At 45.5% G+C, this 57671-nt stretch carries 55 protein-coding genes, 17 tRNA genes, 1 rRNA gene and 1 other annotated feature (1 of these 74 running past the window's edge); of the genes, 17 read left to right on the top strand and 56 right to left on the bottom strand.

From position 1 onward, the window contains the following. From BLW49_RS21540 to BLW49_RS21510, 7 genes are all read right to left on the bottom strand, one after another. Window positions 1-605, bottom strand: the 5' portion of a protein-coding gene (locus BLW49_RS21540) for a metal ABC transporter ATP-binding protein (RefSeq protein WP_090726818.1). Its footprint begins 202 nt before the window's first position; only the first 605 of its 807 coding nucleotides appear in the window; it begins with the start codon at window positions 603-605; its stop codon lies beyond the left edge, outside the window. Between the two features lie 54 nt (window positions 606-659). After that, a complete protein-coding gene (locus BLW49_RS21535) occupies window positions 660-1631 on the bottom strand; it encodes a metal ABC transporter solute-binding protein, Zn/Mn family (protein WP_090726816.1) in 972 nt (323 codons plus the stop codon). A gap of 313 nt (window positions 1632-1944) precedes the next feature. Next, entirely contained in the window at window positions 1945-3960 is a 2016-nt protein-coding gene (locus tag BLW49_RS21530) for a peptidoglycan D,D-transpeptidase FtsI family protein (protein ID WP_090726814.1), read from the bottom strand. A gap of 154 nt (window positions 3961-4114) precedes the next feature. Then, window positions 4115-6151: a peptidoglycan D,D-transpeptidase FtsI family protein gene (locus BLW49_RS21525; protein WP_090726812.1), complete on the bottom strand. Its 2037-nt coding sequence runs from the start codon at window positions 6149-6151 to the stop codon at window positions 4115-4117. A gap of 157 nt (window positions 6152-6308) precedes the next feature. Continuing rightward, a complete protein-coding gene (locus tag BLW49_RS21520; protein WP_090726810.1) occupies window positions 6309-8366 on the bottom strand; it encodes a peptidoglycan D,D-transpeptidase FtsI family protein in 2058 nt (685 codons plus the stop codon). Between the two features lie 48 nt (window positions 8367-8414). Then, a complete protein-coding gene (locus tag BLW49_RS21515; protein ID WP_076315008.1) occupies window positions 8415-9554 on the bottom strand; it encodes a transglutaminase domain-containing protein in 1140 nt (379 codons plus the stop codon). A gap of 50 nt (window positions 9555-9604) precedes the next feature. Further along, window positions 9605-10039, bottom strand: coding sequence for a hypothetical protein (locus tag BLW49_RS21510; RefSeq protein ID WP_090726808.1), 435 nt, complete (start codon window positions 10037-10039; stop codon window positions 9605-9607). A gap of 251 nt (window positions 10040-10290) precedes the next feature. Here BLW49_RS21510 and BLW49_RS21505 point away from each other — a divergent pair, with 251 nt between their 5' ends. Continuing rightward, complete coding sequence (locus BLW49_RS21505; protein ID WP_076315006.1) at window positions 10291-11451, top strand: MFS transporter; 1161 nt, start codon at window positions 10291-10293, stop codon at window positions 11449-11451. Between the two features lie 140 nt (window positions 11452-11591). Continuing rightward, entirely contained in the window at window positions 11592-11933 is a 342-nt protein-coding gene (locus BLW49_RS21500; protein WP_076315005.1) for a toprim domain-containing protein, read from the top strand. A gap of 12 nt (window positions 11934-11945) precedes the next feature. On the opposite strand, the gene BLW49_RS21495 is transcribed toward BLW49_RS21500, so the two are convergent. Then, the gene (locus BLW49_RS21495) at window positions 11946-12563 is read right to left on the bottom strand and encodes an SCO family protein (RefSeq protein ID WP_076315004.1); all 618 of its coding nucleotides are present in this window, start codon (window positions 12561-12563) and stop codon (window positions 11946-11948) included. A gap of 174 nt (window positions 12564-12737) precedes the next feature. Further along, the gene (cyoE, locus tag BLW49_RS21490; protein WP_076315003.1) at window positions 12738-13670 is read right to left on the bottom strand and encodes a heme o synthase; all 933 of its coding nucleotides are present in this window, start codon (window positions 13668-13670) and stop codon (window positions 12738-12740) included. A gap of 266 nt (window positions 13671-13936) precedes the next feature. Here cyoE and BLW49_RS21485 point away from each other — a divergent pair, with 266 nt between their 5' ends. Next, the gene (locus tag BLW49_RS21485; RefSeq protein ID WP_076315002.1) at window positions 13937-14923 is read left to right on the top strand and encodes a metal-dependent hydrolase; all 987 of its coding nucleotides are present in this window, start codon (window positions 13937-13939) and stop codon (window positions 14921-14923) included. Window positions 14924-15078: 155 nt separating this feature from the next. Here BLW49_RS21485 and BLW49_RS21480 read toward each other — a convergent pair whose 3' ends face one another. After that, window positions 15079-15294, bottom strand: a complete 216-nt coding sequence (locus BLW49_RS21480) for an alpha/beta-type small acid-soluble spore protein (RefSeq protein WP_076315001.1) — start codon at window positions 15292-15294, stop codon at window positions 15079-15081. Window positions 15295-15425: 131 nt separating this feature from the next. Here BLW49_RS21480 and BLW49_RS28920 point away from each other — a divergent pair, with 131 nt between their 5' ends. Next, window positions 15426-15596 (top strand): hypothetical protein, encoded by a 171-nt coding sequence (locus BLW49_RS28920; protein ID WP_177178821.1) that lies wholly within the window; start codon window positions 15426-15428, stop codon window positions 15594-15596. A 36-nt stretch (window positions 15597-15632) separates the two neighbouring features. Here BLW49_RS28920 and trpS read toward each other — a convergent pair whose 3' ends face one another. Next, window positions 15633-16613 carry a tryptophan--tRNA ligase gene (trpS, locus tag BLW49_RS21475; protein WP_076315000.1) on the bottom strand — a complete coding sequence of 327 codons (981 nt, stop codon included), beginning with the start codon at window positions 16611-16613 and terminating at the stop codon, window positions 15633-15635. Between the two features lie 67 nt (window positions 16614-16680). Next, window positions 16681-16910 (bottom strand) — a binding site (T-box leader). A 236-nt stretch (window positions 16911-17146) separates the two neighbouring features. Here trpS and BLW49_RS21470 point away from each other — a divergent pair. Beyond that, window positions 17147-18124 carry an aldose 1-epimerase gene (locus tag BLW49_RS21470; protein WP_090726804.1) on the top strand — a complete coding sequence of 326 codons (978 nt, stop codon included), beginning with the start codon at window positions 17147-17149 and terminating at the stop codon, window positions 18122-18124. Window positions 18125-18327: 203 nt separating this feature from the next. Next, window positions 18328-18543, top strand: coding sequence for an alpha/beta-type small acid-soluble spore protein (locus tag BLW49_RS21465; protein ID WP_047913531.1), 216 nt, complete (start codon window positions 18328-18330; stop codon window positions 18541-18543). Window positions 18544-18733: 190 nt separating this feature from the next. Here BLW49_RS21465 and BLW49_RS21460 read toward each other — a convergent pair whose 3' ends face one another. Both BLW49_RS21460 and BLW49_RS21455 read right to left on the bottom strand, forming a co-directional pair. After that, window positions 18734-19129 carry an O-methyltransferase gene (locus BLW49_RS21460; protein ID WP_076314998.1) on the bottom strand — a complete coding sequence of 132 codons (396 nt, stop codon included), beginning with the start codon at window positions 19127-19129 and terminating at the stop codon, window positions 18734-18736. Between the two features lie 273 nt (window positions 19130-19402). Then, window positions 19403-21202 (bottom strand): M3 family oligoendopeptidase, encoded by a 1800-nt coding sequence (locus tag BLW49_RS21455; RefSeq protein WP_090726802.1) that lies wholly within the window; start codon window positions 21200-21202, stop codon window positions 19403-19405. 144 nt (window positions 21203-21346) lie between these two features. Between BLW49_RS21455 and BLW49_RS21450 the strand changes: the two genes are divergently transcribed. Continuing rightward, a complete protein-coding gene (locus tag BLW49_RS21450) occupies window positions 21347-21544 on the top strand; it encodes a YycC family protein (protein WP_076314996.1) in 198 nt (65 codons plus the stop codon). Next, entirely contained in the window at window positions 21541-21774 is a 234-nt protein-coding gene (locus tag BLW49_RS21445) for a hypothetical protein (RefSeq protein ID WP_076314995.1), read from the top strand. The genes BLW49_RS21450 and BLW49_RS21445 overlap by 4 nt, the downstream gene beginning before the upstream one ends. A 95-nt stretch (window positions 21775-21869) precedes the next feature. Here the strand turns inward: BLW49_RS21445 and BLW49_RS21440 are convergent, their stop codons facing one another. Next, window positions 21870-22253, bottom strand: coding sequence for a globin domain-containing protein (locus BLW49_RS21440; RefSeq protein ID WP_076314994.1), 384 nt, complete (start codon window positions 22251-22253; stop codon window positions 21870-21872). Window positions 22254-22758: 505 nt separating this feature from the next. Here BLW49_RS21440 and ylbJ point away from each other — a divergent pair. Together ylbJ and BLW49_RS21430 are read left to right on the top strand one after the other, a co-directional pair. Further along, window positions 22759-23997 carry a sporulation integral membrane protein YlbJ gene (gene ylbJ, locus BLW49_RS21435; protein WP_090726800.1) on the top strand — a complete coding sequence of 413 codons (1239 nt, stop codon included), beginning with the start codon at window positions 22759-22761 and terminating at the stop codon, window positions 23995-23997. An 85-nt stretch (window positions 23998-24082) separates the two neighbouring features. Then, the gene (locus tag BLW49_RS21430; protein WP_047913524.1) at window positions 24083-24886 is read left to right on the top strand and encodes an NAD kinase; all 804 of its coding nucleotides are present in this window, start codon (window positions 24083-24085) and stop codon (window positions 24884-24886) included. Between the two features lie 16 nt (window positions 24887-24902). On the opposite strand, the gene BLW49_RS21425 is transcribed toward BLW49_RS21430, so the two are convergent. Continuing rightward, window positions 24903-25364 (bottom strand): YutD family protein, encoded by a 462-nt coding sequence (locus BLW49_RS21425; RefSeq protein WP_076314992.1) that lies wholly within the window; start codon window positions 25362-25364, stop codon window positions 24903-24905. Between the two features lie 54 nt (window positions 25365-25418). Beyond that, window positions 25419-26306, bottom strand: a complete 888-nt coding sequence (gene lipA, locus BLW49_RS21420) for a lipoyl synthase (protein ID WP_076314991.1) — start codon at window positions 26304-26306, stop codon at window positions 25419-25421. Between the two features lie 197 nt (window positions 26307-26503). Between lipA and BLW49_RS21415 the strand changes: the two genes are divergently transcribed. Further along, the gene (locus BLW49_RS21415) at window positions 26504-27559 is read left to right on the top strand and encodes a M23 family metallopeptidase (protein WP_256209885.1); all 1056 of its coding nucleotides are present in this window, start codon (window positions 26504-26506) and stop codon (window positions 27557-27559) included. Between the two features lie 31 nt (window positions 27560-27590). Here the strand turns inward: BLW49_RS21415 and BLW49_RS28915 are convergent, their stop codons facing one another. The 4 genes from BLW49_RS28915 to zwf (BLW49_RS21395) all read right to left on the bottom strand — a co-directional run bounded on the left by BLW49_RS28915 (window position 27591) and on the right by zwf (BLW49_RS21395) (window position 31283). Further along, entirely contained in the window at window positions 27591-27755 is a 165-nt protein-coding gene (locus BLW49_RS28915; RefSeq protein ID WP_177178822.1) for a hypothetical protein, read from the bottom strand. A 29-nt stretch (window positions 27756-27784) separates the two neighbouring features. After that, entirely contained in the window at window positions 27785-28630 is an 846-nt protein-coding gene (gene yunB / locus BLW49_RS21405) for a sporulation protein YunB (protein ID WP_090726796.1), read from the bottom strand. A gap of 215 nt (window positions 28631-28845) precedes the next feature. Beyond that, window positions 28846-29739, bottom strand: coding sequence for a phosphogluconate dehydrogenase (NAD(+)-dependent, decarboxylating) (gnd, locus tag BLW49_RS21400; RefSeq protein ID WP_090726794.1), 894 nt, complete (start codon window positions 29737-29739; stop codon window positions 28846-28848). 89 nt (window positions 29740-29828) lie between these two features. Continuing rightward, a complete protein-coding gene (gene zwf / locus BLW49_RS21395) occupies window positions 29829-31283 on the bottom strand; it encodes a glucose-6-phosphate dehydrogenase (protein ID WP_090726791.1) in 1455 nt (484 codons plus the stop codon). A gap of 364 nt (window positions 31284-31647) precedes the next feature. Between zwf (BLW49_RS21395) and BLW49_RS21390 the strand changes: the two genes are divergently transcribed. Further along, the gene (locus BLW49_RS21390) at window positions 31648-31974 is read left to right on the top strand and encodes a winged helix-turn-helix transcriptional regulator (RefSeq protein ID WP_076314987.1); all 327 of its coding nucleotides are present in this window, start codon (window positions 31648-31650) and stop codon (window positions 31972-31974) included. 174 nt (window positions 31975-32148) lie between these two features. Here the strand turns inward: BLW49_RS21390 and BLW49_RS21385 are convergent, their stop codons facing one another. The 5 genes from BLW49_RS21385 to BLW49_RS21365 all read right to left on the bottom strand — a co-directional run bounded on the left by BLW49_RS21385 (window position 32149) and on the right by BLW49_RS21365 (window position 36463). Then, window positions 32149-33069 (bottom strand): hypothetical protein, encoded by a 921-nt coding sequence (locus BLW49_RS21385; RefSeq protein ID WP_090726789.1) that lies wholly within the window; start codon window positions 33067-33069, stop codon window positions 32149-32151. A gap of 213 nt (window positions 33070-33282) precedes the next feature. Next, window positions 33283-34170, bottom strand: coding sequence for a DUF1002 domain-containing protein (locus BLW49_RS21380; protein ID WP_371264603.1), 888 nt, complete (start codon window positions 34168-34170; stop codon window positions 33283-33285). A gap of 204 nt (window positions 34171-34374) precedes the next feature. Then, on the bottom strand, window positions 34375-34893 hold the full coding sequence (locus BLW49_RS21375) for an NUDIX hydrolase (protein ID WP_076314985.1): 519 nt from the start codon (window positions 34891-34893) through the stop codon (window positions 34375-34377). 95 nt (window positions 34894-34988) lie between these two features. Then, window positions 34989-35783, bottom strand: a complete 795-nt coding sequence (locus BLW49_RS21370) for a TrmH family RNA methyltransferase (RefSeq protein ID WP_090726786.1) — start codon at window positions 35781-35783, stop codon at window positions 34989-34991. A 17-nt stretch (window positions 35784-35800) separates the two neighbouring features. Continuing rightward, complete coding sequence (locus BLW49_RS21365) at window positions 35801-36463, bottom strand: potassium channel family protein (RefSeq protein WP_090726784.1); 663 nt, start codon at window positions 36461-36463, stop codon at window positions 35801-35803. A gap of 189 nt (window positions 36464-36652) precedes the next feature. On the opposite strand from BLW49_RS21365, the gene sspI reads away from it, so the two are divergent. Then, the gene (sspI, locus tag BLW49_RS21360; RefSeq protein ID WP_047913513.1) at window positions 36653-36886 is read left to right on the top strand and encodes a small acid-soluble spore protein SspI; all 234 of its coding nucleotides are present in this window, start codon (window positions 36653-36655) and stop codon (window positions 36884-36886) included. A gap of 107 nt (window positions 36887-36993) precedes the next feature. On the opposite strand, the gene BLW49_RS21355 is transcribed toward sspI, so the two are convergent. Then, the gene (locus BLW49_RS21355) at window positions 36994-38574 is read right to left on the bottom strand and encodes a peptide chain release factor 3 (RefSeq protein WP_076315158.1); all 1581 of its coding nucleotides are present in this window, start codon (window positions 38572-38574) and stop codon (window positions 36994-36996) included. 257 nt (window positions 38575-38831) lie between these two features. Beyond that, window positions 38832-40394 carry a glucose-6-phosphate dehydrogenase gene (gene zwf / locus BLW49_RS21350; RefSeq protein ID WP_090726781.1) on the bottom strand — a complete coding sequence of 521 codons (1563 nt, stop codon included), beginning with the start codon at window positions 40392-40394 and terminating at the stop codon, window positions 38832-38834. Between the two features lie 306 nt (window positions 40395-40700). Here zwf (BLW49_RS21350) and BLW49_RS21345 point away from each other — a divergent pair, with 306 nt between their 5' ends. Beyond that, a complete protein-coding gene (locus BLW49_RS21345; RefSeq protein WP_090726780.1) occupies window positions 40701-41033 on the top strand; it encodes a hypothetical protein in 333 nt (110 codons plus the stop codon). 105 nt (window positions 41034-41138) lie between these two features. On the opposite strand, the gene BLW49_RS21340 is transcribed toward BLW49_RS21345, so the two are convergent. The 11 genes from BLW49_RS21340 to BLW49_RS21290 form a co-directional block, all read right to left on the bottom strand. Continuing rightward, window positions 41139-41783 carry a response regulator gene (locus BLW49_RS21340; protein WP_047913634.1) on the bottom strand — a complete coding sequence of 215 codons (645 nt, stop codon included), beginning with the start codon at window positions 41781-41783 and terminating at the stop codon, window positions 41139-41141. Window positions 41784-41802: 19 nt separating this feature from the next. Further along, window positions 41803-42855 (bottom strand): sensor histidine kinase, encoded by a 1053-nt coding sequence (locus tag BLW49_RS21335; RefSeq protein WP_076314980.1) that lies wholly within the window; start codon window positions 42853-42855, stop codon window positions 41803-41805. Window positions 42856-42881: 26 nt separating this feature from the next. Next, complete coding sequence (gene liaF / locus BLW49_RS21330; RefSeq protein WP_076314979.1) at window positions 42882-43529, bottom strand: cell wall-active antibiotics response protein LiaF; 648 nt, start codon at window positions 43527-43529, stop codon at window positions 42882-42884. A 200-nt stretch (window positions 43530-43729) separates the two neighbouring features. Then, window positions 43730-44425, bottom strand: coding sequence for a PspA/IM30 family protein (locus BLW49_RS21325; protein ID WP_076314978.1), 696 nt, complete (start codon window positions 44423-44425; stop codon window positions 43730-43732). A 1-nt stretch (window position 44426) separates the two neighbouring features. Then, window positions 44427-44885, bottom strand: a complete 459-nt coding sequence (locus BLW49_RS21320; protein WP_076314977.1) for a PspC domain-containing protein — start codon at window positions 44883-44885, stop codon at window positions 44427-44429. 4 nt (window positions 44886-44889) lie between these two features. Next, on the bottom strand, window positions 44890-45561 hold the full coding sequence (locus BLW49_RS21315) for a PspA/IM30 family protein (protein WP_090726778.1): 672 nt from the start codon (window positions 45559-45561) through the stop codon (window positions 44890-44892). Between the two features lie 37 nt (window positions 45562-45598). Next, entirely contained in the window at window positions 45599-45922 is a 324-nt protein-coding gene (locus BLW49_RS21310; protein WP_076314975.1) for a hypothetical protein, read from the bottom strand. 284 nt (window positions 45923-46206) lie between these two features. Then, the gene (locus tag BLW49_RS21305; protein WP_090726776.1) at window positions 46207-47082 is read right to left on the bottom strand and encodes a carbohydrate ABC transporter permease; all 876 of its coding nucleotides are present in this window, start codon (window positions 47080-47082) and stop codon (window positions 46207-46209) included. Window positions 47083-47104: 22 nt separating this feature from the next. Continuing rightward, window positions 47105-48052 (bottom strand): ABC transporter permease, encoded by a 948-nt coding sequence (locus tag BLW49_RS21300; protein WP_090726774.1) that lies wholly within the window; start codon window positions 48050-48052, stop codon window positions 47105-47107. 120 nt (window positions 48053-48172) lie between these two features. Beyond that, entirely contained in the window at window positions 48173-49711 is a 1539-nt protein-coding gene (locus BLW49_RS21295) for an extracellular solute-binding protein (RefSeq protein ID WP_076314972.1), read from the bottom strand. Between the two features lie 229 nt (window positions 49712-49940). After that, window positions 49941-51461: an extracellular solute-binding protein gene (locus tag BLW49_RS21290; protein ID WP_256209884.1), complete on the bottom strand. Its 1521-nt coding sequence runs from the start codon at window positions 51459-51461 to the stop codon at window positions 49941-49943. 85 nt (window positions 51462-51546) lie between these two features. Here BLW49_RS21290 and BLW49_RS21285 point away from each other — a divergent pair, with 85 nt between their 5' ends. From BLW49_RS21285 to BLW49_RS21275, 3 genes are all read left to right on the top strand, one after another. Further along, the gene (locus BLW49_RS21285) at window positions 51547-53841 is read left to right on the top strand and encodes a helix-turn-helix domain-containing protein (protein ID WP_090726773.1); all 2295 of its coding nucleotides are present in this window, start codon (window positions 51547-51549) and stop codon (window positions 53839-53841) included. A gap of 123 nt (window positions 53842-53964) precedes the next feature. Beyond that, window positions 53965-54876 (top strand): ABC transporter permease subunit, encoded by a 912-nt coding sequence (locus tag BLW49_RS21280; protein WP_090726772.1) that lies wholly within the window; start codon window positions 53965-53967, stop codon window positions 54874-54876. Between the two features lie 185 nt (window positions 54877-55061). After that, window positions 55062-55838, top strand: a complete 777-nt coding sequence (locus BLW49_RS21275; protein ID WP_256209883.1) for an ABC transporter permease subunit — start codon at window positions 55062-55064, stop codon at window positions 55836-55838. Between the two features lie 78 nt (window positions 55839-55916). Here the strand turns inward: BLW49_RS21275 and BLW49_RS21270 are convergent. From BLW49_RS21270 to BLW49_RS21185, 18 genes are all read right to left on the bottom strand, one after another. After that, window positions 55917-55996, bottom strand: a tRNA-Leu gene (locus BLW49_RS21270). A 14-nt stretch (window positions 55997-56010) separates the two neighbouring features. Continuing rightward, a tRNA-Arg gene (locus BLW49_RS21265) sits at window positions 56011-56084 on the bottom strand. 13 nt (window positions 56085-56097) lie between these two features. After that, a tRNA-Leu gene (locus tag BLW49_RS21260) sits at window positions 56098-56183 on the bottom strand. Window positions 56184-56191: 8 nt separating this feature from the next. Beyond that, window positions 56192-56265 (bottom strand) — tRNA-Cys (locus BLW49_RS21255). 6 nt (window positions 56266-56271) lie between these two features. Further along, window positions 56272-56346: transfer RNA gene (locus BLW49_RS21250), tRNA-Gly, on the bottom strand. Window positions 56347-56354: 8 nt separating this feature from the next. Next, window positions 56355-56429 (bottom strand) — tRNA-Gln (locus BLW49_RS21245). A 12-nt stretch (window positions 56430-56441) separates the two neighbouring features. Next, a tRNA-His gene (locus BLW49_RS21240) sits at window positions 56442-56517 on the bottom strand. A 21-nt stretch (window positions 56518-56538) separates the two neighbouring features. Continuing rightward, a tRNA-Trp gene (locus BLW49_RS21235) sits at window positions 56539-56612 on the bottom strand. 7 nt (window positions 56613-56619) lie between these two features. After that, window positions 56620-56705 (bottom strand) — tRNA-Tyr (locus BLW49_RS21230). Window positions 56706-56716: 11 nt separating this feature from the next. Continuing rightward, a tRNA-Thr gene (locus BLW49_RS21225) sits at window positions 56717-56792 on the bottom strand. A 13-nt stretch (window positions 56793-56805) separates the two neighbouring features. Continuing rightward, window positions 56806-56881: transfer RNA gene (locus tag BLW49_RS21220), tRNA-Phe, on the bottom strand. Window positions 56882-56904: 23 nt separating this feature from the next. Then, a tRNA-Asp gene (locus tag BLW49_RS21215) sits at window positions 56905-56981 on the bottom strand. A gap of 11 nt (window positions 56982-56992) precedes the next feature. Next, window positions 56993-57066, bottom strand: a tRNA-Met gene (locus tag BLW49_RS21210). Window positions 57067-57076: 10 nt separating this feature from the next. Next, window positions 57077-57149: transfer RNA gene (locus BLW49_RS21205), tRNA-Val, on the bottom strand. A 23-nt stretch (window positions 57150-57172) separates the two neighbouring features. Continuing rightward, window positions 57173-57244 (bottom strand) — tRNA-Glu (locus BLW49_RS21200). A 16-nt stretch (window positions 57245-57260) separates the two neighbouring features. Continuing rightward, window positions 57261-57352, bottom strand: a tRNA-Ser gene (locus BLW49_RS21195). Between the two features lies 1 nt (window position 57353). Continuing rightward, a tRNA-Asn gene (locus BLW49_RS21190) sits at window positions 57354-57429 on the bottom strand. Between the two features lie 145 nt (window positions 57430-57574). Continuing rightward, a 23S ribosomal RNA gene (locus BLW49_RS21185) occupies window positions 57575-57671 on the bottom strand; the annotation flags it as partial.

Genomic DNA, 57671 nt, shown 5'->3' with positions numbered 1-57671 from the left:
TTTTTGAGTGCCTCGAGCAGTGCAATAATCGCCTTCTCTGTTGTGGCATCAACGCCTGCAAACGGCTCATCCATAAAATAAATATCTGCATTCTGCGCAAGTGCTCTCGCCAGGAAGACACGCTGCTGCTGACCTCCCGAGAGCTGGCTGATCTGACGATTGCTGAATTCAGCCATTCCTACCTTGCTCAAGCATTCATATGCAAGCTCTTTTTCTTTTTTACCCGGTCTCTTAAACCAGCCCAGCTGTCCATACTGCCCCATTAAGACGACATCCAGGGCATTCGTTGGGAAATCCCAATCCACAGACTCACGCTGAGGAACATATCCAATTCGTTTGCGCTGCTCCTTATACGGTTTGCCGTATATGCGGACATCGCCGCTAATTGTAGGAACAAGGCCAAGCGCTGCCTTGATCAGCGTAGATTTACCGGCTCCATTGGGACCCAGAATACCAATCAGCTTACCATCCGGCACGCTGAAGGTTACATCGCTCAGAACCGGTTTTTTATGATAAGCAACGGCCAGGTTCCGTACCGAAAACGGAATTTGCTCGCTGCCTTGAGAATGATCTCTTCCTGATTGTTCATACGATAGTGAGCTCATCCCCACTCCACTCCTTCCAATGGCCTTCGGCCCATTATAACTAGGCTTTCCTATTTATTTTAGTGCATCTACAATCGTCTTCGTATTGTGCTTTACCATACCAATGTACGTTCCTTCTTCTGTTCCTTCAGGACCCATTGCATCGGAGAACAGCTCCCCGCCGATCGAAACGGTATGTCTCTTCTCTTCTGCTCCGGCTACGATCGCTTCCATTGCTTTAGGCGAAATACTGGACTCTATAAATACGGCTTTGATCTTGTTCTCCACCAGAAAATCTCTCAGCTCGCTGACATCACTCGCACCCGCTTCAGCTGATGTACTGATCCCCTGAAGTCCCGCAACTTCAATGTCATATGCTTCGCCAAAATATCCGAATGCATCATGAGCGGTAACAAGTACTCTGGATTGTTCTGGAATGGAAGCAATTTGTGTCTTAACCTCTTCATGCAGTGCTTTCAGCTCTTCAATATAAGCATCCGCCTGTTGGTTGTAAGTGTCTGTGTTGTCCGGATCTTCTTCAATCATTGCATTGCGGATCGTATCTGTAACCTGAATCCATTTCTCTACATCAAACCAGATATGCGGATCTGCTTCCTCGCTGTCCCCATAAGGCACCATCAACAGCTCACTTTCGGGAATGTCCTTGGTTACCTGAACCACGGGCTTTGACTTGCCAATATTAATCAGGATGTCCGACATTTTACCTTCAAGATGTAAACCGTTATACAGAATGACGTCGGCAGATTCCAGCTTCTGAATATCTCCCTGTGAAACCTTGTATAAATGCGGGTCAACCCCTGGACCCATAAGTCCTGTCACTTCTACGAGATCGCCGCCAACCTCGCGGGCTGCATCCGCAATCATCCCTGTCGTGGTTGTAATCTGGAGCTTATCATCCGCTGATGCCGAGCTTCCCTCATCCGAAGCATTTCCGCATGCGGCCAATACGAGCATCGAGCTCACAACAGCCACGCTGATTATCATTTTGTGCAGCTTACTTCCTGTTCTACCTGTAAATCTCCTCATTTCTCTCATTTCCCCTTCACCCATTTTTTGTGCGGTTAGACAATGGTTAGACATTAGTTAGAGAGCAACTTAGCATTAGGCCAAGTTATTTACTTAAGTAAAATAATTTTGTACATGCACTCTTTTATTAAACCAGTACAATAATGTTTCCTTAGTGCAAATATTATTAGACTCCACAAAAAAAAGCAAGAGAAATTTTCTCCTGCTTGGACTCCTCTTTATGTTAATGCAGTAATAAACACTGAAGCAGCTAGTAAACATGAGGCATAATGGTCGCTCATGTTTAGTTCAAATTACATTTGTGGTCTTATTGCTATGATGCTGGCGTACCGTCCAGTCCGTAGTATTTGTCATACGCATCAAATATTTTGCGGGCGACAGGGGCAGCACTGCTTGCTCCAAATCCGCCTTGGGGAATGACCACTGCAACCGCGAGCTTGGGATTCTCACGAGGAGCAAAAGCGATAAACACTCCATTATCCACGTTGATGGGTCCTTGGCCGTTACCAGGATAGATCATCTGCTGTGAAGTCCCCGTTTTCCTCGCATAATCGTATGGAAATCCATTAAAGGCAGCACCCACATTCGTATCCATTCCGCGATGAATAATGCTCCAGTAGCTGTCATCAAATTTAGCTTCATTCAGCACCTTGGGCTCGATTTTCTTCACAACATTGCCTTCCGAATCCCTTATTTCCTTCACAAGATGAGGCTCCATCCGTTTCCCCTTATTAGCCAGCATTGACGCATATTGTGCAAGCTGCATTGTCGTATATTTGCCCTGCTGACCGAAGGAAGCAAACGCCAGTGATGATAGTGCTGTCTGTCCCTCCTGTCTATACTCAATCCGGCCGCGAAATTCATTGGGCAAGTCCACGCCTGTTGCTACTCCAAGTCCAAATTCCTTCATGTATTCATCCCAAATGTCGACTCCCTTACTGCCATATCTGCGGTACAGCCCTTCACCGATCAAATCAACCATGAAGGCGTTCGAGGAACGGCGTATTGCATCTTGTACCGTCAGTCTTCCCATGACAGCACCGCCTGAGTTCGAGACTCTTGATCCGTCCCGGCCAAATTCGGCTGAACCGAGGTCATTATACGTTGTAGAAGGGCTGATCAGCCCTTCTTTCAGGCCGATTAGAACGCTGAGCGGCTTTACAGTAGAACCGAGAAGAACGACCGACTCCGGCGTGTTTGTTTTATCCGAAGGGAAGAAGGATCGGATTGTACCATTCTGATAAATATGGCGAATCTGGTCATAGATTTCCGGAGATACACCGCCCTGTTCCCATACATTAGTATCGTAATCCGGCATACTGGCCATGGCGATTACATGCCCTGTATCCACCTCCATCGCTACCGCATAGCCGGTTGATGCATTCTTCGACTCGCTCTTGCCGCTTGAACGAAGGGCCTTAATCTGATCCAGAATCGCCTGCTCCGTTGCCTTTTGCACATCCTTATGCAGTGTGGTGTACAAATGATGGCCCTTCTTCGGCGGTACGAGCTCTGCCGGTCCGATCGGCATGTTACGAGGATCCACCGGAATGAGCCAATATCCGGATTCACCTCGAAGCTCTTCCTGATACTGGAGCTCCAAACCACCGAACCCGACATGTTCATTCTCCTGATAAAACAGTCCTGGCTGCTGAACAGCCATCTCAGCATTTCGGTGATCCATCTGCTCGTACAGCGGCTCTACCTTAGCTCCCTTGAATTTATACAAGTAACCCACCGTCTGTACCGCCAGCGAATCCTTATGATATCTCCGCACCGTTTCTTCAACGATATCGATACCTTTAAACCGTTCTTTATGCTGGAGAAAATAAGCCACTTCTTCCGAGGATAGATTACTTTTGATCAAACGAGGTACATATCCTCCGGCTTTGGAGTAGTTCAAATCCAGCTTATTGACAATATCCCCGGCAGTGATCTCCTCCGCATCCGCATGACCATGCTGTTTAAACACCGCTGCAATTTCCTGCGCCAGCAGGTTCATTTCGATCCGGCTTGCTGAGGGGATGCCGTCTGCGTTCCCGTAATTTTTATAGAGGGTGAGATATAACGAGTGCGAAGGCTCCGAATAAGCAAGCGGCGTATGGGTTGCATCAAAAATCGTCCCTCGTACAGGCATCATCGGCACTGCCTTCCGGTTCTCCCCATGCTCAAGCGCCGTCAGTTCAGCACCTTCGACAAACTGTAGAAAGGCCAGGCGTACGATCAGTACACAAAACAGCAGAAAGGCAGCAAAAAAGGTGAGATTAAGACGAAAGCTTCTTTTATTCGCCTTAAGCAGCCTTTCCTGTTCCTGCTCGTAACGGTTCATTAGATGAATCCTCCCCCATTGTCAGACCAACTTATGTTGAATGTTGAATCCCTTCGTTATATTGGATTCATAACTCTAATTATACTAATTTATTCCATATACAAGCAAAAAAAAAGCTGCCGAGATTTTTCTTACTCTCGGCAGCCTGTCAGTCTTATTGTTCTGTTGTATCGCCTTCCGTATTCTCTGGTTTTCCTTTCGGAACACCATCGAGTCCATAGGCCTGATCATAGGCATCAAAGATTTTACGAGCAATTGGAGCAGCACTGCTTGAGCCGAATCCACCTTCCGGTACGACGACCGCAACGGCCAGCTTCGGATTCTCACGCGGGGCAAATGCGATAAACACACCGTTATCTACCCGATTACGCGTTCCATTATAATAAAGATCCTGCTCGGACGTTCCCGTCTTACGAGCAAAGTCGTATGGGAATCCAGAGAATGCCCTCGACACATCCGTATTCATTCCACGGTGAATGGTTTCCCAAAGAGTATCACTGAACTCAACTTCGTTAAGAACTTTTGGCTCAATCTTCTCGACGACATTACCTTCCGAATCACGAATTTCCTTCACCAAATGGGGTTCCATTCGCTTTCCTTTGTTAGCCAGCATCGTTGCATACTGAGCAAGCTGCATGGTTGTATATTTACCTTGCTGACCAAATGAAGCATACGCAAGTCTTGCTAATGATGTTTCTGCCTCATTCGTGTACTCAAGGAAGCCTTCGTATTCTTTAGGTAAATCCACACCTGTTTCTACGCCAAGACCAAACTCCTTCATATACTCATCCCAGACGTTAACCCCTTCACTGCCATATTTGTTCCATAACTTTTCTCCGATTAAGTCAACCATAAAAGCATTGGAGGAATGCTCAATCGCAGTGGCAGCCGACAGCGGTCCGTATACATGATTCTGGGAGTTCCTTACACTTGAATCATCCCGTCCAAAATAGGCGATCCCTCTATCCTGATAAACGGTTCCATTAGGGGAGAAGAAGCCTTCCTTCAATCCAATTAACACACTTAGCGGCTTCACCGTTGAACCCAACAATACCGTCGACTCGGGATGTCTTCCCGTATCATCCGGCGGGAAGGACTCTACCGTACCATTCCGGTAAATGTATTTGACCTTGTCATAATCCCAAGGCTTATTCGGATCATAGTCCGGCATACTGGCCATCGCGACTATATTCCCTGTCTCGACTTCCATGGCGACAGCAAAACCTGTCTTGGCGTTGGGATGGAGCTTACCAGAGACCGGGTTACTGTGCAGCCAGTCCAGCTGATCCAAGATCGCTTGCTCTGTCGCAACCTGAATGTCTTTATTAATCGATGAGATCAGGTCATGTCCCTTCTCTGGAGGCTGAATCACCGTTCCCTCCTCCGGCAGGTTAAGCGGATTAATTGGAATCTGACTGTATCCGGCCTTACCGCGCAGCTCATCCTGATACTGTCGTTCCAAACCATCTACACCCACATACTCAAGCTCAGAATAGACAAGCCCTGGATCCGTTTGGCTGCTATTCTCCTTATCAATAGCATCATATTCCGCTAATGTCTTGGACGTTTTGAACGTCTTCAGATAGCCGATCGCTTGTACAGCGACAGAATCCTCATCATATTTGCGGACCGTTTCCTCAATCACACTCACACCCGGAAACTCCTTCTTATGCTGCATGAAGTAAGCAATCTCTTCTTTCGACAGATCGCTCTTGATCAGCCTCGGCGTATAGCCGTGTGTCTGACGATACTCTAGATCCATGGCGTTAATGATATCATCTTTAGACATTGGCTCACGGTCTGCTTCCCCATACTCAGCAAACACTTCCGCCAGCTTCTCCGCCATGGCCTCGGCTTCTGGACGATGCGGATTCTCTGGACCGCCCTCCAGCTGGCTGTAATTCTTGTACAAGGTGATGTACAGGGATTGAATCGGCTCCGAATAAGCGAGCTTGGTTTCTCCTGTCGCATCATAGATCGTTCCGCGGACAGGAAGTAATGGAATACTCTTCGTTACACTGCTGCTCTCCTGCTGAGCAAGCACGGGCCCCTCCACAAACTGCAGCACGGCCAATCTAATAATAATAATAGAAAAGATAATAAAAGAGCTAAAAAAGAAAAAGTTCAATCGAAAACTGAACCGGCGTTTGTTCGAAAGTTCTTCCTTTTCATGATTTTGCTGCTGTGCCATACGATACCTCGCTTTGTGTTTCTTTTGCTGTATTCCATTCTACCATAATCGGACAATAAATTTCCTCTTTGCTGGTTACAGTTTCGTCATTAAACGACAAAGAAACAGTATGCCTTATATGAACCTTTCAAGACATACTGTTTCATTCCATTAAATATTAATTAGAGCTATCCTCTTCATCCTGTTCGGCTGCCTCATTATCTCCCTTAGGCGTACCGTCCAGTCCGATATATTTGTCATAGGCATCATAAATCTTCCTTGCTACCGGCGCAGCACTGTTGGAGCCGAACTTCCCTTCCGGTATAACGACAGCAATCGCCAGCTTCGGATTGTCACGAGGCGCGAAGGTGATGAACACACCGTTCTCAACATCTACTCCACCTACATTCTGCTGAGAGGTTCCTGTCTTGCGGGCATAATCATAAGGGAAGTTGTCAAAGCCTTGCACGCTGCTGTTCATCCCTTTTTTGATCTCTTCCCAGTAAGCATCATCCATGTCAACCGTATTTAGGATTTCTGCTCCGAACTCCTTGACGACATTCCCATCCTCATCAGTTATCTTGCTGGCAATTTGGGGCTTTAATCGTTTCCCTTCATTCGCCAGCATAACCGTATATTGAGCCAGCTGCAGTGTTGTATACTTACCCTGCTGACCAAATGAAGCGTAAGCCAAAGCTGATTGTGTACCGGTGGTTTCCTGCTCATGGATATACTCGCGCAACCCATCCTGCTCACCAGGCAGACCGCTTTCCGTACTGACACCAAGCCCAAACTGCTTCATATAGCTGTCCCATACTTCCACACCACCGGTGTTGTATTTATCAAACAGCTTATTGGCTACCATCTCAATCATAAAGGCATTGGACGAATGTTCGATGGCAGAGGCGGGGTCGATTTGACCATATACGTGACCACTCGAATTACGTACCGTTGATTCATATCCCTTCTTCCCGAACTTGCCTACTCCCGTATCGTTATAGATCGTCGAGGTGGTAAACAGTCCTTCATTCAATCCAATCAATACCGACAGCGGCTTAATAACAGAACCGAGCAGCACGGTAGAAGAAGGATGCTTATAGCTCTCCTCCTGGCTTCCATACGATTGATACACTTCACGAATGGCTCCATTGGAGGAGAACGGTGATATCTTATTAATTTCTTCCTGGGTTTTACTGCCCTCTGACCACACATTAGAGTCGTAGTCAGGCATGCTTGCCATCGCAACAATCTGCCCCGTATCTACTTCCATGGCAACGGCAAAGCCGGTTTTGGCGTTGGGTGCATAGACGGCAGGATTGCTAGTTGTCTGCAAATATTCCAGCTGATCCATTATGGCCTGTTCGGTTGCCATCTGCACATCTTTGTTAATCGACAGCCACACATTATTACCCTTGTCAGGCGGGGTCAATGTCGATTCACCCGAGATCCGATTCTGCGAGTCCACCGGGAAGGTCTTCAGTCCTTTCGTGCCGCGAAGCTCCTCCTGGAACATCAGCTCCACTCCATCATATCCGACCTCTTCATTATCAAGATATTGGAGCGCCGGGTCCTCCTCTTCCTTGGCTTGAATATAGAAATCAATGCCATACTCTGGATCAATCACCGAACGGAAGGGCTTCATGTACCCAACGGTCTGTACTGCAACCGTGTCCTTGTCATAATGGCGAATATTCTCTTCTACCACTTCAACACCCGGGAAATCCTCTTTATGAGACAAGAAATAGGCAATCTCCTTGTTCGTCAAATCGGTTTTGATTCGCCTAGGCGTATATCCGTAATTTTGTCGATACGTAATATCAAGCGCTTCTTCAATTTCCTGTGCAGTCATAGTCGTTTCTGGATCGCCATATTCATCAAATACCGCTTTAAGCTCCGAAATGATACTGCTTAGCTCAGCCTTGTTCTCTTCAAGACTATAATTCTTGTCCAAGCTCATGTACAAGGATTGAGTGGATGAAGAATAAGCAATTTTGTTCTCGCCTGTCGAATCGAAGATCGTTCCGCGAATGGGCGCAATCGACACGCTTTTTGTTGCAATATTGGCTTCTTCCTTCTGCATTGTCGGTCCCTGCACCAGCTGCAAATAGGCCAATCTTACAATCAATACGGTAAAAATAAGAAATGTCGCAAGAAAAAACACATTTAAGCGAAAGTTAAAACTTTTCTCATGGTTTGTTTGCTGACCAAGATACGAAGCCATCTCCTCTTTGTTCATTATGCTACTACCCTTTCCTGCTATTCCGAAATATACCCGGCAGCCTATTTAGACAGTCTGATCTTTGATATGGGTGTCATAAAAATGAGGCGGATTGAACCAGTCACCGCTGCTTGCCCATGTCGGATCAAGAGGGACCCAAGTATCCTGTTCACTCAGGTATACTTCATTCCAGGCATGAGCCCCATAGCCGCCTTGACCGTTGTAACCAAGGCCTGTAACGACTCTCACCTCGAGATCCTGTGAACGAGCCATTACCGCATAGAGCCTCGCGTAGTCAATACATACCCCCATCATCGTATCGAAGGTATCTTGAGGCGTCTGCTCATTCCATATGCCGCGCTGCTCGTAATCCTCGACTTTTCCATAATCGTACTCAACTCGGGTTCCTACCCATTGATAGAGCTCTCTTGCCTTCTGCTCATCTGTAGCAGCACCCTCCACAATCTTAGCCGCAGCTCCTTCGATATCCTCAGGAATATTGCGGTCAATGACCTCATATCTGCGCTGCATCATGCCGTTAAATTCCTTCTGAGCAGCCTGGCTGATAACCGGAAGCTTGTCCTTAATCAGAGTCCCGGATATGGGCTCTATTACGGATTTCGCTCCTTGCTGATACATCGGTGATGACTCTACATAATTGCTGAAAGAACTGCTAGGATACAGACTGACTACAATGAACAGCAGTGCAATAACCAATACGCATCTTGCTGCTCCAACGACAGCACCGAAGCCCGCCCCCATTAATCGGCTGAGAAAGCCTGGATTGCGGCGAGCTTCACCGGATGGAATTCCTCTGATGAACCCGCCGATCAGACTTAGAATGGAACGAATGATGCTGTAACTGATAACGAACAGCACAGCAAACCGCAGCAGCGGAAAATCAGCCAGTGCCGTAATGACGGTGTAATATATTTGCTCCCATGTGTTTAAATCGCGATCCGGCATCGCCTCACTGTATCCCGATAGCCATGACTGTACCGCAGGAGACAGCTTCAAGGATAGCAGGAAAGCACCTGCGATCCCGACGATGGTGAACACACCCTCTGTAATCAGGTTCACCAGTGTGCCTGCCGAACGAGAAGCTCCCCGGATAAAGCCCTGCAACAGCGATATAAGGATAATCATCATTAGAACAAGCGTAATGAGGTTCCCCTCCTTCACGCTCCCTATCCAAGCATCAATCATAATTCACCTGCTTTCTTGCCTATCTAAAGCTCTAAAACTCTAAAACGCAGCTATTGATTCTGAGCGGTTTCCATAAACAATTGAACCGTATCGTTAACACTCCACTCCCCGAGCGATATGCCGCGGACAGACACTTTAACCTTATCCTCGCCCTGCTTGCCGCTCACTTCAACATTCGGACTTGTTATGGTGAAGGTACCGTCCGGATTCACTGTATACTCCGCTTTTTCCGCTTCCTTCTGCATGAGCTCCGCGGCCTCTGTTCGAAGTGTATCCATCGTGCTGGCACCAACATCAGTGACGACTGTTCTAATCTGTTCAATTGAAACACCGCTATAGATGATAAGTGCCGCAACAATCACGACAACAATGGCCCATTTGAGCACAGTTCTCAGCACATTAATAACGACGAACAACAGAATCAGCGCAATCACGATAACAAGCCAATTTTGCGAAATAAACTCTTTCCATATTTCAATATCCATCCACTTGACCACCTTTTTTTCACACTCTAGTTCTGTACCACTTTATCGGTCAATTTAAGATTGTGTCTTCATCGAGGTTACTCCTGCCTTGCTCTTGGTTCAATCTCCCGAATATTATACATGATTACCGATATCCCTGTCATATAAGCGCGAGCTTGTGGAAAAAAACGGTATAAGACCCGTTTGTCCAGCGTACAAGTATATCATGTGTGGTTATGCTTGTTCGACTCGAAAAAGGAGGTGCAGTTCGTTTGAAAACGGCCGTATGGCTCTATCTTTTTCTTTTTCTCGCCTTTTTTGATTTGCATGCTCAATATCCGATACTTACACCCTTTGCGCTCTCACTTGGAGCCGTACCTACATTTATAGGCTGGATGATGGGGATCTACTCGCTTACCCATCTGCCTGGTAATCTCATTGCAGGCACCCAGATTGACAAGCACGGAAGCCGGCGGTATATCATCTTCAGTTTAACTGCAGCTGGAATCGTACTGCTCCTGCAATCCCAAGTCGTTACGCCTTGGCAGCTGCTTGCCCTCCGGGCCATCAGCGGCTTTGTGCTTGCTTTTCTGTCTCCAGCCTGTATGACTCTTCTTGCCCAGCTGTCATCGGATCCCATCACACAGGGCAAATATATGTCTGGGCATGGCGTGGTTCACACTTTAGCTTCTGTTGTCTCTCCGGCTGCAGGAGCATTTATCGTCGCAGGTATCGGCTTCTCAGGCACCTTCCAGAGTCTCGGTATCCTGCTGATCATTACCGGAATTATGGCATACTTCACACTCCCGGCTGTAAAAACGAGTGCAGCAAATTCACCACCTGCACCGACAGAAGACAGCCCGAATCGTCGCTTCTTTCCGATTTCATGGCGTTTTTTCGTACTCCCGCTGGTTGTCGCATGTGCTCAAGGCATTCTTTTCTTTGAACTGCCGCTTAGAGGCAGCGGGTCGGCCTCCATCCTATCTACGGGTCTGTTATTTTCGATCATCAGTCTTGGTGCTCTCGGGACGCTGAGTATGCTCTTTCTCAATCGCTATTCACCAACCCTGAGGCTGGCAAGCGGTGTTTTGCTCATGGCGTTCAGCTTCTTTCTTATGGCCGCTGCACCCCAAATTCCGTTGTGGCTGATTCTGTTTATTCTGGGTACTTCCAAAGGAATTATCTTTCCTGCACTGGCTTCCATGCTTGTTCAGCTTAGTCAAGGTGTGCGGCTTGGCAGAGTGTTCTCTATCCAGTCGATAGCCACTTCACTCGGCTCCTTCGTCGGACCGATCGCTGCAGGACAAATTCGTATGGACGTATCACCGTACTTTCTTGCATTTATTGTGCTAATGCTTGGACTGCTCCTCCTTCCATTCCCTAACAAGTTTAAAGCGTCTACTCTGTCCCATCCGGAAGCCAAGCATGTTTAAGGATCCGATGGGAAGCATACATAAAGAGGCCTGCCGTTACGGCAGACCTTTTTTGCATCAAATTCCAAAATTGCGCTAAAATATAAACAAACATTTCCCGGGGAATTTCGATATTTAACATACTAGAGGTGAAGCATACGATGCCGATTCATGTCATTGTTGAAGGTAAGAACGACCGCAGCAAGCTCCGCAGGCTGCTCGATCCCGAAATATCCATCCTATGCACTTTCGGTACGCTCAACAGTGAGAAGCTGGAGACGCTTCGCAAGCGCGTTCAGGATGATGAAGTGTATCTGTTCATGGACAATGATAGTTCAGGCAAACGAATAAGGGCCATGCTGCGCGACACCTTTCCCGATGCAGAGCAAATATATACGAGAAGAGGTTATGCGGGTGTCGAGGGTACACCTGATGAGTATCTGGTCGCACAGCTGGAGAAAGCGGGCCTTGAGGCTTTTATTATTTATCCAGAGGTATTCTAGTCGAAGGAAGCTCTACTCATTTACCAGTGTCCTGACATCTCTTGCGATAACATCCGGAGCTGCCGCCTCCATATCTGATGCGTTATACACCTTCCGAAGATTGTTATCCTTATCCACAAGACCGATATAATTGGCATGGACGAAGTTATCTGCCTTGTCTCCTTCGATAATAATCTTGAAAGAGTCTCTTGCCAGCTGCTTCGTCTGTTCGGCATCCCCTCTCAAGAAATACCAGCCTGAGTAATCTGCCTTGAAGCGATCAGCGAATTCCTTGATCTTCTCTCTCGTGTCCACCTCCGGATCAAATGAGATGGAGACAAAGGACGCGTCCCTGCCAAAAGTACCGTCTTCCTTCAACAAATCCTGCACTTGCGACATGGAGAATGTCGTTACCGGGCATACGTCCGGACAGCTTGTAAAATAGAAATAAAATAGCCGTACCTTCCCCTCTGTATCCGCAAGTGAAACGTTGCTCCCATCTACATTTTCCATACTAAAGTCCGTTACTTCCCCTGCCACCGGAAATGCTTCTTCCCCCAGATCAAGCGCATTATAGATTAGATAACCAGCCATCGCTGCAGCAATCAGCAGCAATATCCAGGTCCATATGTATTTTCTAAGCAATGCCATAATATTCTCTCTCCTCATCTTACATTATCCCCAAAGCATGTAATAAATTTGAAGCCAACTTTACAAAAGAAGGAGTCCTTTCAACGGTACGCTTGACAGGGACTCCTATATGCTCATTGATTAAATTCTTCACTGAAAGTGTAATTACTGTTCATACCGGGCTCAGCAATGAATCTATTGGCGTACGGTATCGATAATCATTAGAATAAAGCTAATGGTTAAATAATTGATGGAGAAGAAAAACATCTTCTTGGCCCATGCATCGGTGTCTCTGGCCCAGAAGCCTTGAACGCCGAGGAACAGCCATATTAATGACAGTACTAAGGATACGCTCGCAAAAATGATGCCTGTATATCCATAGACATACATTAATATCGGCACGGGAACCAGAAGAATCAAATAAGGAAGCATCTGTATTTTGGTACGATGGACTCCTTTTACTACCGGAAGCAGCGGATAGCCGGCATTCTTGTAATCCTCCAAACGGCGAATGGCAAGAGACCAGAAATGTGGCGGCTGCCACAAAAACAGCATGGCACCGAGCAGAATCGCACCCATGTCTACTGTCCCCGTCACAGCAACATATCCAATGACAGGCGGCACTGCTCCAGAGAAGCCTCCCATGGAAGTACTCCAGGTTGAGGAGCGCTTAAGCCACAGCGTATATACAATTACGTATATGAGCATCCCAAATATGCCGAGTACACCTGCCAGCCAGCCGGAAAAAGCAAACAATAGGGCTAGTCCGGCAATGCCCAGGATGAATGCATAAGCGAGCACGAGCTGCGGAGTAAGCTTCCCGGTAGGAAGTGCGCGATCCCGTGTGCGTTCCATTTTTTTATCCAGCTCACGATCAAAGTAGTTATTGAACACACAGGCTGAAGCCATAACGAGAACCGTTCCGAGCATGGTTATTATCATTTTGAGGTAGTCAATGTCCCATTGAGAAGCAAGCCAATATCCGCCAAAAGCGGCAATCAGATTGCTCCGGAGGATGCCGGGTTTAGCCAATGTAACGAAGTCTCTCCAAGTGACAGACTCTTGCGGCGGTGTTTGCCGGGTTGAGAGCGCTGCCGTATCGGAAGAGGCTCGATATCGATTACTCACGCTTCTATAATCCTCCTTGCTTTGCGTCATATGGAGGGGAATTATGGCCTCCGCACTAAATTTTATCACAACAAAAAAAGAAAGTCTTTGACATTCATCTTGCAAATATGAATAGGATATGACAAATTTATCTAAATTTATGGCTTATCTTACTTCATCGAATACAGGATGTGTGAATAGGGCATCTACTAATTGAACAGATCATTTTTAGGAAAAACAAGTATTACAGCTATCGTTTATACCAATAACAAAGGAGAATACCTTAGATGGATACCGCTACACATTTTGTTATGGGCATAGGACTTGCCGGACTCAGCTACGTCGATCCGGTAGTTGCGGCTAATCCTGAGCTTGCCTTTGCCGTTATGATCGGAACCGTCGTTGGTTCACAAGCACCTGATATCGACACGGCGCTTCGTATGAAAAACAATGCCGTTTATATACGTAACCATCGCGGCATTACACATTCGCTTCCTTTTCTTGCGATATGGACTGTGCTGATTACTGCCGCCATTGCACTTCTATTCAGGGATGTTCCAATCGGGCATGTCGCTCTCTGGACCGGAATCGCCGTATGCGTCCATGTATTCACAGATGTCTTCAACACCTACGGCACACAAGCGCTGCGGCCGATTACGGAGAAGTGGATCTCATGGAATATCATTCACATCTTCGATCCGGTTTTATTCGGTACCCATATCGCAGCCATCCTGCTGTGGGCCTTCGGGGTATTCCACCCTGCTGAGATTTTCACTGTGCTGTATATATTTTTAGCGTTTTATTATATTTGGCGCACTTGGGTTCACTTCGCCAGAAAGGCTCATGTCAGACGGATGGACCCTGCTTCCAAATCCAGCGACAAATATTATGTCATCCCGACAATCCATTTGAACCGCTGGCATGTCGTTAAAGCCCATGTGGATGGGAGCTACGAAATCGGAAAGCTGGACGGAAATGAGCTCACTTGGAAAAAGCACGCCGTTTCTTCAGACCACCCGGCAGTCGCTAAATCCAAAGAACATCCTGATATTCAAGCCTTCCTCTACTTCACGTCCTTTGCCGTCGCAGAGGTGGAAGAGCTGAGCTTCGGATACTTTGTCCGTTGGGGGGATGTCAGATACCGGCATCGCAAGCAATATCCTTTTGTCGCCTGTGTCGTCTTGGACAAAAACTATGAGCCGATCAGCTCTTACGTCGGCTGGCTCAGTGAAGACAAAATGGAGAAGAAGCTCTCCATCAGCTCGAATATTTAGTACGATTGACATGAAACGGCCTGTGAAGGCCGTTTTTTGTTCTTGACGGAAAGCGGTTTATTCAGGCAAAATCAGCACAAAGGGATTAACACACAAAAAGCCTAAAACGGCTTGCGCCGCTCTAGGCTTATGACCTCAAATTATATCTGTCTATGTTACATGCCGCTGCGGCCAGACAGTTGTTGTTCAGCTAATTGCACAAGACGTTTTGTGATGTATCCACCAAGTGAACCGGTTTCACGGGAAGTGTAGTTACCATAGTAGCCGTCAGCCGGAATGGTTACACCCAGTTCTTGAGCCGCTTCCATTTTAAGCTGTTGAAGAGCTGCTGTTGCTTGTGGAACTACCAGATTGTTAGAACGAGATGCCATAATGTGTAATCTCCTTTCGCTTCTCATGCTGTTATTATGTGCTGTGCAAGCTTGCAAAAATATTATGTCTCTTACTATCTGACGCTATTCTCTTTTTTACAAAAAACTTTGATCTGGAGGTATTTTACAAAATGATGAGTAAAGGTTTGTCCGCTTGGTTCGCGATCTCTTCGATGCTTCTGCTTATGGCAACTGCCGTATCTCTCAGCCATTCCCTGTGGTTTGCTCTGCTGTTCGCTGTCTTGTCCGTTGCTAATATTGGATGGGGCTTTGTTATAAAGGCAAAAAAAAGAAGAGCATGATCTTTCGAGATCACAAGCCCTTCTTTGCTCTTTTTGTTAAAGTACGAATCCCATTCTTTTTTTGACTTCATCCAGTGTTTTGGATGCTTCCTCGCGAGCCCGTTCCGCGGAAGCGTTCAAAATGTTCATCAGCTCATCTGATTCGCGAACCTCACGGTATCTCTCTTGCATCGGTTCGATAACGGACAGCACGACTTCGGCCAATTCTTTCTTAAAGCCGCCGTACATCTGTCCTTCGAATCTTTTCTCTACATCTTGCAATGAGAGGCCTGAGCATTCGCTGTAAATGCTCATTAAGTTGCTGACTTCCGGTTTGTTCTCCGGATCAAAACGGACGACACTATCAGAGTCTGTTGTCGCACGGCTGATTTTTTTACGGATCTCTGCCGGTGTGTCCAGGAGGGAAATGTAGCTGCCTGGGTTAGGATTACTCTTGCTCATCTTCTTGGAGGCATCATCCAGTGACATGACACGTGCTCCTACCTTTGGTGTATAGACCTCAGGAATGGTAAAGAATTCACCATAACGATGGTTAAAACGATGTGCCAGATCTCTTGTAAGCTCAAGATGCTGTTTCTGATCCTCACCTACGGGCACCAGATCCGCATTGTACAGCAAAATATCTGCAGCCATTAATGAAGGATATACAAACAATCCTGCACCTACTGATTCTTTACCTTGAGATTTATCCTTAAACTGCGTCATACGCTCAAGCTCACCCATTGCGGTCAGCGTGGTTAGCATCCATCCGAGCTCTGCATGCTGGGGTACGTGGGACTGAAGGAACACATTAGCTTTTTTCGGATCAATGCCTGCTGCAAGATAGAGGGCTGCAACATCCTTGGATTGCTCTCGCAATGCGGCAGGATCTTGTGCAACCGTGATCGCATGCAGGTCAACGACAACAAAATGACAATGATATTCGTCCTGCAGCTTTACAAAATTTTTCATGGCGCCGATGTAGTTGCCCAGTGTTAATTTGCCGCTGGGTTGAATACCAGAAAAAACAGTTTTCATTTTCTTTTTCCTCCTAAACAAATCCTAATTTGGTTCATGAGAAACACAAAAAGGCCCCACATCCCATAAAAGGGACGTGAGACCGTGGTGCCACCCTAATTCACTGAAATTCATCAGCCTTTTATGTTCCTTAACGCGGAAACCATCGTCCGGCATACTAAAGAAGAACATTACTTCTCGTTGTGCCCGGGAGCTCTGAGGTCCATTCAGACAAAGCATGCAATACCGGTTCGCATCCACCACCGGCTTTCTGTACTTGCTAATGCTAAGCTTACTTATCCTCATCATCGCTTTAATTTGTATGATCTGGCGCTCGTCATCTTACAATTGAGCTTTGCTATATCATAAGCATCTATTGCTCTGATTGTCAATCGTGACTTTCCATTTCCCAAAGATTACATTATTTTCATTGGGAAATGACAGATCCTTTTTCACAGCCCGGCTTGATTATCTGATATGATAGTCTTAAGTTTGTTCTTACGAATTGTACTTAAGTTGTATTTTGATTTTTTGTGGGAAAAGGAGTAAATAAAATGAAACAAGTGACCAAAGGACTTTGGAACGGCTATGATACATACACCTTAAACAGCCGTGATCTTGAAGTCACCCTGCTGCCCCGCCTCGGTAACAACATTATATCCATCTATGATCGAGCTCAGAATCGAGAAGTTGTTCGAAGACCAGATGAACAGGATCTCGCTTTCTATCTTCAGAAACCTTACCATTTTGGCGTTCCGATGCTGATTCCTCCAGGGCGTATCTGCCGAGGTCACTTTGAGTATGCGGGCCACGAATACCAATTCGCCCAAAACTCCAACCATTCCAATCATATTCATGGATTACACCGCACACAGCCGTGGTGCGTCAGTGATATTGAAGAAGACGAAGAAGGATGCACCGTCACAACTGAATTCAAGACTCAAGAAGATGAGCTGTGGATGGAGCATTTTCCTGTACCGCTCAAGCTCGAGATGACATTTCGTTTACAGGGCTCCCTCCTGACACAGCAGCTTCGTATTACTCATCTTGGCAGCCATGCTGTTCCTTTTGGAATGGGCTACCATACCTGGTTCCTGCTTGATGGTGAACCGGAACGATGGAATATATCTTTACCTGTTACAGGCATATATACGCTGAATGAAGAACAGCTGCCCACAGGTGAATTAGCCAGTTTAGATGCTCAGGCAGAGCTTCCTGAAGGCATCAGTCTTGCAGGACAAAATCTGGACACCATCTACAGATCAAATATGGAGCAGGATACTGCTGTTCTGCAGCGTAATGATGGATATACGATTAAATATACAGCCAGCAAGGATTCCTTTAAGCATTGGGTATTGTTCACCAAAGGCGAAGCCAGTGATTATTTATGTATTGAGCCCTACACCTGGCTTCCCGACGCACCTAATCTGAACAAGGATACAGAATTCACTGGCTTGATTCATATGGAGCCTGGAGAGTCCGTCTCACTTCATACCGCAATTGAGATAATACAGCCTGAATACGCAAAATAAATGATCTGAATACGCACTAGCAGCTGACATATGCTTCAGCTGCTTTTTTGTTGTTGAACGATCTAAATCCTAGTTCCTCATCACTCTTGTGGCTGCTGTTGAGAGTACTCGAATTTTCCACTTGTTACCTTATCCTATTTTGAGTATATTTTATCTCTTTGAAACCATACTAAACTCACAAAGCACAAAGGAGGTGACAACACATGGCAAATGGAAGATCTTCTAACAACCTTGTCGTTCCTCAAGCAACTGCAGCTCTTCAACAATTGAAGATGGAAGCTGCACAAGAGCTTGGTGTAACTATTCCACAAGATGGTTACTACGGTAACTACACTTCCCGTGAGACTGGTTCTCTTGGAGGTTACATCACAAAACGTCTTGTTCAATTGGCTGAACAGCAATTGGCTGGTCGTCAATAATGATGCAATTTTCCTCATAAATCTAGCCTAAGCTGTTCTGACATGATTATGCACTGAAAAGTGTTGTTCCTGTAAGAAGAGATCTATGGCAGATAGACAAAGCGGTCTTCTAACCAGAGGGCCGCTTTGTTTCGTTGTAATTCAAGTTTCTGCTGGGTCTAATCTATTCGTTCTTCTGACACTTCCTGCATTAACCAGAAGTCTTCTCTTGATATGTATTTCGTGGATAGCGAATCATCAAGCTTGCTAAATTGTAATTGGACTCAAGCGTGGCGTCTACTACAATCATTCCTTGTCGAACTCCAAAATCATAGGTAATTTCTCCATGTGTCCAGTGTCTCTTCAGCTTCAAGGTTTCGAGGGCCATCTGTCGAAAAGAAACGCGCTGCATCTCCGTCAATCCGGTTGCAGGATGGATCTCGCTGCGCAACTGAACCGGATAATGCTTAATACCGAATTTACCAATCACATTATTCCGTATTTGCACAAATACAATTCCAGAATCCATTCCTTTCAGCTCTTCATCAAGCTCCTTAAATACCATATCCAGCTGTCTAGGCAGTGATAGTTGATCTAGTGAGATCATATGTTACCTCCTTAGCATATTAGACCTATTTTATATAGGGCTTGTGACTCAGTATATGACAATATTTTCCTTAATACAACAAATGGATATTAAATTAGGAATAATATACTAATTTTTGCGTTTATACCTAACAAATCTGGCAATATGCAGTCGTCCATCTTCAATATTCGACATATAGTTTATGGTTTTTCATCGAAATATAGAAAAAAGACCTCAACATAAATTGTCGAGGTCCTACTCATAAGTAATAACTTGAACTTCTTCAAACTTCTATTACACTCGATGCTGTGTCATACGTAAAAATTGCTCAATATCAGCAATACAGAGATCAGCAGCACCTTGCCAGAAAGCAGGTTTAGTTACATCTGTACCCAGATGCTTCTCAGCAAGCTCTTCTACCGTCATGCGGCCCGTATCCCGCAGCAACGCGTCATACTTCTCAGCAAAATCACTGCCCTCTTTTTGCGCTTGTGCGTAAATCCCCATACTGAACATGTATCCAAAAGTATATGGAAAATTATAAAATGGCACATCGGTAATGTAGAAATGTAATTTGGATGCCCAAAAAGTAGGGTGATACGTCCCCAGTGCGTCACAATACGCTTCGCGCTGAGCTTCCTCCATCAGTTCGGACAAATCGCTGCTGCTAAGAAGTCCTTCTTTACGTTTCTCGTAAAAGCGAGTTTCGAACAAGAAGCGGGCATGAATATTCATGAAGAAAGCAATTGAATTCTGTATCTTCTCTTCAAGCAATGCTATTTGAGCCTCTTCATCCTTCGCCTCTTTGATCAGTGCATCGGACACGATGAGTTCTGCAAAGGTTGACGCTGTCTCTGCAACGTTCATGGCATAATTTTGATTCAAGATCTCCATATCGTCCATCACATGCTGATGGTACCCATGCCCCAGCTCATGAGCCAAAGTGGAAACATTGGAGGCTGTGCCTGCATAAGTCATAAAAATGCGGGTTTCCTTGCTCACAGGAAGTCCTGTACAGAAGCCCCCTGGCCGCTTGCCTGGTCTGTCCTCTGCCTCTATCCACTGATGATCAAAGGCATGCTGAGCAAACTCTGCCATCCTTGGGCTGAATTTGCGGAACTGATTCACAATATTCGCAGCAGCAGCATCATACGATATCTTCTCAGTAGCGGAGCTTATCGGAGCATCCACATCTGCCCAAGACAGCTTCTCGACCCCCAGGAGCTGCGCCTTGCGTTCCAGAAACTTCACTAGTGTCGGTTTAGCCCGTGTAATCACGTTCCACATCGCATCGAGTGTGTCCTGAGACATGCGGTTGATGCTCAAAGGCTCCTTCAGTACGGAATCCCAGCCGCGTCTTTCATACAACTTGAGACGGAATCCAGCCAGGTGATTCAGCGTATCCGCACAGTAATCTGCCGCATCGCTCCACGCCTTCTCCCAGTCCTGCAGCAGCTTCTCCCGCACATTCGGGTCTGGGTCATGCAATTTGTTAGCTGCTTGGCCAGCAGATAGATATACGGTTTCTCCATTCTCTTCAAATGGAACCCGAACTTTGCTTACAATCGTATCATAGAATTCTCCCCAGCCGTGGTAACCATCAACGGCAAGATCCAGCGCAAGATTCTCTAATTCAGGAGACATCTTTTCCTTGGCCTTTAATCTGCTCTCATTTAGCACAAACGAAATTGGCTGAATTTCAGGGCGTTCCATCCATGCCGACCACACGGCATCAGGCGTTCTTTCAAAAAGGCTGTCAAACATCGTCTGAACACCGGCCAGTCTTGCGGATAAGGCAGCAATCTTACCGCTTAGCTGTACGGCCTTCTTGTCATCCTGATTCTGAGCTCCAAGACAAGCGGTAAATGAAGAGCCTTCATATAATCTCGCCGCTGCATCTTGAAGCTGGTCAAGCAAAGAATCCAAAGCATATGTATCCTCTATAGCCTTCGGCACTTGATATTCTTTAATTGCCTTGTCCAAAACAGTGATATCCTGATCCAGCTGCTTCAAATAAGCAGCAAAAGATGCTGAGGATGAGCCGCCGCTAAAAACGGATTCCAAATCCCAGGTTTGCGCAAGTGTATTACTCACTATTTCTCCACCTCATTCTCAAAAATTAAAATAAAATACACAAAACATGTTTGAAGTACGTTAATTCAAGGTGTATAACTAATACTATATCAGAATTTAGATTAACCTACTTTGATTAAATTGTTTATTACCGGAGGGAACTTGATGAGACCTTTACAAATATCAGCCGATACCGCAGTCACATTGTCCAAGAAGCTAGGAATTCCCATCGAGCAGCTGATGCATATGCCTCAGCACATTCTTATGCAGAAGCTGGCTGAGCTGTCCAAAGAGGAAGCCAAGCAGGAGCAGAATCAAGCAGGATCTTCTCCCAACAACGAGAAGGATACGACGACTTCATGATTCCATTTGAGAACACCTGGCCTTATGATATCGTGATGGGGGATATTTATGTCCAGTACTGTCCTTTCTGCGATCAAGAGAATGTGCTGCTCCCGCTTAAACCTAAAGAACTGATTCGCATTCGCGAAGGCAAAAAGAAACTTCTCGTCTTCCCTTGCTGCAATAATCGGGTCACACTGCTCGATAATGACCAGGATTACTTTCTGGCTGATCAGCCGCTTCGTAAATAATGTTCGCTTCTTTGCAATTATATGGCTAAGTACTCACAAAAGCCTGCTGGTATCATCAAAAAAACGCCGAGATTGGCGTTTTTTTTGATCCCTGTTTATGGTGACGGGGTATTAATGAAATGATAAGCCGGACCTGAGAGACGTTTCAGAGTAAACTCCCTTACAGAATCGGGCAAATCCTGCTCCTGCAGAGCTGCTGCCATACAGGACAGCCAAGCCTGAGCTCGTTCTTCCGTAACAGGAAAAGGAAGATGCCTTGCCCTCATCATCGGATGACCAAAAGCGTCTGAATACAGAGACGGACCTCCAAAGAATTGACTTAAGAACATATATTGCTTTTCCATAACAGGATCGATATCTTCAGGGAATAAAGGGGATAATAGTTCATTCTGCTGCACCTTGGGATAAAATGCTTCCACCAAAGCCCGAACTCCCTTTTCTCCGCCTAGATTTTCATATAGCGTTTTGTTAGGATCCATAACGATTGCGCCTTCTTTCTATAATCAGCTTGAAGCTATTTTATCATTTCACTCCGCATAACTAAATACAATCCCTCATTTACCTAGCCCTAGAGACAAAAAAAGACAAGAGCCTCTTCATTCATAGGTCTCTTGTCTTATAAAGATTACACCATCGAGTAACTCTTAGCAGCGTTGTTTGACGCATCCCTTCAGTTAATAGCTGCGCCAATCTTCTTCACCCGGATGGGTGTGAGCTTCACGCATCACATACACGATAGCGCAGACGAGTACACCGGCTATAATTCCCATCATGACATCACTCCATCCTCAAAAAAGTTGAAAATCCGACATTTGAAAAAGGACTTTAGTCTTATTTCTTATAATAAATATATATTATCATAGAATACTTTAAATTACAGCTAATTTGGAAACGCTTACTTTATTTTTTTGTCCTGTTTGTCCAATAACGATCATATATTAACTAGACTCAGTTGATGAGAAACGGAAGTTACGGGAGGAACTAATGCTCATGAAACGTCTAGTTATTCCGCTAAGCATCGTATTTGGCCTTTTCATTATATGCATATTCATGATGATTTATCCGACAGCGGTGTGGAATGCAGGGGTTCGTGGTCTCTCCATCTGGTGGGACGTTCTCTTTCCTTCCTTATTTCCGTTCTTTGTCATTTCTGAGCTGCTGCTCGGGCTTGGCATCGTTCATTTTACAGGCGCACTCCTGCATCCACTCATGAGACCTGTATTTCGTATCCCCGGTACCGGAGGATTTGTTGCTGCGATCAGCTATGCTTCAGGATATCCGATTGGAGCCAAATTGACGGCCAAGCTGTGGGAGAAGAAGCAGATTACCCGGGATGAGGGCGAACGTCTGGTAGCCTTTACGACAACATCTGATCCCATCTTCCTGATCGGAGCCGTATCCGTCGGTTTTTTTCAGCTTCCCGCCGTGGCACTTATGCTGGCTATTGCACATTATGGAGCTGGACTGATCGTAGGCTTGCTAATGCGGTTTCACGGAAAAAAAGATTCGCACTCGACTGCTGAATCAAGTCCATCCGATGTGAAATCCCATCGACTCCGTGCTGCCTTTGAGGCAATGCATGAGGCACGCATCGAGGACGGTAGAACGATGGGGGAATTGCTTAGGCAGGCGATACAATCATCTTTGCAGCTAATTACCGTCGTCGGTGGCCTGGTTGTCTTTTTTTGCGTTATACTAGAGGTCTTCACTCAAGCAGGGCTGATGGCCGGCATGTATCATACAGTGGAGCTGATGCTTAAGACTCTCGGGCTGCCGCCAGAGATTTCTCAAGCGCTGGTAGGCGGGTTATTCGAAGTTACACTCGGTGCTCGCTATGCAGGAACACTTGCAGACATACCTTTAATGTATAAAGTGGCTGCTGCTGCCTGTGTATTATCTTGGGGAGGACTCTCCGTTCATGCGCAGGTTGTCAGTATCCTTAACCCAACTCCATTACGATATGCACCTTTCTTGATGGCACGACTTGTCCATGCATTGCTATCCGGGATGATTGTCTTTCTCTGCTGGGAATTGGTCATGCCTGATCAGAGTACATCATCCTTCATGCTGTGGCCTGATCACTTTCATTCCCTTCCTTACCCATCGGCCATCTTCCAGGCTGTCCCTTATCAAATTGCACTCACCTTAGTAATAATATTCTTCTTGTTTGTGCTGACCTTAGTCTGCATCCTCCTCCAACGGCTCGCTTCAAGATTCAGGTAATGTCTAGAACTTTACGCATATTGATTGTTTTCTCTCCTGAAATTGGATATCATCGAGTTATACTGATGACAAAGGAGCTTTCATCTTGAGATATTATGTTCAGGACAGAGGAGACTCTTTATCCATTGATTTAGCCCAGCAGTTTCATAAATTGGCCAAGGAGCATGGGTTTACTCTCGATGCCAAATCACCGGAAATTGTGATATCGATCGGTGGAGATGGAACCATGCTGCAAGCATTTCACACCTTCACAGACCGGATTCCTGATATCGCATTCGTCGGCGTTCATACCGGCCATCTGGGCTTCTATGCAGATTGGAAAGCAGACGAGCTTGAGGATCTCATACAGCTTATGGCTGAAGGAAATAAGGATGCTGCCCGTTCCCCTCGTATCGTCGAGTATCCGCTCATTGATCTGGAGATTCGCCGCAAATCCGGTGTGAGTTCTATGATCGCCCTTAATGAATTCACGTTAAAAGGTGTAGACGGCACCGTGGTTGCCCAGGTCGATATTAACGATGTCACATTTGAAATGTTCCGTGGTGACGGGATTTGTGTATCCACCCCATCGGGAAGTACGGCGTACAATAAGGCCCTCGGCGGCGCCATGGTTCATCCGACCATTGAAGCGATGCAGATTGCAGAGATTGCATCCATTAATAATCGGGTCTACCGTACATTAGGCTCGCCAATCGTTCTACCGAAGCATCATCATTGCGACATCTTCTCTCGCAAATCTCAACGTCTGCTGCTGACCATTGACCATGTGAACTTAACAGTAGACGATCTGATCTCTGTGAAATGTCAGGTTTCTACTCAGAAGGTCAGCTTTGCCCGATATCGTCCATATCCGTTCTGGGATCGGGTTCGAACTGCATTTTTGGACTAAAATAAAAAGCAACTCCTTATAAGGAGCTGCTTTTTATTTTTTCCATATTCTCTTTGTCCTTGGTTTCTTTAGAATTCTTGGATTCCTTAATTTCGCTGGCTTCCTTAGGCTCTGCAGCTTCCTTGGACTCTCTTGCTTCCTTCACAGCCTTGGATTCTTTATGCTCCTTGCTGCTGTTATCTTTGTGTTCTTTGTTTTCTTTAGGTTCCTTAAGTTTCTGTAGCACAAAATAAGCACACCCAAAATTGCAGTACTCGTTAATATAATCAACCATTCCCGCTATCGATGTATCCTTGTTCGCTTTTGGATGGTTATCTCGGTAGAAGCCTTTGAGCCGGAGTTGATTGTAGCCCCAATCCCCAATGATGTAATCATAGCGTTCCAGGACTTCACTATACCGGTCACGAAAGGCTTCCGGATTCCAACCATTTCGATAGTCCTGTAATACTTCGTAAGTTTTCCCGCTAATCTGAATCAAAACCGTCTTCCTTCCTTTCTATCCAAACCGCCCATAGGTTCAGGCCTGCTCTTATCATACTACATTATTAGCATTCGCGGCAGACTTAACTTGTTCATGCGCATGGTAAGAACTTCTGACCATTGGCCCTGATTCAACATGGCTGAAGCCGCGAGCGAGGCCTTCGTCCTTAAGCTTGGAGAATTCTTCTGGTGTTACGTATCTTTCAACATACAGATGCTTGTCCGAAGGCTGCAAATACTGACCGATCGTCATAATATCACAGTCTACGCTTCTCAAATCATCCATCGTTTGCAGTATTTCTTCCCAAGTCTCCCCCAATCCGAGCATAATGCTGGACTTCGTTGGAATTTGAGGCTGCATTTTTTTGGCACGTTCAAGCAGCTGAAGGGATCGCTTGTACTTGGCCTTTGCCCGAACTTTGTCAGACAAGCGCTCGACCGTTTCCATGTTGTGATTAAGGATGTCCGGCTTAGCGTCCATCACGATCTTTAAAGCCTCTTCATTTCCGAGAAAATCCGGAATTAATACCTCTACACTGCAAAAAGGCAGTTTTCGGCGAATGGCATGAATGGTCTCTGCAAAGATGGAAGCTCCTCCGTCTGCAAGATCATCTCTGGCCACACTGGTGACAACACAATGCTTCAGGTTCATTTGTTCTGCTGCTTCCGCTACTCGCTCCGGCTCTTTCAAATCCAGCTCTGTAGGCAGCCCTGTATTAACCGCACAGAATCGGCAGGCTCTTGTACAAATATCTCCCAGTATCATAAAAGTCGCTGTTCGATTAGCCCAGCATTCGTAAATATTCGGACAACGTGCTTCTTCACATACCGTATGCAGCGTCTTTGAACGCATCATATCTTTAATTTCTTGATAATTATCTCCCGTCGTCAGCTTGATTTTGATCCAATCGGGTTTTGGTTCTTTTACTTTATTCGCCAAAAGAGACCCTTCTTTCTATATCAAGTTGGAAATTTCGCATGGAACACATTATAACATGGATTTATGGGAATAAGCTCCAAATTGAAATAATTTGTAGGACTTAAACTCCAGCTTTTTTCTGTAAAGACGGATAAAAACGATGCTGATGTGTGAACCTAAATACAATGAAAAATATGACGAAAGGAGGATTGGCTTTTTTGATACGGATTCAGAAGAAAAAATGGTTGAACCTCGGCGTCACACTGATAATATCCGCTTCCCTCTTTGCTTCGTCAGTAACCGATGTGTATGCAAAAAGTGAAGAGACGAAACCTCTAGCCAAAGAAGAGATCTATAAGGAACGCAAAATTCTGTATGACCAAATCAGCGCAGTCAGCGGTGTTCCATGGTATTACTTGGCGGCCATTGATCAGTACGAGCGTACGATGACGAAGGCACATCCGAAGGACCGCGCTCATGAAGAGCGGCTGACCGGGGTGTTTTTTGAACCTCAGCTCTGGTCCGGTATCTTAAATCCAGATTCTTTAGATCGAAATCCATTATCCATCGAGGTATTCGGCGGATATGGCTTAGATGGTACTGGTGACAATATCGCCGATCCCAACAATGACTATGATGTCCTCTACAGCATGGCCCGAATTACATCCAAGTATGGTTTATCCTCAGACGATCTAGGTATTGCCCTGTGGGAGTATTATCAAAATTCGAGATCCGTGCAGCGCATCCAGCAATTTGCGAGAATTTATAAGCATTTTGATACGCTTGATCTCGCTCAGCATGCTTTTCCTTTGCCGATAGGCAATTCCTACTCCTATCGCAGCACCTGGGGAACGAGCCGAAGCTGGGGCGGCCGAAGAATTCATGAAGGAACAGACCTGTTTGCACCTCATGGATATCCTGTTCGAAGTACATGCTATGGGGTCATTGAGATCAAAGGCTGGAATCCATTTGGAGGGTGGCGTGTGGGAATAAGAGACCTGGATAACCATTATCACTATTATGCACACCTCTCAGGCTTTGATAAATCGGTTCATGTGGGCAGTCTGGTCACTCCAGGACAAACCATCGGATGGGTGGGCAGTTCAGGTTACGGCAAGCCGGGTACGCAGGGGAAATTCCCTCCTCATTTGCATTATGGTATTTATCGTGACAGCGGCTTAACTGAGTGGTCGTTTGACCCTTATCCTTCACTCAGACAATGGGAGAATGACGAGTATCGGGCACGTAAAGCTAAGAAGAACAGCAAAAAATAAAAGCGACTCGCAGAACCAAGAGGAAAAGTACTCACTCCTGTTCTGCGAGTTCTTTCATTAGATGTGAATTCACTCGCATGACTGCAAGCTCTTTCATTAGATATAAATTCACTCGCATGACTGCAAGCTCTTTCATTAGATATGAATTCACTCGCATGACTGCAAGCTCTTTCATTAGATATGAATTCACTCGCATGACTGCAAGCTCTTTCATTAGATATGAATTCACTCATTACCTGTTGGCAAGGATAAGTCTGGCTCCTCCATGTACAGCTCGCTCTCTTCCTCCTCACTAGGGACAGTTGTTCCTGCGTCTGGAGTGGTTACCCCCGTATTAGGCACTGTTCCGCCTGGCAGGGATGGGATCGCAATACTTGGCGCGTTAGCTCCATTCTCTCCAACTGGATTGCCCTTGCCGTCGTAATAATACATGGGTACATCCCCTACAACTAACAAATACGAAATCGGAATTTCCGTGTCGACCACTTCCGGCTCCATATCCAGAGGGACGACAACAGCAACCTCTGCCACAATATGAATGTATACCTCGACCAGAATCATATTAATGCCGGCATTTTGCTGCCTTGTATTGAGGTCAACCTTGACTGCGCCTTGCGGCTCGATCCGAATCGGAACTTTGGGTCCGAAGGAGGACAGCAGTGGACTGCCCAGCGCTTGCCCTACAGGAACGTGATCCTCAATCGTCTCCATTTCCTGAAGTGTGGTCTGAACGACAGACAACGCGCTCGAGGTTATCCGCATATGCTCGTTATAGTTCAGCATGAATCCGCTGATTTTCCCCTCCGCATCCGTCTTCCAATCAATCAGCTCGTTAGAAGGACCCGCTGCAGAGATTTGACTCGTAATCGCTTTGTTAATGGCCTCCGTCCCAAGCTGCTTCACTCTGATTTTTGCCAGATGCATAATAGGGGGCTTCAAATTCCGTTCCACATAACTAATGGACTGGATGGTCACAATGACAATCACCAACAGTACAATCAAAATCCACTTTTTACGCTGACCCCCGGTTTTTTGACGCTGTGTACGCCATCTTCCTCGTTTGAATGCCATGCTTCGCATTCCTCCCTCAAGAGAGGTGTGTCCATTTATCCTTATGCAGTCAGGTTCCAAAAAAGAAGATCAAGCTGTAAGCCTGGTCATAAAAAACAAAAGAGAAGGAACCTCGCTCAAAAGCGAAATTCCTTCTCAGGATAAGTTCGTAGTGTATATGATACATCAACAGAGATCATTCTTCCATCCCTATCCATTCAAAGAGAACTACATTCTTATTTCTTCTCTACTGCATGTCCGCCAAATTCGTTACGAAGTGCAGCAACGACTTTACCTGTGAACGTATCGTTCTCAAGGGAACGGTAACGCATCAGAAGGGACAGAGCGATAACCGGTGTAGCTGCCTGCAGATCAAATGCCGTTTCAACCGTCCATTTACCTTCACCGGATGAGTGCATCACTCCACGGATTTCGTCTAGGTTTGAATCTTTGGAGAATGCACGCTCTGTAAGCTCCATCAGCCAGGAACGGATAACCGATCCGTTGTTCCATACACGCGCTACTTTTTCGTAGTCAAAATCATAGTCACTCTTCTCAAGCACTTCGAAGCCTTCCCCGATGGAAGCCATCATACCGTACTCGATACCGTTGTGGACCATTTTCAGGAAGTGACCGCTGCCTGCTTTGCCAGCATACAGATAGCCATTTTCTACAGAGGTATCTTTGAACAGAGGCTCAACGATGCTCCATGCTTCTTCGTCTCCGCCGATCATGTAACAAGCGCCGTTTCTTGCGCCTTCCATACCGCCAGAAGTACCTACGTCCATGAAATGAACGCCGTGCGCTTTGAGCTGATCATAGCGGGCAATGGATTCTTTATAGTGTGAGTTACCTGCTTCAATGACGATGTCCCCTTTATCCAGCAGAGGAGTAAGATCAGCAATAACACTATCCACGACAGCATGCGGAACCATGATCCACAGAATGCGCGGTGATTCCAGCTGATCAATAACTTCCTTGTAAGAAGAAGCACCTGTTGCACCGTAACCCTTCATTTCTTCGACAGCACCTGCATTCAAGTCGTAAGCCACGACTTCATGCTTATGATCAATCAAGTTTTTTCCCAGGTTTAATCCCATTTTTCCTAATCCAATAAGTCCTACCTTCATGTATGTTGCCTCCTAGATCTTCTCTGTTTTTTGTCCAACAATCTATGTCATCGGCTGCATATCAGCCGGATAACGTTTTAGAACAATGATTAATGCCAGCGATTTCCGTCCTGTGCAAGCAGTTCTTCCGCTGCCGCAGGACCTTCTGTTCCCGCCGCATAATAGTGAAGTGGAACTTCATTTGCAGCAAAGGCTTTAAGAATCGGCTCTACCCATCTCCATGACAGCTCTACTTCATCCCAATGCGCGAAGAATGTGGCATCACCACGAAGCGCATCAAAAATGAGGTTCTCATAAGCTTCAGGTACGTTGTCATACGAGGAATTGAAGCTAAGCTCCATCGGCTCAATCGTATCATGATGCATTGGGCTCTTAGAATTCAGCGTCAGGCGCATGCCTTCCTTCGGTCCAATATCGATGGTAAGCAAGTTAGCAGATACCGATTCACCATTAGACGTTCCCGCACTTAGCGGCTGCTTGAACTCAACTACGATTCGTGTCGATTTTTCACTCAGACGTTTACCTGTACGGATATAGAAAGGAACTCCTGTCCAGAATGGATCATCCAGGAACAAGCGTGCTGCGAAATACGTGTCGTTCTTGGAAGTTGCTTCAATACCGGGCTCTTCCAGGTAACCAACTACGGGTTTACCTTGTAAATCACCTGCTTGGTATTGCGCTCTTACAATATGCCGATCAAGTGCTTCTTCATCCAGCGGAATCAAAGACTGTGCCGTATTTCTCTTCTTCGCACGAACCTCATCTGGAGAAGATTTCTTCGGCAGGTGAAGTGAGATCATCATGAGCAGCTGCAGCATATGATTTTGGAACATATCTCTTACGGCTCCAGTATGGTCATAGTATTCTGCCCGCTCTTCGACCCCTACGGTTTCACTTGCGGTAATTTGCACATTCGAAATATAATGATTTCCCCACAATGCATGCATGACAGGATTCGTTGCACTTAGTACCTCAAGATTCTGAACCATGGGTTTACCGAGGAAATGGTCAATACGGTAAATCTCTTCCTCTGCAAAAGTACTGTTCAGCTTCTCATTCAGCTGTATTGCAGATGCCAAGTCATGACCGAATGGCTTCTCAATGATAAGCCGTTTCCAGCCGCGGCCTGAACCAAGCCCGCTCTCTTTGATATTTTCGGCAATGGGCTCAAAAAATTCTGGAGCAACCGACAAATAGAACATCCGATTTTGTGGAATGCCAAGCTCCTGCTCACGTTTTTCAACCACTTCAAGCAGCTTCTTGTAATCTTCAAGCTTGGTATTGTTAAGCGATGTATAACGAAAAGCGCCTAGGAAATCACGTACCTTAGCGGCATCCTCTGGAGAACGGCGAGAGAATGTATGAAGTGAGGCTTCAACTCTCGCCTGGAAATCCACATCGGACACTTCTCTTCTTCCTAGACCAATAACAGAAAATGATGATGGCATTTTTTGATCAACATACAGGTTGTATAGTGCTGGGTAAATTTTTCTCTTGGCTAAGTCGCCAGTAGCCCCGAACAGGACAAAAGTCATTGAATCCATTCTGATATGCCTCCCGTGTCTCTACCTATATTGTGCGCTAGTTATCATGTGAAAATTACGCAACGATAATACGCACTTATTTCCATAATCAACACCACATGTATTACCTATAAGAAATTACTATTTCCGTTCGATGTTGGTTATTATTTGTAACCAAATGAATTAACGTGATTATCATACACCCAGCTGACACCTTTCGTCAACAAAAAATGTCGAATCTGTGAACAATAAAATTTTTCTGTTATGATAGCGCTTTCCATGGTATTCTATAAATAATTCTAATAACTGTTTTTTCACTTTCTGGAATAGCTCCATGTACAATAGAAGTTACTTTTAATAATCAAGTGCATAAGGGGGCCTTGAAATGGATGAACAATCGACGTCAAATCATATGCAGATGTGTGAGAAAGTCTCGCGTTCGTATCAAATTATTGGTCGGAAATGGGTTGCGCCTATTGTTCACACCTTAATGGAGGAGCCCAAGCGTTTCAGTGAAATACATGCTGTTATCCCCGACTTAAGCAAACGCGTTCTGAACGAACGAATGAAAGAACTCGAGGAAGAAGGCATTGTCATTCGGAATGTCATTGCTGATCGACCTGTCCGTACCGAATATTCACTTACCCGCAAAGGGACAGAGCTTGCACGTGCTTTGAGCTCCATTGGACAATGGGCGAAGAAGTGGCTGTAGTCCTTAACGCAGACAAAGACGGATCCATGCAGCAATAACCCCCGTAAGCAGTTACGGGGGTTATCCTAAATTGCTATCTACCTCTTAGATCTTTATCTGAATTGAAGCGGTACAGTCAAACTTTTGGAACTGGCCATCAAACTTTCGCTAATACGCGTTACTCTACCTCAATGGCTATTTGCCTTGTTCCAGAAGATCATCATAAGTCAGCCCTCTTTCAGACTCCTCGGAATATTCCTGAACAGGATAATATCCTTCGGCTTGCCATTGCTTCAATATCTTCGGGCTGACAATGGTATTAGGAGGAAGCTTAAGACTGCCAAATCCTTTTAGCGCTTTTTTGGCCTCACTTATATTTTCAACTCGATCTAAACTAACCCCATGTGTAGACCCTGTCATATAGTCCTTATACACTCTATACTCCCGATAGAATACACTAGTATTTGGATTGTCCGGATCGTCATTCACAAGATACTCCTCGGTTAGAACCCGATATTCTATACCTTCGATGGGCTGATAAGGTCCATCCAATATTAGTGTCTCCAGAAGCAGCTTGATATCCTCTGCGTCAGTTCTGTACGTTATTATTTCAGATGATCGCAGCTGCAGATACACCTTATCAGGAAAGGTAATCGCATATAATACCTTGACTTCCTTATTCCGTGGTAATTGAATGGCCATTTGCACAGTTGGTATTAGCTCTAGCTGACCTGCCTGCTCCAGTGTTTCGGGTACTATACGGTTATACCATTCCAGGATCTCAGCGGTTTGCCATTCTTCAAGCTCAGGTCTTTTGTTTAAGTCTTCATATGACACTACATCTCTGTCGTACTCGATATATTCCAGTTCAACCTTATTGGTCAACTGAGCACGAGGCAGCTCTGGCATTGATTGGCTTGTCAATTCCTCGCGAGTGGTATCCTGATTAGGCGTTGCGACATGGTCCTCAAGCTGTTCCTGCTGCTTCTTATCGGGCTTGTGGATCTGCTGTGTATTATATGCATCCTCAGTCTCCTTCTCCTTATCAGCATGATCTGAACAAGAGGTGAGGAGGAGGACAGAAGCGATAACACATCTGGTGATCACTTTACGCATAACCTATGATCTTCCTTTCGAGCTGAGATTTATTTTGAGGCAGGTATTAGCAGGAAGTCCCATTTTCAATTCCCATATGTAATCAACAAGTTCAACTGCTGCTATGTTTTAAAATATTTTACTGAATAACAAAAAAGCACCCTTCCTCGGATGCCTGCATATGATTCGCAGCCATCCGCTGAAAGCAGTGCTCTCTTACAATATTCTATTCAATTAGGAGAACCAGCCTTTAATAATTTCGATCAGTCCTACAAAAAAGTCTTTAATCGCTGCCAGAATGCCTTGTCCCTGCTCTGACTCTATAAAATCAGTGAACTGCTGTTTGGCTTGCTCCAGCTGATCTCCTACTGCATTCCAATTAATATTCGCATCCTTCATGTTCATAAACAGATCGACTAATCCATTCAGCTGAGCTTCCGGAATCGTGATATTAAGATTATTTGCAATATTAACAATCATAGTTTGCATTTCTTCTCTCGTCTCAGGCTGATTTTGCGCGAGTTCCTCTTTGATGTTCGTCATCAGCGTCGTCGTTTCTTCCGCTCCGATGGAATCGGATAATTGTGCGGTCTTTACGATCTCCTCGTTAGCAACCTGCTTCTGCTCCTCCGGGATTTGGGTATCTGTCGTTGTTTCATATGCTTTAATAATCCCTGTCAGTGCAGCTGTACCTGATACATCAAATGGTGCGGTAATACTAACATGAGCATCCTTAACACCCGCTGTGATCATCGCATTAAGGTACATATCGTTGGTTACCCAGTTAATGTGATTGGAAGTTGCTGACACGCCGCTTCCGGGCTTGCCGATTACAATTTTAGCGGAACTTAGCGCCTTGCTTCCGATTTGTGCCTTAGACATATGACTGCCCAGATATTTATGTTCTTCTTCATTTGTCACCTGAATTGTCATCGCATCTGCAGGGGCATCCAGATCGGCTAGCACTTGTTCCTTCTGTGCCGCAGTCAAATCCTCCCCGAGTATAACAATAATATCCCCCTCTACCGCATCCGCAGAAGCAGCGGGGGCCATATACATACTTAGCAAAATAAGTGCAGGTATTAATAGAATTGCCGTCAGTTTGCGCAATTTCATCATCATGTCTCTCCTCATCCATAGCCGTTTCCAATATTTTAAACATTTCCATATTATGGATTAACCATTATCCTGTGACCCTCACTCCATCAATTTCATAACTCATTTAAGCGATGAAATTGAATTAACCTCCCTTTAAATGGATTTGCGAGCATTATACCATGGTTTCGATCCTCAATTTTTAACAGAATATTAATATTTTCTTAACCTTTATAAGCCTCTTAGAACGGTAATAGCCTGCTCCAATATGGTTTTATCTCTTAGAGTCATAAATTTACTCGAATACTCCCGACAATTCCTGAATGATCTGTCCATTGCTGTAAGAGCTTCATTCATTGTCATCCAGATCACCGTCAACCCGAGCTGCTTCTCCTTGGCTGTGAGCTTCACCGTGTTCTCCTCAACTGATTTGGCAATGAAGCAGTAGGATAACTGCAGGAACTGATTTTTGGTCTTATGCTCTTCAATGCGGCCCAGCGGATGCGTAATTTTTGCCCGATAGCCTGTCTCTTCCTCTACTTCACGCAAAAAGGCTTCTTCCGGCGTCTCTGTCCCTTCGATTCCCCCGCCAGGCAGCTTATATAATCTCCGTTTGGTCATATGCATCATCGCAATATTGAAATTCTCATCGACAAGCACCCCTCTAGCCCCATACCTGGACACGGAATGAAGAAGTTCCGAACGCTCACCCAAAATGTCATAATCTGTAATACGGCTTATCAAGTTCATATGTATTCTCCTAAATTAAATGGCAACGCCCCTTTGTAAACCAAAGGTTTCGCTGCCATCTCGATGTCTGTCCTATTTAATTCACCAGTCCGTTATCATGCAGAGTAATGCCGCTGCCTCATTGCTTCAAACATAAGTATGGTAGCAGCCATTGCGGCATTCAGTGACTCTGCCTGTCCGGGACTTGGAATAATAATGGCATCATCCACAAGACGGCTTACCTCCTCGGAGACACCGCTGCCTTCATTACCAATGACAAGCCACTTTGCTCCTCTAAAATCATAATCATAGCAGGAGCTCTCCGCAGCCAGCGATGTACTGACGAGTGTAACTCCTTCTGCTTTGGCTCTTGGTAGCACTTCAGACAGATCGGCTTCAACGACAGGCAAATGAAAAAATGAACCCATCGTGGAACGTATCGTTTTGGGATTATATATATCTGCACTCCCCCGCCCTACGATCACACCGTCTGCCCCGGCTGCATCTGCACTGCGGATAATTGTACCGACATTGCCCGGATCCTGAAGCCGATCCAACACGATAATCAAGCTGTCCTTTTTGTCTAAGAATATGCTCAACCCGGCCGCATCTTTTCTAACGATGGCAAACACCGGCTGCGGTGTCACCGTATCGGTGCACTTTTCAATGATTGCAGCAGACACCGGTATCCATTCGACACGGCCTTGTGAATCTGCATAGCCTGTCAGCTCTCCCGGTATTCCTTTGTCCATATCATAAGCTATACATTCGATATCAGCATCATAGCTTAACGCCTCTTGAACCAAATGAATGCCTTCAATCATGTATTTATTCTGCCGGGTTCGATACTTCTTGTCGAGCAGCTGCGCCCATTCCTTCACTCTCGGATTATGTACCGAAACGATTTCCATATGTCTTCAATCCTTCTTTATCTTGAATAGGCAAGCTCTAGCTTGGTCAGATCATCCTTGTGACCCACAATAATAAGCACATCCTCAGGCTGTATTTGATCACTTGCATCTGGTGAAATATTCATCTCTGTCCCTTTGCGGATAGCAATGACATTACAGCCATAACGGGCACGGATGTTGAGCTGTAACAAATTTTGTCCAATAATGTTCGACGATGCTTTCATTTCCAGAATACTGTATTCCTCTGACAGCTCGATATAATCCAAAATATTTGGCGACGCTAGATGATGTGCGACCCGCATTCCCATATCTCGTTCCGGATAAACGACTTTATCCGCACCAATCTTGGACAACACCTTGCCATGAAGCTCCGACTTAGCCTTCACAATTAAAGACTGGATACCCATATCCTTCAGAATCAGCGTCGTTAATATGCTCGCCTGAATATCTTCACCAATCGCAACGACCACCACATCAAAATTCCGAATGCCAATCGCTCTGAGCGCCTCCTCATCCGTGGAATCTGCGGACACCGCATGTGTCACTACATTGGATATGTCTTGTATTCTATGCTCGTCCCGATCTATTGCCAGAACGTCAAACCCCATTTCACTAAGTGCATAAGCAACACTCGATCCAAAGCGGCCCATGCCGATCACGGCATATTGTTTTTTGGCCATAATAGGGTACCTCCATATCATCTTAGGTATTAGAGAATTATTCTATAAGGTAGTTCTTCATTATTATAAGTGCTTTCAACCAATTCATCCTAAGTAGTATAGCACAATGAATGGAAAACTTGAATTTATACGCTCTGCTCAGGGAACAGTATATAGGCAGGAAAAGACTACTTTTGGAGGGACAAACACATGTCTATCGTACTGGATTTGCGCCAAGCGATCGTTCACAAGGTACATGGCAAGCCGGATAAGGATATCAGAGAGATGATTGAAGGATCCGTTGATGGACCCGAAGCAGCTCTGCCGGGACTCGGAACCCTGTTTGAAATGATCTGGAAGGATTTGCCGAAAGGGAAGCAGGATGAACTGATTCAGGTACTGCAAGAGCATCTGAAGAAGGTTAAGCCCGTTCCTTTAACCTAGAATCGATCCATCCATAGCCTTGAACTGCAAAAAATCCCCCGCCCATTATCGGACGGAGGGATTTCTTTTGTATGTGGTGCTCCGCATTCCTGTAACTCTTACAACCCTTACGGTGCAGTCTCCAGGAATTTAGCTGTCGGATTCTTCTCAATTGCCGTTCTCATCGCATATTCATTCTCAAAGAGGACCACATAATTGTCCTTCTTATCTTTAACAAGGGTAGAGTTAATCCGGAATTTGCTTGGATCGATCTTGTCGTCAATAATCCAGCGGGCAAATTGATACGGCATGCGCTGCAGCTGTACCTCAACGCCATACTCTGCCTTCATCCGATGCTCGAATACTTCAAATTGAAGCTGTCCAACGACTCCTAGAATCGTCTCATCGAAGCTCGCTGTACGGAACACTTGAATCGTCCCTTCCTCTGTCAGCTGGTCAATGCCTTTCTGATACTGCTTGTGCTTCAAGGCATTCTTTGCTGTCACCTTCGAGAAAATTTCCGGTGAGAATGTCGGAAGCTCGTCAAAGACAATTTCACTGCCTTGGCTTAAAGAATCTCCAATTCGGAAAATTCCCGGATCGAACAGACCGATAATGTCGCCTGGATAGGCCTCTTGTACAATGTCCCGGTCCTGAGCCAGAAACTGCTGGGGCTGAGAGAGCTTAATCTCCTTGCCTACACGAACATGCTTAACGCTCATGCCTCGTTCAAATTTACCCGATACAATTCTCAGGAATGCGACACGGTCGCGGTGTGCCGGGTTCATATTCGCCTGAATCTTGAAGACATAGCCGCTGAACTTCTCATTTGTCGGTTCAACTACACCTTCCGTGCTCTTGCGAGGTTCCGGCTTCGGCGCCAGCTCCAGGAAGTTCTCCAGGAAGGTCTGAACACCAAAATTATTAACTGCACTACCGAAAAATACAGGGGTAAGCTCCCCTTTCAGCACCTTCTCCAGGTCAAACGGATCACCCGCTACATCGAGAAGCTCAAGCTCCTGCTTTAATTGGTCATGCAAGAATTCACCAGCCATCTCACGAATCACCGGATCCTCATAGCTGTCGACCTTTTGCACATTAATCTTGGAATGATCATCACCTTGGAACAGCTCCACCTGATTTTTCATCCGGTCATATACACCGCAGAGTTCCCGGCCCATACCAATCGGCCAGTTCATCGGTACCGAACGGATACCAAGAACACGCTCCAGCTCCTCCATTAGATCAAACGGACTTTGTCCCTCACGGTCCAGCTTGTTGATAAATGTAAAGATCGGTATTCCGCGCTTTGCACACACCTGGAACAATTTAATCGTTTGTGCCTCGACACCCTTCGCTACGTCAATCAACATGACGGCACTATCTGCGGCAGTCAGTGTGCGATAAGTATCCTCACTGAAGTCCTGGTGACCCGGTGTATCCAGAATATTAATACGATGACCCAAATAATCAAACTGCATCACAGAGGACGTTACAGAGATTCCCCGCTGCTTCTCAATTTCCATCCAGTCACTTGTCGCATGCTTGCTTGCCTTCCGAGCCTTTACTGTACCTGCCAGGCGAATGGCGCCCCCAAATAACAGCAGCTTCTCAGTCAACGTCGTCTTCCCGGCATCCGGGTGAGAGATGATCGCAAACGTCCGGCGTTTGTCGACCTCCTCCTGCAAAATATTCGTGGTTTTGCTCATGTTCATTAATCCCTCTCATACTCATATATTCATCAAAAATGTAATATTCCAAAGTATAACATCATGCCTGTCGTAATCTTGCCATAGGACCTTCCGTCTAAATGGCTCAACTCTCCTATTGTACCACATTTGTTATTTATTTTTACCTGTATATTTTATCTCACCTAAAAAAGCAGAGTCCTCCTAATTTAGAGAGAGGCCTCTGCTTTTGCACCATTAAATGTCACGATGTGATTCATGTATCCAAGTCGGTTTATTCATCCTTCATTGTTCTTAATCCAGATCACGTTGTCTTCATCCTGTCCATTAACCGGCCACCAGTGATGTCCATCCTGCTCCAGCAGATTATCCGCTGCGGACGGCCCCCAGCTGCCTGCAGGATAATAGGCCAGACTCTCCGGCTGCTCTTGCCATACCGCTGCAATACGGTCTACGAAGGACCAGGCCGTTGCAACTTCGTCCCATCTTGTAAAATAGGTGGAGTCTCCTTCTGCAGCATCATGAATGAGCCGTTCATAAGCCTCCGGGGAGTTAATTCCAATCATGCAGCTCTGGCAAAAATCCATGGCAAGCGGCTCAATCTCTGAATCTGTGCCTGGCTTCTTGGCATTGATCTTGATATAAATACCCTCCATCGGATTTACACGGATGACAAGGAGGTTCGGCTCGAGCTTATATTTTTGACCAAGATACACATTGTTCGGCATGGATTTGAACTCCACAACCACTTCTGTCGTTTTGACAGGCAGTCGCTTACCGGTTCGGATATAGAAGGGCACTCCAGCCCATCGGAAGTTATCGACGAATACCCTCGCCGCAAAATACGTTTCCGTATTGGAACTGGGATCTACTTTATCCTCCTGGCGATAACCGGGCAGATGTACCCCCTTCACATCACCTTCCGTATATTGACCACGAACGACATTCGCGCTCACATCCTCACTTGAAGCAAACGGACGTAAGGAACGAAGCACCTTCACCTTCTCATCCCGGATATCCTCGGGCACAAGCCGGCTTGGCGGCTCCATGGCAATCATTGTGAGCATCTGCAGCATATGGTTCTGTCCCATATCACGAAGGGCGCCGGCCTGGTCATAGTATCCTCCACGCTCTTCAACTCCGACGGTCTCACCCAGTGTAATCTGAATATTGGAAATATGCTTGTTATTCCATAACGGCTCAAAAAAGGCATTGCCGAAACGGATCACCTCTATATTCTGTACCATTTCTTTGCCCAAATAATGATCGATCCGGTAAATTTCTTCTTCGCGAAATACTTCACGAATTTGCTCATTCAGCTGCTCTGCCGAGCTCAAGTCATAGCCGAAGGGCTTCTCAATGACCAGCCTGTGCCAGCCTGTACTTTCAAGCAGCCCCCCTTCTTTCAAATGGGAAGACACGCTTCCAAACAGCTCAGGAGCCAGCGCGAGGTAGAACAGACGATTACCGGGAATGGAAAATTCATGTTCCACATCCTCTGTGAAGGCATTAAGCTCACGAAACCCATCGACATGATGAATATCTAAAGACTTATATTCGAAATGCCGTGCAAACTCAGCCCATTCCTCTTGGTTCCCATCGCTTGGCTTATAACGACAAAACTCCTTTATTGAGGACAGCACATCTTCTCTGAACTCCTCACGCGTCCGCTGACGTCTTGCCAGACCAATAACTGCAAAGTGATCTGACAGCTTACCTTCCCGGTAAAGACTATAAATCGCAGGAAAAAGCTTGCGCCGGGCGAGATCGCCCGTAGCTCCAAAAATGAAAAATACCGCACTCGATGCCTGCATTGTTTCAACCTTTTGAATGTTCGCCATAGCTCCTTCTTTCCCTATCGAATAGTTTTATTTTTTGAACTAAATAGTGTTACCTGGATGTTGCTGACATTTTAGCACAACTGAACTTGCGAAGCTATGCCTTGAAATCCTCATCTCCTACTATTATAGGTATTCTCTTATTCTTATAACCGGCTTTTCAAATAATTGCTCATCTATCATACAGGGCTTGGTTAAAGGTCTATACCTGTTCAGCTTCAAGAGAATACTTATAAGTTAGACAGAATGAAGGTCTAAGCACTGCAATACTTTCATTCTCTCTATTAAATTACAAACGAGGTGAATGATATGTATCCTGTACGTCCGTTAACCCCAGAAAACATAGGCCAGCATTGTGGAAAAATGGTCTGTGCTGTCATGAAAGACGGAAGACGGTTTGTCGGCAGACTTCACAGCTGTAATGGAACCCATATTTTTCTTGCCGATGAACGCAAAGGCAAATATAGATCCTGCCGAGCTTACAAATCGAGTGTACTCGAGAGCAAACAAGCAGAGCAGCCGAAGAAAAAACAGAAAAAGTTAAAGAAGCAGGCCGTAGTTAAAGGCTTCTATCCTTACGGCGGCTATGGCTACGATTGGGCTCTCGGTCTCTCGTTCCTCGCTTTGCTCTTCCTCATCTAATTCTTTCTATAAAGTAATAGAAGGCCCCGGCTCATCTATCCAGAGTCTCGGGGCCTTACATTGTGCTGCACAGTTATATAAATTCAAATTTGAGAATTGTCCTTGTCACTCAGCCAGACCATTCTTATAAGCGTAAATCGCCGCTTGCGTACGATCATCGACTCCCAGCTTCGCGAGAATGTTCGTCACATGAAACTTTACCGTTTTTATCCCAATAATCAATGTGTCCGCAATATCCTGATTCGATTTGCCTTGTGCGAGCAGTCTTAGAACATCCATCTCACGTTCAGTGAGGCCTTCATGTGCCTTGGCCTGCTCTTGCGGCTGGCGGAAGCGGTTCATCATCTTGGAGGCTACCTGAGACTCTAGAACAGACTGACCGCGGGCAGCAGCGCGGATCGCATCCGCAATCTCGGAAGCGCGTGAAGTTTTAAGTAAGTAGCTAAATGCTCCAGCTTCAATGACGGGATACATCTTCTCATCATCCAGATAGCTGGTAAGTACGATAACCTTGCATTCTGGCTGCATCTTTAACAGCTGCTTGGTCGTTTCAATCCCATCCATTCCTTCCATCACCAGATCCATCAGAACGACATCGGGATGGTACTCCTGAGCAAGACGAATGCCTTCCTCTCCGCTCCCTGCTTCACCAACAACCTCGATCCCATCCTCGGTATCCAGCACAGCCGCCAGCCCAATCCGCACCATCTCATGGTCATCGACCAGCAGAACCTTAATGGCAACTTCCATACTTTCATCTTCCATAATACTATGCTCCCTCGCTTTCTTCCTCCATGACCGGCACCGTTATTTCGATTCGGGTTCCTTTGCCTGGAGCCGTAATCCATACGATCGAGCCGCCAATTTCATTTACACGCTCCTGCATATTGGACAACCCGTACGAAGCCTGCTTCTTGTCATCCAATTCAAAGCCCTCGCCATCATCCCGGATAATGACCCGAATGGCTTTATCCTTGCGTTGAATTCGAATCTCGATCCTTTCCGCCTTGGAATGCCGAAGGGCATTGGACATGGCTTCCTGAATAATACGAAATAGATGATTCTCTATCCCTTTTACCAGCTGAATGCCTTCATCCATCTCAAGCGAAATTTCCATCGGCACCTTGGACTGAAGCTCTCTCACAAGTTCCTTAAGTCCTTGTTCAAGATGCTTGCCCTCCAGATATACGGGACGCAAATGCAGCAGCAATGCCCTCATCTCCGATTGGGCAACAGAAGCCATTTCCTCGATCAACGCCACCTGTCGCTGTGCTCTGTCAAAATCCTTCTCCAGCGTACGTCCTACCGCTGTAGCTGTCATGGATATGGCGAATAGCTGCTGGGACACAGCATCATGCAGCTCTCTGGCTAAACGCTGCCTTTCTTCTACAATGGCAGACACTCTTGCTTGTTCAGCTAACTGAGCATTATGCGTGGAGAGGCGCTGAAGCGAGGTGACCTGCTCCTCCCACTTCTTGCTGATCCGGCCCAACTGTTCTCCAATTCGCCCGACTTCATCATAACCAAGCTCCGGCACAGCCCTCGTTACGCTTCCTTTCTCCCATTGCAGTAAGGTTTCCCGCAGTCTCTCTAGTTGCACCTTGGTTCTGTACATTTGGAAGAACCCATAAATCGCACCGAGTCCAATCAACAGTAATACAAGGGTGGCTCCAGCCTGAAACCAATGATCCCACTCATCAAACGGCATTAAGTATCCATAGGAGTAAAATATATAAAAGGTAACCAAGCCTAGCACCAGTGCAAGCAATATGCTCTGTCCCATACTACGCGTGACCATATTTTTTGTTTTATTGGATTGCATAAGGGAGTCCTCCCTCCTGTTGAGTATTACGTTAATCGTACGTTTAGGTCGCCAATTAAATAGGAAATGACAAACTTCACTTTATATTCACTGTTCTCATAGCCCGGAGTCCGATAAACAAGCCGATTCATTGCTCCGCCTTTTTGATCATTCCCGAACTGCTGCTTGCCTAGTAGTATAAATGCTTCGATCTCTACACCATAATCCTCTGGGATCGATAAATCAATATCTCCCATCACTCCCTGCAGATAAACAACGGTCTCCTTCGTCTCCGGAATAGCCAGCGATAAATCAGCATCCACTTCACCGATGACATGCCAGATCGATGTGTTTCTGAGCATCCATGGCTCCTCATCCCAAGCAAAATTGGACATAAAATTTTGATTGATGATGTAGCCTTCTCTCGGCTGGACTTTACGCCCCTTCCAATAGAACACGCCAAGTGAAATCAGGGTTACACCGACAACAAAGATCAAATTATCAAGAATGAGAATGGCTGCGCCGACTCCCAGATATGTGCGTCCTTTTTTGGCATTGCCCGATTGGAATTTGAAGTAACCATAAATCAATAAGAGAAGTGCGACAATCGTAAAGAAGCTGATAAAATCTCCAAGCAGCATCAGCAGACCGATCCCTATCGCCAGTATTGCAAAAAACTGCTTTTTGTTACTCATCTGTCGCACCCCCTCATGTCAATTTTCGACCACACTGGCCGATATGTATTTGGATAAATTCGAATCGCACTACTGCCATTAAAGCCGGCCTATGATCTTAAAAAAGGCCATACGGAACAATATCGCTCCCGTATGGCTCTATTCAACCTAGTTTAAACCACTGCTTGATTCTATCATAACTTCATGCTGACTTGAATAGCTTATTCTTTAGGCGCATCTTCAGAAGAGGCTTTGCCGTTCAGCTTGCTCTTCAATGCTTCCAGCTGCTCATTTACTTTGAATTGTTTCTCCGTTTCTACCGGATTATTCGTGTAGCTGCTTCGGTATGGAGCACGCATGACATCTGCTTCCGCTTCAAGCTGCATAATTTTCTCTTCCATACGATGGAATCCAAGAGATGCATTGCCGCTTTCGATCGTGTGAACACTGTTGATTTGGTTCATTTGCTTTTTGGCTTTGGCCATTTGTGCACGGGATACTAGCTCATTGCGTTTGTTACGCATTTTGTAGAACTCATCCTTCATGTCATGAAGCTGCTGCACAAGCTCTTTTGCTTGAGTCTCTGCTTCCACATGGAAGTTCTTATACTCCTCTGCCTTTTGATCATAGTAGATCTTCTCTTCAAGAAGCTTGCGTGCGACTTCCTCCTGCCCGTTAACAAGTGCTGCCTCAGCCTGCGATTCACGCTGTACACCAAGACGTTCCGCTTCTTCCAAACGATGCTTCATCCGGCGCTCATTCGCCATTTGCTTCGCGACAGTAACTTCTGCCTCACGAATTTCTGCTTCCATATCACGAATATATTGGTTCAGCATTACAATCGGATCTTCTACTTTGTCCAGAACTTCATTCACCGATGCTTTTGTCATATCTTTAATTCTTTTAAATACTCCCATTTTATAAATCTCCCTTCTCATACTTCGATAGTTTTTGGCGCAGCTCTTCTACTTCTTTCTTTAATGCCTTTTTCTCAATATCACCCATCATGGAGTCGAGATCATCCTGTTTGGGCTCATAAGCGTTTGAACTCTGATAACGATTGCCGCTGAATCGGTCTCTCTGCGGTTCTCTATAAGAAGCAAACCCGCCTTGGTTCGCATATTCATTGCCTTTTCCATAATATCCACCTGCACCTGGACCCGGCCCTGGACCATAAGGGTCATAAGGTGGTATATATTCCTTAGGTATAACAAGCGCAGCAATGAAGTAGAGGAAGATCATTACGCCGCCTGTGAAAAAGATGCTGACTACGAATATCAGTCTTGCTAGTGTGGAGTCTATGCCGAGTGTTTCGGATAGCCCGCCGAGTAGCCCGGTTACCATCTTGTCGCGTCTTGATCGATATAATTTACTCATCTAATTACTCCTTTCCTCCGTTTTCCAGCTTCTTCTTGAGCTTCGCCATCTCTCGTTCCAAGAGATCCGATACGGAATACTGGGTGGTTTCTCTTGACTGCTCACCGCGGCGCAGATCCCGAAGACTTCTCGCCTCGTACTCAAGATCCGACACCCGGTCCTCGAGACGATTGAACATTCCCGGAACATGTCTTCCGCCATATTGGCCAGAGCGTTCATTCATTCGCTGCTGCAGCTGTATCGTCTGCATTCTTGCATAGTAATATTGACGCTTGCTGTACACTGCTTGATATTCAGTCTTGAGATGGTCTAACTGCTCCTCCAGCTCTGTCAGTGCATCTCTGCTTTGATCGTACAGTTCGATATATTGTTTGTACTTTTCTTCGTAGAGCATTTTTTCCTGCAATGCCAGCTTGGCCAGATGATCTTCCTCTGCCTTGAGTGCCAGCAGAGCCTGCTCTTCTCTCTTCGCAATCATAGCTGAAGCCTCATCTACCTGCTGCTTTAATTGTCTGGTATGTCTCGAATATTGCTGGTGAAGCTTCTCAACCTCTCCAATCTCATTTCGTGTATCCATTAGAAATTGATCGATCAGCTTGACAGGATCTTGACTTTGTTCCAGATGTTCATTAATGGTGGCTGCGGTGATATCCCGCATTCGACGAAATACGCCCATTCTTGATCTGACCTCCCTTTCCAACTGTTGAAATTAATTAGTAACGTCTGCTGCTGTGATTGCTTTTGTCCTTCAGCATGTAAATCCCAAATACGATCAACCCGATTGCAATGAGGGGTCCGATTAACCATGCCAGCTTGCTGATCAGAACCAGCACACCAATGACTAGAATGATGTAACCGATTAAGGTGTTTCCTCTCTTGACACCGTAGTATCCAAGAGCGATCATCGCGATTGGAACCAGATAACCCATAATTTCTCTAGTCACTGCTCCAAGGAAGGGAAGAAACCCTCCGAATAGCATCAAGGCTCCCACGACGATCAGGATGATCGCTAAGCTTTTACCTTTACTGTATCTCATATGTTGTTATCACCGCCTTCTTGTTTGTCTTCCTTCTTTACGATTTACTTCATGTTTTGTTTCTTGTTTTTACTTCGTGTTCCTTATGACTTTATTTTAGGAGAATTCGCTTCTTTTCAAAACGGACCGGGGACGGTTTTTTAACCTAGACTCTGGTCGGGGATGAGCCAAGACCTTATAAGTACAGACATTATCGTGAGCATAATTACAATACAAAAACCGCCCCTCTGGTGAAGAGGAGCGGAATGACTCACATTTGATAACCAAAATTTCTAACAGCTGGCTCAGCCCTTAATCGAACCCAGCATCGCACCCTTCGCGAAATGCTTCTGCAAGAATGGATAAACCAGCAGGATCGGCAGTGTTGCTACAACAATTACCGCCATCTTCACTGCCTGGTCGGGCGGTGGAACGGAGGAATCCAGCTCTGAGCTGTAGTCCATACCGCTTGCGAGTACAACGATTTGACGCAGTAACACCTGGATTGGCCACATTTTACTCTCATTTAAATAGAGGATGGCGCTCATATAGGTATTCCAATACGTAACCGCATAGAACAGTGAGATGGTTGCAATGGCCGGCATCGACAGCGGAAGCACGATACGGAACAGAATTCCAAAATCATTCGATCCGTCGATCTTTGCCGATTCCTCCAAGCCCTCCGGAATGTTCTGAAAGAAATTTTTAAGAATGATCATATTAAAGGCACTTATGGCGCTTGGCAGAATCAGTGCCGCATACGTATCAATTAATCCAAGCTCCTTCACAACGAGAAACGTAGGAATCATGCCTCCGCTGAACAGCATTGTAAAAACGACCATAAACATGATAACCTTGCGTCCATCCAGATCCCGTCTGGAGAGTCCATATGCCATCAATGATGTAATCAGCATGCTGAACAATGTACCAATGACGGTAACCCCCATCGATACCAGCATCGCTCGAAAGATTGTATTTGTTGAGAATATAAACTTGTAGGCATCCAGACTCCAATCTGTCGGGATGAGCACAAACTTCTTGGCTGCCATCTCAGCACTTGTCGTGAATGAACCGGCAACCACATGTACAAATGGCAATACAGTAACCAGTGCTATGACAGCAAGCAGAATAAAGTTCACATACGAGAACATTTTTCCGCCCAGCGTTCTGTCTTCAACCATTTTCTCTCTCCTCCCGACGAGATTAGTAAACGCCCTCTTCACCCATTTTTTTGGCCAGCTTATTGGCAATTATGACCAGAATCAATCCGACAAAGGATTTAAAGAACCCAATCGCTGTACTATAGCTGAATTGCCCCTGCTTCATCGCAGCAGTGTAGACATAAGTGTCAATAATCTCTGCAACCTCCCGGTTCATGGAGTTCAGCAGGAGATATACATGCTCGAAGCCAAGCTCCAGCACATCACCGATCTTTAGAATGAGCAGAATAATGATGACACTGCGAATGGCAGGAAGGGTGATATGCCATATTTGACGCAGCCGATTCGCTCCGTCCATTCTCGCCGCTTCATATAGCTGAGGGTCAACAGAGGCAATGGCAGCAAGGTAAACGATCGTTCCCCAGCCTGCCTCACGCCAGATTACCTGAATGATATACGTTGGCCTGAACCACTCTGTGCTGAGCAAGAAATTGATTTTCTCGAAGCCAAAAAATACGAGCAGCTCATTCACAATCCCGCCGTCCATCGTCAGCATGACATAGCCAATCGACACGATAATAACCCAGGACATGAAATGCGGCAGATACACGAGGGTTTGGAATGTCTTCTTGAAGAAGGAGTTCCTCACCTCGTTCAGCATAAGGGCAAGAATGATCGGCACTGGAAAGTAGAAAAGCAGATTTAACCCGAACAGGATGAGTGTATTCGTGAGTATGTTTAGAAAATCCGGCTCATTGAACAATCGGGCAAAGTGCTCAAATCCTACCCATTCGCTGCCAAGTATCCCCTTGAACGGCTTATAGTCCTGGAATGAAATGACAAGTCCATACATCGGTAAATATTTAAAGATCATAAAATAGAGAATACCTGGGAGCAGCATGACGTAAATCCATTTATTTTTCCAAATTCTTTTACGCAGCCTGCTCTCCTTTTTACGCGTTGTTGCAGATGGAACGGCGATTTCCTGCATGGCTCTCTCCCTTTCTATCCGGTATGTCCGGCGGCACTAGAAACGTCTGGATGTAACATTATTCGGATGTTTTGGTGTTACTTATGCTTTGATAACTACTAATTACAAAGAACCCTATTGTTACTTCTTGGCTGCGTACGCTTCGTTAAATTCTTGAATAATCTGCTCCCCGCCCTGCTTCTTCCACTGCGCTACAGCAGCTTCAAATCCTGCTTGATCTAAGGTTCCATAGATATATTTGTAAGTCGCATCCGTAATGATCGTCTGCAGCTCAACACCTTTGGTTGTATAAGTCTCAGAATCAAGCGCTGCTGTAGGATCATGAACGGCAATCTCCTCGTTCGCTACCGTCAGCTCTTCTGCATGGATTCTGCCTGGCAGATCATGATACCCTTCGTACATTCCATTGGTTTCTGGTTCCCCGATAACACTGTCTTTGTAACCCTTCACTTCACGTTCGGTTTTTTCCTGATCCTCCGACGCTTTGGCCTTACCGTCCTCAACGGTATAATGTACGCCCTCCTGCCCCCAGTACATCAGATTGGCCACTTCAGGAGTCATCATCTTGTCAAAGAAGGCTAGCACCTGCTTCAGCTCTGCTTCATCCTTGATCGCGGAAGTTGGGAACAGAATGACATTGTTATATCCAGGAATTGCCCAGGTTGACGCTTCTCCTGTAGGTCCAGCAATCATGCTCTCCACATCCAGTACAGCATCCGGCGCATTCTTGATCAGATCCTTGTGCAGGGAATTAATATCCGACATTGCCCCGACATAAGCTCCTGCCTTGCCGCTCGTGAACAAGTTAACCTGATCCGTTTTACTCGTAGCCGCAAAATCCTGATTGATTAACCCTTCTTGATGAAGCTTCTTGAAGAAATCGAGGGTTTCCATATACTCAGGAAAAGTGAAATCCGGCTGGAGCTGTCCGTCCTTCTCCCCCCAGTTATTCGGAACCTTGTACCAGGAAGCAACGGTCTTGAATGCGCCATATACCAGGTCATTTCGGTCCGTCAGTCCAATTGTATTGTCCTGTCCATCTCCGTCCGGATCCTGCTCTTTAAACGCTTTCAACATAGTGTAGAATTCATCCACATTGGTTGGTGCTTCAATGCCCAGCTTATCTGCCCAATCCTTACGATAGATGAGTCCCTGCCTTGCTAGTGGCCTACCGATATATAGTGAATAAAGTTTTCCATCCACCTTTGTGTTCTCAAGAATGAGCGGCTTCAGTTTATTTAAGTTTTCAAATTCGCTTAAGTAAGGTCCTATTTCCCAGAACTGTCCGTCACGAATGGCTTCCTTCATTTGAATGAAGGTGGCCTGATTCTTCAAGTAAGTTACATCCGGCAGTGAGCCTGTCGCAAAGGAGGTATTTAATTTCTCTTCGTATGTGTCCGCCGGAAAAAATTGATACGTCAGCTTCGTATTTGTCAGCTTCTCCACTTCATTTTTAATCGTATCCGGTGGGGTTTCGGCTGTATTTAGAGGAAGCATAATCGTAATCTCTGCCGGTTGACTGGATGCTTTCTCCCCGCCTTGTGACGCCCCAGGTTCGCTGGAATTACCTGAACTGCTCTCTCCTCCGTCCCCACAGGCAGATAGGACCATACTGAATGACGTTAATAGACTGAGCATGGCGAATGTTCTTTTTTTCATATTTGTCATGACCTCCATTAAGTTGATGGATAACTTGCTTGCACTCTCACATTACATTTTAAAAACAGAGTACGAATACAATCATTTGCCCATATCACCTTACTCCGTGCGACATCTAATCAAATGATTATCCTGATTATCATCTATATTTCTGCTCTACTAGATCAAAAAAAACGCCCAATGTGTGTGATTCCTGCGAATCACCATTGGACGGTGCAAATTCCTCTATTCACTTGAAATAAGCAGCAGTATATTCTTGAATAATATCCTCTCCACCCGATTGCTTCCATCGTTCAATCTCACGGGCGAAGCCTTCTTGGTCAAGATTTCCCAAAATATAATGATAGGTTGCATCGGATATCAATGTTTCCAATTCCACATTTTTTTCGGCATACGTATCGGACTCCAGATGGAGGGTCGGGTCTTGAACCAGGAACTTCTCATTATCCATACTTAATTCCTCTGCTAATGCAGTTAAGGCTTCCTGCTTGGCAATTGGCATTACATTGGGGTTGCTGAGATCCGCAATCATTAATGTGTACAACGGATTTACTTCGTTAACCCGCAGAATGGACGTTCCTTCATCCAGAAGCACCTTTCCATCCTGAACCGTGTAGTGTATGCCTTCAATACCATAGCGCATCAAATTGGCAACATCCTCATCCATCGTTCTGTCAAAAAAGCCTAGGATCTTCTTCAGCTCCGCCTCTGTTTCTATGGCCTTCTTCGAAAATAAAAAAACACCGTTATAATTTGGAATAGACCACACTTTATATCCCGCCGGTCCCTGTATTCGATTCGAAAGTGTGAATCTTGCATCTGGATTCAGTACCTTAGTCTCATCATACAAACGCTGCACATCTGTCATGCTTCCAATATACACACCAGCTTTACCTGTAATGATCATATCTCTCTGTACATCCTTGCTAGTGACAGCAAAGTCCTGATTGATCAGCTTCTCCTTAACGAGCTTCTTCATGAAGTTCATCGTGTCCATGTAGGCCTGGGTCTCAAACTCAGGGATTAATGTGTTTCCTTTAACCAGCCAGTTATTCGGTGTTCCAAAATAAGAAGACAGTGTCTTGAAAGCCCCATAGGTGAGGTCGTTGCGATCTGCTAATCCAATCGTATCATGCAAGCCATTTCCGTCCGGATCAGAAAAAGTAAACGCTCTCATAACCTCGTACAGCTGGTCTAATGTTTTCGGTGTTTCGAGCCCTAGCCGATCAAGCCAATCTCCTCGAATGATGACGCCTTGTCTTGAAGAGGGTCTCTCTGTGTATAATCCGTAAATACGTCCATCCACCGCTGTCTGTTCAAGTATACCGGAATCCAGATATCGGAGATTCGGAAATTCTTCGATATAGGAGCCGATTTCCCAGAATGCATCCGTTCGTATCGCATTTTTGATAAAGGGATAATCAATATGCTTCACAAAGGTTACTTTCTTCATGGAATTGGTCGTGAGTGCCGTGTTCAGCTTATCTGTGTATATACCGTCTGTGATCCAATTGATCTCCAGCTCCGTATGAGTAAGCTGCTCAATTCGATCCATGATTTCATCACTCGGCGGATGGGGAAAATGAAGCGGGACCATCATCGATATTGGAAGCTTCTCCTCTGCTGGTACTTGCAGTTCTGCCTTAAGGGCACCACTATTACAGGCGGTAACGATCATCATGGACAATAGACCTGCCCCGGCCGCAATTATGCGTCTCCCCCATGCTACTCGCTTAAAAAGAACCATCATAACCGCCCATCCCCCTTGCCGAATTTTCCATTTATAGGCATAATCAATAAGAAGCCTCAATTACTAATCGAGACAGGTGATGTCCATGCGCTGGAACGCTTTGAGCTTTTTAAGCAAAATAACGATCTTCGTCCTCCTGCTGAGCACGATTCCTGTCATTTTCATCGGTGTATTTGCTTATGTTACCTCTACTCAGGAGATACAGCGGAACGTCAACAGCAGTAAGATGCAGCTTATTTTGCAAATTAATTCCGATTTAGAACAAAAGCTTGTGACTGTCAACCACACCCTTAATCAGGTAGTCAGCTCCAGTGTGCTTAAAAACGCTCTTCAAAGCCCACTTTTTGTAACCGATTTCAAAACCTATAATGATCTCCGCACCGAAGTCCGAAACATGCAGTCTTTTGAAACCAAGCTCGATGATGTTGTACTTATCAATTTCGACCAAAACTGGATGATCAAAAACTCAGGTCTCTACCGTTTCAATGATTACCCCCTGGCCGACGAGATTCAAGGTCTCCAAAATATGAAGGAGAATTCAGGCTGGACTCTTACTCCGTCGAAGTGGTTTTATAGTGAGGAGAATGCGAACGGTGCCAACTGCCAGTACAATATCAGCCTAGTTAAAAAGCTGCCCGCCACCGGAATTGAGAAATCCGGTCTTGCGATCGCCAATATCCCCTCCTGTGAGCTAAAGGACTTTATTCAAAAGGACGGTGATTCAACGGAAGACATTATCATCTTAGATGCCAATGAACGTATCCTGTTCCATTATGATCAGGAACTGATCGGGAAGCCCTTATCTGAGAGCGGACTCCATGCCGAAGGCAAGCTCGAGCAGCCGTCAGGACAGTTTACAACCGAATTGTCAGGTCAAGATTATGCGGTATCTTATTATCGTTCCGAGCTTAATGACTGGACCTATTTATCGGCAACCTCCATCCAGAGTCTTACTCAAAAATCTTCACAAATTGGAACCTACACTCTACTGATGTGTCTGGCTCTGCTGCTTATTTCCGTTGGAATGGCCTTTCTTGGATCAAGACGCATTTATTCACCTATCCGTAGATTACTGAATGAGCTAGGGCTTAGACCAGATCGTAACGAATTTGAGCATATCGGGGCTGAAGTGTCGGACTTATTCCAGTCGAAGTCAAGGCTTGAAAAGGAGCTGCATCAGCACATCCAGCAGGTTAGAACCTTCTATCTAACCAAAGTATTCACAGGCCAGTTCAAATCAAATGAGCTCCTTCACAAACTCGAGCAGTATGGTTATGGCAAACAAATGAACGAATGGCGCACGATGGCTGTCCTGACCATTCAGATTGATTTTACAGAGCAAACCCGATATGAGAAAAAAGACCTTGAGCTGCTATTGTTTGCCGTGCAAAATATGCTGGAAGAGCTTGTCTCACAGAAAGAACGTCTCACTCCAGTCATAATAGACCATACGATCGTTCTGCTGGTTGGCGGTGAAGAAACGGATGATACCGTATTTAATGCTTATCTCTACTCCTTAACAGAGGATGTTCAAAACCATATTGATCAGGTTCTTGATCTATCAGTGAGCATCGGGATCAGCTTACCTGTGGAATCTTTTCATGGTATTTCCATGGCATATCGGGAGGGGCTGGAAGCACTCAGACACCGAATTAAGCTCGGTAAAGGCATCGTTATCCAATATCAGGATCTTAATGATGGTAAGCACTACGTGAACCTGTCTTATCCTGCACAGCTGGAGAATGAGCTGATAGAGGCGATCAAGCTGGCAGATGAACGAAAGGCTCGGGACACTTTTGATCAACTGCTTAACTGTATCTTCGACCTTGAGCTCCTTCCCCATGAATATCAAATACCAATTACTCGGCTGCTTAATAATCTTCTGCTGATGATGCAAGAGTCTGGAATTAGCGTACATCATATCTATCATGAGAAGCGCTCTGTCTTTGAAGATATTCTGAAGCTGGACACCGTTGATGAGATCCGTAATTGGTTCTGGTTCAAGCTCATTCTTCCTATCGTTGGTGTATTCCGTAATCGCCAAAATACTCAATATCATCATATTTCTGAGAAGATCATTGACCTTGTACAGAATTATTATGATACAGATCTAACGTTAGAGGAATGCGCCCATCGACTTCACTACAATGCCAACTATCTCAGCAGTGTTTTTCGTAAAGAAACGGGCTGCTCTTTCAGCGAATACTTGACCAATTATCGTTTTAGTATGGCAAAAAAATGGCTGACAACGTCCGATATGTCCATCAAGGACATCGCAACCAAACTAAGGTACAACAATTCACAAAACTTCATTCGCTCTTTCCGAAAATTAGAGGGCGTCACACCCGGACAATATCGTGAAGACAGAAAAGCAATCTAGCGCTAAGGAGACGGATAGTCGTCTACTAGTGCTAGATTCTTTACAGTAGATGCTTAATATAGACAAAAACAGGTAAATTGTGATACTACTAGATGTATACTTTGAAATCTATTGGAGGTAGATATGAATCTTAAGTATCAAATGCTAAAATCTTTGATTGTAAGCATCCTTGCCTTCTGTCTTATCGTTTCTGTTGTTCTAATTCCTCGTCAGCTTGAACTAAGTATTCAGGATTATAAGATCGTAGCCGAGGAGCCCTCTCTTACTCTAAGTCAGTATACAGCCCATGTTAGTGAATTTTTCAAAACAGCGATCGAGAACGGAAGCTTGGGGGAATCGAGATATTCTGGCCATTCTTCAGAATCAGAGGCATTAAAAGCAATGGGCAGAAGCCTGCTGGTGATTGTGACAGCATTGTTAATTGGCTTGATCTTTGGGATCTTAAAAGGAGTTATGGATTACCGTCTCTCCAAAACCAGATTGAACTTGCTCGGCAATTGGACAACCTGGATCATCAATGCCATCCCCGATTTTTTCCTTATTTTACTTATCCAATGGTTTATTATCAAAAATGTTCCCTTTATTCGTTTCTTTGCAACCGATGGATGGCAGGGCTTTATCATCCCTTCCTTACTAGTATCCATCTATCCGATTGTCCAGATTGCACGACTTACCTCCGCTTCCTTAACCTCACAAGAAAATAAATTATACATCAAATTAGCCAGGGCTAAGGGACTTCGCGAGTGGGTCATACTGTGTAAACATATGTTAACTAATGGTATTATTACAATATTAACCCATCTTCCAGGGATGCTCGTATTCATTCTTTCAAATCTGCTAATGGTCGAAATCTATAGAAGTTACCCTGGGGCAGCGTACCGCTTATCCCAAGCTCTTGATTACGATACTCAAGTTGGAACCGGAAACAATTATGAACCTGGCGTCATTATCTATATTGTGCTTTACTTCATGCTGCTATTTTTATTGGTTCAATGGATCGCTGCTGCGGCTCGCCGATATTTCGATCGTCAATAATACATAAGAAAATATGAGATTTAATATTTAAGTTACATAGATAGTTAGAGTTTGAGGTGAGCAGATTGCGAAAGAATATTCCCTTGTTAATCGGTAGTATATTGTTAGGCTTGCTTCTATTTGTGATGTTTATTGGCCCTCACCTTCCATTTATAGATAAGAATTTGAGCCAGGAGAGATACCGTATGGATGCATTTAATAAGCTTGAACTTCCTGCGTTCGAAGCATCCGAGAAGAATTGGATCGGAACTGACAAAAAAGGAGTCGATAATTTAAGTAAGATTGTGATTGCAGCCAAAGAAACCATATTCATTGTTATCATAATTACTTTAATTCGCTATATAATCGCAATCCCACTTGGACTATTATCATGCAAAAAGAAAGGATTCTTTCACCATGTAATTAACGCATTGAATCAATGTTTTTCTTTCTTGCCACCTGTTTTTGCAACAGCCTTACTACTAGCTATTCCTTTTCTTCTCTTTACTGATCTCCGCCTGTTATGGTCCATTCTCATTCTTGCTGTCGTGGAAGCGGGCCGTGTTGCCTATACAATTCAACAACAGGCTAATCAATTGTCCAGGGAAAGTTATATGGAAGCTGGGATTGCGTTAGGACTAAGCTCTAGAACTCTAGTGAAGAATTATTACATACCTGCACTGTTACCAGAGTTGATCGTTAATTTCTGCATTGATTTAGGCAAAGTCATGCTTCTTATAGGACAGTTATCTATTATCAGTATCTTTCTTTCACATGAATGGAGAGAGGTCGACTATTATACTAACGAATTTGTCCAAACCGGCTTAAATTGGGCAGCTCTTCTTGCAAGTCACCGTCACGAAATTTTTCGAAGCCAATTTGGTTTTGTCTTTTACCCAGCATTTGCCATGATGTTCACCATCGTCACCTTTAATCTGCTTGGTGAAGGATTGCGACGCCATTATCAATCTACGCGTATATAGCAGGCAATCTTCCTTGATATCCAGTTTGTCCAATACAAAAAAGAGGAACATTACAGTAGTAATGATCCTCTTTTACGATGCCGGTGAAGGGACTCGAACCCCCACGGTTTCCCTCACGATTTTGAGTCGCGCGCGTCTGCCAATTCCGCCACACCGGCTTATTTAATTAAAGCGTGCCCTAAGAGATTCGAACTCCTGACCTTTTGATTCGTAGTCAAACGCTCTATCCAGCTGAGCTAAGGGCACATATTATCTAACATGCGGAAGACCAGACTTGAACTGGTACGATAGTCACCTACCGCAGGATTTTAAGTCCTGTGCGTCTGCCGATTCCGCCACTCCCGCTTAAGAAATGGAGGCGCCACCCAGATTCGAACTGGGGATAAAGCTTTTGCAGAGCTGTGCCTTACCACTTGGCTATGGCGCCTTATTATGGAGCGGACGACGGGAATCGAACCCGCGACCCTCGCCTTGGCAAGGCGATGCTCTACCGCTGAGCCACGTCCGCGTAAAAAATGGCTGGGGATATAGGATTCGAACCTATGCGTGACGGAGTCAAAGTCCGTTGCCTTACCGCTTGGCTAATCCCCAATAAAATATAAATGGGGCGATCGATGGGACTTGAACCCACGAATGCCGGAGCCACAATCCGGTGCGTTAACCCCTTCGCCACGACCGCCATATAAATTAAAAGGTAATTTGGCAGGGGCAGCAGGAATTGAACCCACACTAACGGTTTTGGAGACCGCTGTTCTACCTTTAAACTATGCCCCTATGAAACTGGTGGAGGATGATGGATTCGAACCACCGAACCCTTACGGGAGCAGATTTACAGTCTGATGCGTTTGGCCACTTCGCTAATCCTCCATATGAAACTGTGGTGCCGGCGAGAGGACTTGAACCCCCAACCTACTGATTACAAGTCAGTTGCTCTACCAGTTGAGCTACACCGGCACAAGGTGTTAAATGGTGGCTCGGGACGGAATCGAACCGCCGACACGAGGATTTTCAGTCCTCTGCTCTACCGACTGAGCTACCGAGCCATATTATATCATAATAATTCAAATGGCGGAACTGACGGGATTCGAACCCGCGATCTCCTGCGTGACAGGCAGGCATGTTAGGCCTCTACACCACAGTTCCATGTAATTCAATTGCGGGGGCAGGATTTGAACCTGCGACCTTCGGGTTATGAGCCCGACGAGCTACCGAGCTGCTCCACCCCGCGATATTAAGAATGGAGACTGAGGGGATCGAACCCCCGACCCTCTGCTTGTAAGGCAGATGCTCTCCCAGCTGAGCTAAGTCTCCATTATGTAAGTAATTAAAGAAAATGACCCGTAGGGGATTCGAACCCCTGTTACCTCCGTGAAAGGGAGGTGTCTTAACCCCTTGACCAACGGGCCTTGCTTATAAAAATAGTGGCGGAGAGAGAGGGATTCGAACCCTCGAGACGCTTTTGGCGCCTACACGATTTCCAATCGTGCTCCTTCGGCCAACTCGGACACCTCTCCATGGCTCCCCGAACAGGACTCGAACCTGTGACAACTCGATTAACAGTCGAGTGCTCTACCAACTGAGCTATCAGGGAATAAAGAACATATGATTGTTCCTTCAAAACTAGATACGAAACAATGTGCGATGTTAGAATCTTTGTTTACCCGGTTTTGTTCCGGGCCCCGAGAAAGTATTCGGATTCACCTTCGAAGCATTCGCTTCACTTTCTTGGGTATCTTTTGGATAAGCCCTCGACCGATTAGTACTGGTCAGCTCCATGCATTGCTGCACTTCCACCCCCAGCCTATCTACCTCGTCGTCTTCAAGGGGTCTTAC

Source organism: Paenibacillus sp. PDC88, assembly GCF_900106725.1.
GTDB classification, from domain to species: Bacteria; Bacillota; Bacilli; order Paenibacillales; family Paenibacillaceae; genus Paenibacillus; species Paenibacillus shunpengii.
The sequence above is the reverse complement of the archived record's forward strand: the minus strand, read 5'-3'. Positions and strand labels throughout refer to the sequence as shown.

Bases quoted from the DNA above. Each gene is read 5' to 3' on its own strand.
- gnd (WP_090726794.1), bottom strand. From the start codon at position 29,739: ATGAAGGTAGGACTTATTGGATTAGGAAAAATGGGATTAAACCTGGGA.
- BLW49_RS21445 (WP_076314995.1), top strand. From the start codon at position 21,541: ATGATTCCATTTGAGAACACCTGGCCTTATGATATCGTGATGGGGGAT.
- BLW49_RS21390 (WP_076314987.1), top strand. From the start codon at position 31,648: ATGGATGAACAATCGACGTCAAATCATATGCAGATGTGTGAGAAAGTC.
- liaF (WP_076314979.1), bottom strand. From the start codon at position 43,529: ATGAGTAACAAAAAGCAGTTTTTTGCAATACTGGCGATAGGGATCGGT.
- BLW49_RS21525 (WP_090726812.1), bottom strand. From the start codon at position 6,151: ATGGCACAGCAGCAAAATCATGAAAAGGAAGAACTTTCGAACAAACGC.
- BLW49_RS21500 (WP_076315005.1), top strand. From the start codon at position 11,592: ATGCCGATTCATGTCATTGTTGAAGGTAAGAACGACCGCAGCAAGCTC.
- BLW49_RS21310 (WP_076314975.1), bottom strand. From the start codon at position 45,922: ATGAGATACAGTAAAGGTAAAAGCTTAGCGATCATCCTGATCGTCGTG.
- BLW49_RS21375 (WP_076314985.1), bottom strand. From the start codon at position 34,893: ATGAACTTGATAAGCCGTATTACAGATTATGACATTTTGGGTGAGCGT.
- BLW49_RS21275 (WP_256209883.1), top strand. From the start codon at position 55,062: ATGGATGCATTTAATAAGCTTGAACTTCCTGCGTTCGAAGCATCCGAG.
- BLW49_RS21380 (WP_371264603.1), bottom strand. From the start codon at position 34,170: ATGATGATGAAATTGCGCAAACTGACGGCAATTCTATTAATACCTGCA.
- BLW49_RS21285 (WP_090726773.1), top strand. From the start codon at position 51,547: ATGCGCTGGAACGCTTTGAGCTTTTTAAGCAAAATAACGATCTTCGTC.
- BLW49_RS21320 (WP_076314977.1), bottom strand. From the start codon at position 44,885: ATGAGTAAATTATATCGATCAAGACGCGACAAGATGGTAACCGGGCTA.
- trpS (WP_076315000.1), bottom strand. From the start codon at position 16,613: ATGAAAACTGTTTTTTCTGGTATTCAACCCAGCGGCAAATTAACACTG.
- BLW49_RS21450 (WP_076314996.1), top strand. From the start codon at position 21,347: ATGAGACCTTTACAAATATCAGCCGATACCGCAGTCACATTGTCCAAG.
- BLW49_RS21520 (WP_090726810.1), bottom strand. From the start codon at position 8,366: ATGAACAAAGAGGAGATGGCTTCGTATCTTGGTCAGCAAACAAACCAT.
- BLW49_RS21515 (WP_076315008.1), bottom strand. From the start codon at position 9,554: ATGATTGATGCTTGGATAGGGAGCGTGAAGGAGGGGAACCTCATTACG.
- BLW49_RS21345 (WP_090726780.1), top strand. From the start codon at position 40,701: ATGTATCCTGTACGTCCGTTAACCCCAGAAAACATAGGCCAGCATTGT.
- BLW49_RS28920 (WP_177178821.1), top strand. From the start codon at position 15,426: ATGATGAGTAAAGGTTTGTCCGCTTGGTTCGCGATCTCTTCGATGCTT.
- sspI (WP_047913513.1), top strand. From the start codon at position 36,653: ATGTCTATCGTACTGGATTTGCGCCAAGCGATCGTTCACAAGGTACAT.
- BLW49_RS21300 (WP_090726774.1), bottom strand. From the start codon at position 48,052: ATGCAGGAAATCGCCGTTCCATCTGCAACAACGCGTAAAAAGGAGAGC.
- BLW49_RS21315 (WP_090726778.1), bottom strand. From the start codon at position 45,561: ATGGGCGTATTTCGTCGAATGCGGGATATCACCGCAGCCACCATTAAT.
- BLW49_RS21370 (WP_090726786.1), bottom strand. From the start codon at position 35,783: ATGGAAATCGTTTCGGTACATAATCCGAGAGTGAAGGAATGGGCGCAG.
- BLW49_RS21485 (WP_076315002.1), top strand. From the start codon at position 13,937: ATGGATACCGCTACACATTTTGTTATGGGCATAGGACTTGCCGGACTC.
- BLW49_RS21335 (WP_076314980.1), bottom strand. From the start codon at position 42,855: ATGCAATCCAATAAAACAAAAAATATGGTCACGCGTAGTATGGGACAG.
- BLW49_RS21440 (WP_076314994.1), bottom strand. From the start codon at position 22,253: ATGGATCCTAACAAAACGCTATATGAAAATCTAGGCGGAGAAAAGGGA.
- BLW49_RS21280 (WP_090726772.1), top strand. From the start codon at position 53,965: ATGAATCTTAAGTATCAAATGCTAAAATCTTTGATTGTAAGCATCCTT.
- BLW49_RS21305 (WP_090726776.1), bottom strand. From the start codon at position 47,082: ATGGTTGAAGACAGAACGCTGGGCGGAAAAATGTTCTCGTATGTGAAC.
- BLW49_RS21510 (WP_090726808.1), bottom strand. From the start codon at position 10,039: ATGGATATTGAAATATGGAAAGAGTTTATTTCGCAAAATTGGCTTGTT.
- BLW49_RS21535 (WP_090726816.1), bottom strand. From the start codon at position 1,631: ATGAGGAGATTTACAGGTAGAACAGGAAGTAAGCTGCACAAAATGATA.
- BLW49_RS21295 (WP_076314972.1), bottom strand. From the start codon at position 49,711: ATGAAAAAAAGAACATTCGCCATGCTCAGTCTATTAACGTCATTCAGT.
- BLW49_RS21385 (WP_090726789.1), bottom strand. From the start codon at position 33,069: ATGCGTAAAGTGATCACCAGATGTGTTATCGCTTCTGTCCTCCTCCTC.
- BLW49_RS21480 (WP_076315001.1), bottom strand. From the start codon at position 15,294: ATGGCATCTCGTTCTAACAATCTGGTAGTTCCACAAGCAACAGCAGCT.
- BLW49_RS28915 (WP_177178822.1), bottom strand. From the start codon at position 27,755: ATGCGAGTGAATTCATATCTAATGAAAGAGCTTGCAGTCATGCGAGTG.
- zwf (WP_090726791.1), bottom strand. From the start codon at position 31,283: ATGGATTCAATGACTTTTGTCCTGTTCGGGGCTACTGGCGACTTAGCC.
- BLW49_RS21530 (WP_090726814.1), bottom strand. From the start codon at position 3,960: ATGAACCGTTACGAGCAGGAACAGGAAAGGCTGCTTAAGGCGAATAAA.
- BLW49_RS21365 (WP_090726784.1), bottom strand. From the start codon at position 36,463: ATGGCCAAAAAACAATATGCCGTGATCGGCATGGGCCGCTTTGGATCG.
- BLW49_RS21340 (WP_047913634.1), bottom strand. From the start codon at position 41,783: ATGGAAGTTGCCATTAAGGTTCTGCTGGTCGATGACCATGAGATGGTG.
- BLW49_RS21470 (WP_090726804.1), top strand. From the start codon at position 17,147: ATGAAACAAGTGACCAAAGGACTTTGGAACGGCTATGATACATACACC.
- BLW49_RS21290 (WP_256209884.1), bottom strand. From the start codon at position 51,461: ATGATGGTTCTTTTTAAGCGAGTAGCATGGGGGAGACGCATAATTGCG.
- BLW49_RS21460 (WP_076314998.1), bottom strand. From the start codon at position 19,129: ATGATCTCACTAGATCAACTATCACTGCCTAGACAGCTGGATATGGTA.
- BLW49_RS21465 (WP_047913531.1), top strand. From the start codon at position 18,328: ATGGCAAATGGAAGATCTTCTAACAACCTTGTCGTTCCTCAAGCAACT.
- BLW49_RS21355 (WP_076315158.1), bottom strand. From the start codon at position 38,574: ATGAGCAAAACCACGAATATTTTGCAGGAGGAGGTCGACAAACGCCGG.
- BLW49_RS21495 (WP_076315004.1), bottom strand. From the start codon at position 12,563: ATGGCATTGCTTAGAAAATACATATGGACCTGGATATTGCTGCTGATT.
- zwf (WP_090726781.1), bottom strand. From the start codon at position 40,394: ATGGCGAACATTCAAAAGGTTGAAACAATGCAGGCATCGAGTGCGGTA.
- yunB (WP_090726796.1), bottom strand. From the start codon at position 28,630: ATGGCATTCAAACGAGGAAGATGGCGTACACAGCGTCAAAAAACCGGG.
- BLW49_RS21325 (WP_076314978.1), bottom strand. From the start codon at position 44,425: ATGGGAGTATTTAAAAGAATTAAAGATATGACAAAAGCATCGGTGAAT.
- ylbJ (WP_090726800.1), top strand. From the start codon at position 22,759: ATGCTCATGAAACGTCTAGTTATTCCGCTAAGCATCGTATTTGGCCTT.